Here is a 56,713-nt window from a genome sequence, read left to right on the forward strand (position 1 = left end):
GCTGCACGATGGGCACGGTGAACTTCGGCGAGGACGTCTTCCTCAACCGCTGGGAGTTCATCGTCGAGCTGCACACCCGGATGCAGGACCGCGGCATCGTCCCCGAGTACGAGATCTTCGACCTCGGCCAACTGTGGGCGCTTCAGCGGCTGCTGGACAAGTACGGCCTGCCCGCGGGCGGGCACGTGCACGTCGACTTCGTGATGGGCGTACCGGGCGGGATGCCGGGCACGACCGCCGCGCTGGTCGCCTGCACCACCGCGCTGGCCGACCTGCCAGCCGGGACGACGTTCTCCGCCACCGGCATCGGCCGGGCGACCCTGCCGGTCCTGCTCGCCTCGTTGTCGGCCGGCGGGCATCTCCGGGTGGGGATGGAAGACACCATCACGTACGCCAAGGGCCAGCCGGTGGAGTCGAACGCCCAGCTCGTAGCCCGGGCGGCGGGGTTCGCCCGGCTCGCCCAGCGGCCGCCGACGACCTCGGCGCAAGCCCGCCAGATGCTGGGCGTACGCCGATAGGCGGGGATAGTGCTCGCCAAGTGCGGTTAGGGTGGGTAGCGTCCCGGACGACGACGGTCGCCTGGGACGTATTCGGCGGCGTGTCCTAGGGAGGGGGCGGCACAGTGATCTTCAAAGGCGTCCGGGACGGGCGCCCTTATCCGGAACACGGTTACTCCCTGAAGCAGTGGTCCGAGATCCCGCCCCGGCCGGTCCGGCTCGACCAGCTCGTCACCACCAAGCGCGAACTCGCGCTGGACAAGCTGCTCGCCGAGGACTCCACCTTCTACGGCGACCTCTTCCCGCACGTCGTTCAGTGGGAAGGCGCCATGTATTTGGAGGACGGCCTGCACCGGGCCCTGCGGGCGGCGCTGCAGCAGCGGCACCAGATCCACGCTAGGGTGCTGGTCCTGTGACGACTGCCGCCTGGGACATCCTGGAAATCGACGCGCTGCTGACCCCAGAGGAACGCGACATCCGGGATGCGGTCCGCGCGCTGCTGGACAAGAAGGTCCGGCCCCACGTCGCCGGGTGGTTCGAGCAGGCGGCGTTGCCCGCCCGGGAGCTGGCCCGCGACTTCGGTGAGCTGGGGCTGCTCGGGATGCGGCTGCACGGCCACGGCTGTGCCGGGATGTCCGCGGTGGCGTACGGGCTGGCCTGTCTCGAACTGGAGGCGGCGGACTCCGGCATCCGATCGCTGGTCAGCGTCCAAGGCTCGCTGGCGATGGAGGCCATCCACGCGTACGGCTCCGACGAGCAGAAGGATCGCTGGCTGCCCGGCATGGCCCGCGGCGAACTCATCGGCTGCTTCGGCCTGACCGAGCCGGACCACGGCTCCGACCCGGCTTCGATGGCGACCCGGGCGGTCGCCGACGGCGACGGCTGGCTCCTCCGCGGGGTCAAGATGTGGATCACCAACGCGCCGGTCGCCGACATCGCGGTCATCTGGGCTCGCGTACCGGACGCGGGGGTGCGCGGATTCCTCGTGCCGCTGGACACCCCGGGCGTCACCGTCCGGGAGATCACTCAGAAGCTCTCCCTCCGAGCCAGCCTCACGGGCGAGATCGTCCTCGACGACGTACACCTCCCGGCGGACGCGATCCTGCCCGGTGCGACCGGTCTGCGGGCGCCGCTGTCCTGCCTGACCGAAGCCCGCTACGGCATCGCCTGGGGGGCGCTCGGGGCGGCCCGCGACTGCCTGGAGACGGCTTTGGCGTACGCGACGACGCGGGAGCAGTTCGGCAAGCCGCTCGCCGGGTTCCAGCTGACCCAGGCGAAGCTGGCCGACATGGCCCTGGAGCTGCAGAAGGGGCTGCTGCTCGCGCTGCACCTGGGCCGGACGGCCGACGCGGGCCGGCTGACCCCGCCGATGGTGAGCCTGGCGAAGCTCAACAGCACCCGCGAGGCGATCCAGATCGCCCGGACGTGCCGGACGATCCTCGGTGCGAACGGCGTCTCCGGCGAGTACCCGATCATGCGGCACGCCAACAACCTGGAAAGCGTGCTGACCTACGAGGGCACCTCGGAGATCCACCAGCTGGTGATCGGCCAGACCCTCACCGGCATCCCCGCCTTCTCCTAACCCGCGTCAGCGGGCGGGAAGGATCGACAGGTCGGCCAGGGCCAGCCGAACGTTCCGGTTGATCACCGTGATCAGCTCGAGCTTGCCGCTCTCGATCCCCCAGGCCACGATCACCGTCGCGCTGTCACCGTTCGCCGACAGCAGCACGGTGGCCGCATCCAGCCAGCCCACCGGCTCGACCCGGTCCGCCTCGGTCTTCATCGTCTCCACGAGTACGCGCAACACCGCGCCCGTCGCCGCCCGGAGCGCCGCCGTCGCGCTGACCACCTCGCCGTACCGGGCGGGCACGTGGCCCGGGGTCTGGCAGCGGCGGACGAGGCGGCCCCGATCGGCCGGGTTCGGCCCGGTGGACAGCGCGAAGCCGAGCCCTCGCCACAGTCCGACCCAGGCCGTCAGCTCACCGTCGAGGCTCGTGTCGACCGGCTCGGACTTGTTCGCGGTGTATCGGCGTACGCGGGCGGGGGCGGTCAACGGCCGGCCGAGGGCGAGCAGCTCGGTCGTCCGCAGAATCGGGTCGCCCATCATCGGGTCCTTGTGACCTTCGGGCGCCACGACGTCGTTGAGGTCGACGGCGTCGAGCAGATCGGTGAGCTGCCCGTCGGCCCGCACGACCTGGCTTCCGCCGACCGCGGCGTACAGGAGGTGCTGGGGGTCGAGCCAGATCGGCGCGCTGACCGTGGTCACCTTGTCGAGCGTGTGGACCGATCCGGTCGCGACGTCGAACAGCATCTGGTTGGCGTCGCGAAAGGCGATGTAGCGCCCGTCCGGCGACATCACACCGGGGTTGTCCGGCCGGACGCGCAGGTCGGGTACGGCGTACAGGCGGCCGTCGTCGAGCAGCAGGACGGCGGACTCCTCGGTCGCGCTGAACACGCCTCGGGCTCGGCGTCCACGCGGCAGGCTCACCGACGCCTTCTCGAACTCGATCTCGGCCGGCAACGGGGAACGGCGTACGGGCAGCCGGCTCAGCTCGGCCAACGGCGGCACGACGTCGACGCCGGTGGGCAGGGTGGTCGACTCTGGACTCGGCGAGCCGGACGTCTCGCCCTCCGGCGTACTCTCCGGGCGCGGGCGACTGACCGTCATGACCAGCCCGATCAGGGCGAGACCGCCGACGATCACGCTTCGCCGCCGCACCGTCTGCGCCGACCGCTCCCAGATGAACTGCGCCTCGTCGGCCGGGCTCAGCGAACCGTGGAGACGAGATCGCCGGGGCGCCTCGTCAGGCAGCGGAACCGGGCGGACGTCCTCGTCAGGATCGGTCTCGGCGAGCGACAGCCGGATCTCGCGCTGCGGATCGGCGTATTCCTTGACGACGTCGGCGAAGCCCCGCCGGAGCACCTTGTCGGCGGCCTTCTCGGGATCCTGCCGGGCGGCTCCGGGGAGGCGCGCGTACCAGGGCCAGCGGAGCGCCACCGAGGCCAGCAGGTCCCGGGCAGCCTGGTCGGCGAAGCGCTCGTCGGGGACATATCGCCGGACTTCCCGGATGAGCAGCGGCAGCCGGCTCTCGACGTAGGCGACGAAGGCGGCGGGCGGGGCGAGCGCGTCGCGGACCATGCCGACCATCCTCGCCCGCCGATATCACGGTTGGGAATAGCCCGATCTAGAGCCGTTCGAAGCAGATGTCGGTGGCCCAGCGGACGAATCCGAGGCGTTGGTAGAGCTTGACCGCCGCGGTGTTCGCCTCGTCGACGTAGAGCATGACCTGATCCAGTCCCCGATGGCGCAGATGCGTCAAGCCCACCGCGGTCAGCGCCGCACCCAGCCCCAGCCCGTGCGCCGCCGGGTCGACGCCGAGCACGTAGACCTCGCCGATCGGCTCGTGCTGGTGATCGCCTTCAGGCCCGTCGGCGGCATGGCTGCCGTGGACCTTCGTCCAGTGGAAGCCCAGCAACTCCCCGTCCGGCTCGGCCTCCCGGTACGCCACGAAGAACCCCTCGGCGTCGAACCACCGCTCCGCCATGCGTACGCGTAGATCTTCGAGAGTCCAGCGGCCCTGTTCCGGATGGTCCGCGAAGGCGCGGGCATTGACCCGCAGCCAAGCCTGGTCGTCGCGGCCTGGGACGAAGGCGCGGACGGCGACCCCGGGCGGCAGCGGCGCGGCCGGGACGGGGCTGAACAGCGAGCGGCGCATCTGCAGCAGCACGCGAGCGCGGGTGAAGCCGAGCGAGACGGCGAGCGCGCCCGCCGACGGATGATCGCCGTGCGCCCACAGCCGCAGCCGTCCGGACGGATCGTTCTCCGCCGCCACAGCCAGCGCCGCAGTGACGAGCGCGCGGCCGAGACCGCGCCGCCGTCGCAGCGGATGCACCACCAGCTCGGCGCTCGGCCCGGCGATCTTGTCGGTCGGGTCGACGTGCGCGTAGCCGACGAGCCGGCCGACCTCGTCCGTGACGAGGAGGTGGACGGCCGGCACCTCGCCGCCTTGCCGCAGATGCAGCATGACGTGCTCGGACAGCGGGTACGCCCCGTCGACGTCACCGGCGAGATCGGCCAGCTCGACCGCCTGAGTCACCTGATCGGGCGTCAGCCGACCGGCGCGTTCCACTCTGACGTTCGGCTTGGCGATCATGCCGACAGACTAGGGCCTGCGCTCGTTTCGTGCGTCCCGGCCTTCGGGATTGTCCTCACCTGCCGCAGCCCCTCGGAGCGTCAGAGCGCGATGCGCTCCTTCGCGGTGGCCGGGAGGCCCTCCTCGGTGTGCCGCGCCGACGGCAGGACGAACTTGTAGCCGACCTGGCGCACGGTGCCGATCATCGACTCGTATTCCGAGCCGAGCTTCGCGCGCAGCCGCCGGACGTGGACGTCGACGGTCCGGGTGCCGCCGAAGTAGTCGTAGCCCCAGACCTCGCGCAGCAGCTGGTCGCGGGTGAACACCCGGCCTGGGTGCTGGGCGAGGAACTTCAGCAGCTCGAACTCCTTGTAGGTGAGGTCGAGCGGGCGGCCCTTCAGCTTCGCCGCGTAGGTGTCGGGGTCGATCGTCAGCTCGCCGCCGCGGATCTGCCCGCTGGCGCTGGCGGTCGCGGAGGTCAGCCGGCCCACGGCCAGCCGCAGCCGCGCCTCGACCTCGGCCGGACCGGCGGTGGCGAGGATGACGTCGTCCACGCCCCAGTCGGAGTTGAGGGCGATCAGACCGGCCTCGCTCACAACAGCGATCAGCGGTACGCCGATCCCGGTCGCGTGCAGCATGCGACAGGTGGCACGGGCGTCGGACAGCTCGGACCGCGCGTCGACCAGCACCGCGTCGGGGCTGGGAGCAGAGACGAGCGTCCGCACGTCACGAGGGGCGGTCCGGACGGCGTGAGGCAGCAGATCGAGCGCGGGGAGCACCATCGAGGGCTCGCCGGCGCGCGGCGTCACGAGAAGCAGTATCTCCACATCTACCTCCGTCACACACGGGGGGTGGAACTCCCCGGCGGCACTGACGGGCGGGTTAAGGCTTGACTCTAGCCGAACTAACCCCGAACACCAGGGTTGTTCCACCTGGTGCGCGGCGTCGTGGTCAAGTTGAGACTTGGTTCATCAAGCCGAAACACGAATTCACAGACGTGACATCTCTTATTGATTCAGCGGGACGTTTTCGGCGTACGCCGTGATGTCGAGCCCGTCCGGGGTGGCGTTGATCTTCTGGAGTTTGAGGTCATAGGGCAGCTTCGGCAGCGCCACGTCGAAGACCAGCTTGTCCTGGTACGCCGCGATCAGCGACTTGACCAGCGCGTTGAGGTTGGCGTCCGTCCCGTTCAGCTCGGTGACCTGCACCCGCAGTTTCGTCGGCCCGGCCAGGGTGACCTTGGCCTTGCCGGTCAGCGGGATGCTGAAGCCGCCCAGCGTCGCCTCGCCCGACACCCTCAACGTGCCGTCGGCGTCGGCCGCCAGTGTCAGGCCCTTGAACTTCGTCTGCTTCACCACGACGTCCCAAGGCACGACCGAGGTGCCGGTGACCTTGTCGGCCGTGATCGTGCCCTCGCCCGAGCGCAGGGCGTCCAGCGGGGCGTTCACCCCGGACGCGGTCAGGGTGAACTTCGGCAGCGTGATGCCCTGCCCCGCCAGGTTCGGCAGGACGATGACGATCTGGTCGTACTTGCCGCTCATCACTTCGGTGATGAACGGGAACCCGCCCACGTCGACGCTCGGCTCCCCGGAGCTCATCCCCCGGCGGGACACCTCGGCGACCGTCTGCTGCTTGATCTGATCCTCGGCGTACGCGGCGACCGCGCGATCCATCGCGAACACGCCCACCCCGACGATGAGGACGAGTACTACCGCGGTGATCAGGAACCGGCGCAAGGTTTCTCCTCGTCCCGTGGGGGTCTTCGTGAACTCGGTGCGTCGAGCAGTGCGTCAGGGCGTGCGTCGAGCGGTGCGTCAGGTGTATGCGTCGAGCGGTGCGTCAGGTCAGGAAGATCGCGGAGACGGCGTACGCGACCGGGGCGGCGAGCGCGAACCCGCCGAGCGGTCCCTGCATGTGCCGGGCGAGCCACATCGTGGGCGCGTCCCCGGCCAGTTCCCGGCCGGCCTCGGCGAACCCGACGGCCAGGTCGGCGAGGACACCGGCACCGGCGGCGGCCAGCCCGATGAAGGCAGCCTCCTTCGGCCCGAATCCGACGAGATAGCTGCCCCAGATGGTCGCGGCGATCGTGCCCGCGCACGCCCCGACGACCACGCCCAGCGATCCGCGCGGCACCTGGGCGGCGATCCGCGGCACCGGGGCGACGGTGTCCATCAGCCGGGCCACCAGCAGCGCGACGCCGGTCGCGGTGAGGCAGACGACGATCGCCTGGGTGCCCTTGGGAATGCGGGTCAGCACGATGAGCGTCGAGAAGCTGACCACGCCGATCACCACCAGCAGCGTCGCGCCGAGCGACTCGGTGACCCGCATCCGGACCGCGCCGGTGACCATCTGCCCCACGAACGCGGCGACGAACCCGACGACCGCGGCCAGCGCCAGCGGGCCGAGCCCGGCCACATCGGGATAGACGGCCGCGATGTCGGCCGCGATCGCGGTCAGCAGACCGGCCGCGGCCACGACCTTCATCCCCGGCGGGCGCATCGCCATCGTCCAGGACAGCAGGAACAACACCTGTACGCCGAAGATGACGACGGCGTACGACGTGCGCGCGTTGGGGCCGGAGGTCTGCGCGCCGAAGATCAGGCCGACCCCGAGCATCGCCGAGAACCCAGCGATGAACAGGGAGAGCAGCCGGCGTACGGGGACGAACGGCGGCTCCATGTCGTCGTCGAGTTCGTCCTGGTCCAGGTCTTCCGGCGGCAGCTCGCGCTCACGCGGCCGGTCGCTGCGTGACCTGCGATCTTGTCGCTGATCTTCGGGGGCGGGGAACACCTGACGATCGTGCCCTGCGCCACAGCGGACCGCAACTCAGTGCGGCCGCATTACCTGCGGATCACGGTTACACAGGTCAAAGCCGCTCAAGATCGCATGCGTAACCATGATCCGCAGGAAAATAGCCATGATCCGCGGGCAGTCCCGGATTGTGGGCTGGTTGTTCGGCGAACCACGACGGGGCTGGTAGGGTCGCTGGCTATGGGCATCCTGCTCACTAAGAGGCGCGCGGTCGACCTGTGCCGCGTGGCCGCCTGCCTGTGTCGCCCCGTCTGCTGACGGCGGCGCCGGCAGTCATGCCTGCCTTTCCCTCACGCCTGTAGAGGCTGTAGCGACGCCGCTGTCGTAGGTACCCGTTCCTTACAGGGTCGGGCGCGGCGCGTTCTCCATCGAAGATCATGCTTGAAGCGCGAGCGCCGACTCACCCTAGCCATCCATCAAGGGAGAGCTTTCCATGAGTCGCGACACCGCACTCGTCACGGCCGACTGGGCCGAGAAGAACCTCGAGGCCCCCGGTCTCGTCTTCGTCGAGGTCGACGAGGACACCACCGCCTACGACGGCGGGCACATCCCCGGCGCTGTGAAGATCGACTGGAAGACCGATCTGCAGGACCAGGTTCGCCGGGACTTCGTCAACAAGCAGCAGTTCGAGGCGCTGCTGTCGGCGCGCGGCATCGCCAACGACGACACCGTCATCCTCTACGGCGGCAACAACAACTGGTTCGCCGCGTACGCGTACTGGTACTTCAAGCTGTACGGGCACGGCGACGTCCGGCTGCTCGACGGTGGTCGCAAGAAGTGGGAGCTGGACGCCCGGCCCTACACCAAGGACGTCCCTAACCGTCCGGCGACCGCCTACCTGGCTCAGGACCAGGACCTGTCGATCCGCGCCTTCCGCGACGACGTCGTGCAGGCGATCGGCACGCAGAACCTCGTCGACGTCCGCAGCCCCGACGAGTACGCCGGCCGCCTGCTGGCTCCGGCGCACCTGCCGCAGGAGCAGGCGCAGCGCGCCGGCCACGTGCCGACCGCGATCAGCGTGCCGTGGAGCAAGGCGGCCAACGAGGACGGCACGTTCAAGACCGACGAGGAGCTGACGGACCTGTACACGGCGGCCGGCTTGGACAAGTCCAAGGAGACCATCGCGTACTGCCGCATCGGCGAGCGTTCCTCGCACACCTGGTTCGTCCTGCACGAGCTGCTGGGCGAGCCGAGCGTCAAGAACTACGACGGAAGCTGGACCGAGTACGGCTCGCTCGTCGGCGTGCCGGTGGCGCTGGGCGACGAGCCCGGTTCTCTGGAGGGCTGATCAAGATGACCGTTACGTCCTGCGCCGCCCCCGACCAGGCGGCCCCCATCCCCGCGAGCGTCGACCTCGAGAAGGAGACCGTGATCTCCGGCGTCGTCCTCGCCGCTTCCGGCGACCCGGTCGCCGGGGCGTACGTCCGACTGCTCGACCGCACCGGTGAGTTCACCGCCGAGGTCGTGACCTCGCCGGCCGGCCGCTTCCGGTTCTTCGCCGCGCCCGGCCAGTGGACGGTCCGCGCGCTGTCCCGCTTCGGCAACGGCGGCGGCGAGGTCTCCGTCGACCGCGGCGTCAACGAGTTCCAGGTATCCGTTTCCTAAAGCCCACGCTCTTACCCCGACAGGGCGCGTCACCGTCAGGTGACGCGCCCTGTCACTATGGGGCCATGCGCAAGCGACTGGTGATCGCGGGAGTCGCGGCCTGGGCTCTGCTCCTGGTCGGCCTGGCCGTCTACTCCTACCACCGCGATCCGGCCACCGTGCCCGGCCAGACCACCGTGGCCCAGGCCAGGGCCACGATGGACCGCGTCACCGGGGAACTCTCGGCCGTCTCCAGCAGCGTCAAGATCAGCGAGTACGCCGAAAGCACGTGCGAGATCACGAACGCTCGCGGCGGGCGCTCCGTGAAGCGGGAGTTGACCTTCACCACCACCCCGGGCGACGAGGCGACCCTGCTTCGCTCGATCGCCGCGGAGTTGCCGAAGGCGTATCACGCGACCACGACCCAGGGCGACGCCACCGTGACCCTCTACGCGGACGCCGGCGATTTCGTGGCCGTCCGCGGGCGCAAGGGCGCCGACCCGGGATCTGTCGTGGTTTCTCTCCTGTCCGGCTGCCGAGAGGCCCAATAACCCGGCTCGGCAGCCAGACTCAGTAGTCAGGCTCAGTAGACGAGCGCCTGGACTCCGTCGGCCAGGATCTCCTCGACGAACGTCGCCGCACCGGCGATGCGTACGCCCTCGATGACGTCGGCCTCGGTGATGTTGCGCCGCTGCGCGCACTGCGTGCACAAGGTGACCTGACCACCGGCGACGATGGCGGCGAGCAGATCGTCCAACGGAGCGGAGTGCGGCAGTTCGAACTCCTCGGCCCGGCCCGGCAACGCGTACCAGCTGGACTCGCCGGTCAGCCAGAGGGAGACCTCGGCTCCGGCGGCGAGGGCGGTCGCGGCGACGGTGAACGCCTGCGCGCACCGTTCCGGGGCGTCGCGACCCGCGGTGACCTTGACGACAAGCTTTCGGCTCATACCTCGCAGCCTAAGATGACAGACGTGGTCACGGAGATCGGGTTCGTGAGTCTGCTGGTGGCGGGCTTCGGCGCGCTCGCCGGCGGCCTCGTCTATGTCGCAGTCAGAATCGCAAGGGGACGCTGGTGAGTGAGAATCCGATGCAGCCGCCGTGGCTCAACGCGCCCCCGGTGGAGCCATATCCCTACGAGGACACGCACGACCTGCGCGTCGGCCCCGATCTGCATTCCGACCTGCTGGGCCTGCTGCCGTTCGTCGGCGAGTGGCGCGGTCGCGGCAAGGGCGGCTATTCGACGATCGAGGACTTCGACTACGCGCAGGAGATCCGGATCAGCCACGACGGCCGGCCGTTCCTGCACTACGAGTCACGGGCCTGGCTGATCGAGGAGGACGGCACGCCGATCCGGCCCGCTTTCCGGGAGGTCGGCTGGTGGCGGCCGGCGTCCAACGGCGACGAGGTCGAGATGCTCCTGTCCAACCCGACCGGGATCATGGAGCTGTACTTCGGCCAGGCCGAGGCCAACCCGCCCCGGCTGGACGTGCAGACCGACGCCGTCGTGCGTACGCCGACGGCCAAGGAGGTGCGGGCGGGGCACCGCCTGTTCGGCGTCGTCAACGGCGAGCTGCTGTACGCGTACGAGATGGCGGCGGTGGGCCAGCCGATGCAGGACCACCTCAGCGCGAGGCTGGTCCGCGTCGGCGGCTGACACCGCCGCCCATCGGTCAGAAGAACGGCCGGATCACCAGGTACGCGAGCACCGAGATGAGGGCGGCGCCGGGGAAGGTCAGGACCCAGGCGGTCACGATGTTCCCGGCGACGCCCCAGCGGACCGCGGAGAGCTTCTTCGTCGCGCCGACGCCCATGATCGCCGAGGTGATCGTGTGCGTGGTGGAGATCGGCGCGCCCAGCACCAGAGCGTTGTAGTAGAGCACGCTGCTGGCCACGCTCTCGGCCGCGAACCCTTCGGCCGGGCCCAGGTCGATGATCTTGCGGCCCAGGGTGCGGATGATCCGCCAGCCGCCGGCGTACGTGCCGAGCGCCAGCACAGTGGCCGACGTGTAGTAGACCCACCAGGGGATGTGGCCCGGGTCCTGCTGGTACCCGCCGGCGTACAGGGCCAGCACGATGATGCCCATCGTCTTGGCGGCGTCCTGCATACCGTGGCCGACGGACATCGCGGCGGCCGAGGCGGTCTGCGCCCAGCGGAAACCCCGATTGAGCTTGCCCGGGTGCCCCTTCCGGAAGATCCACATGACCGCGACCATCACGATCGCGCCGAGGATGAAGCCGACCACCGGGGACAGCACCATCGGGATGACGACCTTCTCGAGGAGGCCGCTCCAGAGCACCGTGGCGTCGATACCGAACCAGATGCCGATCAGGGTCGCGCCGACGAGGCCGCCGAAAAGCGCGTGCGTCGAGGAGGACGGGATCCCGAAGTACCAGGTGAGCAGGTTCCAGCCGATGGCGCCGATGACCCCCGCGAGCACGATGCCCAGGCTGGCCTTGCCGGCGGGCAGGGTCACCAGTCCGCTGCCGACGGTCGACGCCACCTTCGCGCCGAAGTGCGTACCGATGAAGTTGCCGAGCGCGGCCACCAGCAGTGCGACGCGCGGGGTGAGCGCGCGGGTCGACACGCTGGTCGCGATGGCGTTCGCGGCGTCGTGGAAGCCGTTCGTATAGTCGAAGATCATCGCGGCGGCGATCACCGCGGCCACGGCCCAGAACATGGCGTCCAAGGCTTAGGACTCCTTGACCGCGATGGTCTCGATGGTGTTCGCGACGTGCTCGAAGGCGTCGCACGCCTTCTCCAGCTCGTCGGCGACCTCCTTCATCTTGAGCACGGTCAGGGCGTCGTACTCGCCGGAGAACAGCCGGACCAGCAGCATCCGGTACGCCCGGTCGCCCTCGTTCTCGAGCCGGTTGATCTCGACCCAGTACTCCTGGAGGTTCTTCATGCCCTTGAGCTGCGGCATGGCGTTGGCCGTGATCTTGGCCTGCTGGTCGAGCACGTCGACCAGCTCGTGCATCTCCCGCGGCAGCGCCGGGAGCTTGGTCAGACCGTAGAGGTAGACCAGGTTGCCGGCCGCCTCGAGATGGTCCATCACGTCGTCCAGGCCCGAGCCCAGGTTGTAGATGTCCGAGCGGTCGAACGGGGTGATGAAGGTCGAGTTGATCTTGTTGTACAGCTCGTGGGTGATCTGGTCGCTGTCGTGCTCCAGGTCGCCGAGGCGCTCACTGACCGACTGCACGTCGGCGCCCGGCAGGGCCAGCTCCATGAGCATCTCGGTCCCGTGCATCAGGTTCTGCGCGGCTCGGCTGAAGAAGTCGTAGAAGGCCGCGTCCTGCGGGCGAAGGGAGAACTTCACGGCACAACCTCATCTGTCGTAGATGGACTATCCGGCGGCGGAACGGCAACCGCGATGATCGGGTTTCGGGCCGAATACTAGGGTGCTTCACGTCTTCGTCAACGGCAGGTCACCCGATGCCACCTTTGATTCATTTGGTGTTCACCCACTGTTCACCTCGGGCTGCGTTACCAATCGGCCACGTTCGACATCTGGGTCGAAATCGGCTGGCGGGTACGCGGGACTCAGCTCACGCAGTTTCTCCAGCAGGAGATTCGCCACAGCCCAGTCGCGGTACCACTTGCGGTCGGCGGGGACGACGTACCAGGGTGCGTCGTCGCTGTCGCATTTGCCCAGCGCATCGGCATAGGCGTCCTGGTACGCCGGCCACAGCGCGCGCTCGTCGATGTCGCCGGAGTCGTACTTCCAGTACTTCGTGGGGTCGTCGAGCCGGTCCAGCAACCGCTGCTTCTGCTCCGCCGGGGAGATGTGCAGCATGACCTTCACCACAGCGCAGCCGTCCGCGACGAGCTTCCGCTCGAAGCGGTTGATCTTGGCGTACCGGGCTCGCCAGGTGCGCGGCGGCACCAGGTTGTGCACCCGTACCACCAGGACGTCTTCGTAGTGCGACCGGTTGAACACGCCGATCATGCCCGCACCGGGCAGCCCACGCTCGATCCGCCAGAGGAAGTCGTGGGCCAGCTCCTCCTCGGTCGGCTTGCCGAACGCGACGATGTGTACGCCCTGCGGGTTGAACTCGCCGACGACCTTCTTGATCGTCCCGTCCTTGCCGCCGCAGTCCATCGCCTGCAGCAGGAGCAGCAGCCGCTGCCGGGATGCGCCGGTCTTCGCCTGCGCGAACAGCTTCTCCTGCCAGGCGAACAGCTCCGCGCCGAGGATGGGCAGCTGCGCCCGCGCCCAGGTCTTGGGGTCCTTGCCCGCCGACCTGGGCAGGCCGGGCGTACCGCGCGGGTCGATCGCGCGGAGGTCCACAGCACCCGGCGGGACCCTCAGCAGTTCGCTCAACCGGCGTGTCATGTCCAGATCATCACGCATTCGTCACCAGCGTGCCGGGTTTTGCGAAGTTATGCCTGGTCGTGTGGGTCGGCCGCTAAGTCCACCGGTGCCCAGGCGACGACCTTGTCCAGCCATTGCCGGTACACCGAGGCGAACGGCTCGCTGCCGTCGGCGAGCGCCCGCTGCAGATACCGTGCGGCCGCCCAGGCCTGCTCGACCAGCCCGGCCGGGTACGCGAACCGCTGCCGATGCTCGTCGAACTCGTCGGTGTCGACGAGGAGCACCACGCCGGACTCCCGGCGTCGCTTGACGTCGAGGTCGAGGTCGGCGAGCAGGACGCGGTCGGCGATCCACTCCGCGGGGGTGGTGATGTCGCAGTAGATCTCGCTGCCCTGCGGCGGCGGATTGAACATCGCCGTCCACCAGGCGTCCTCCGGGACCAGCAGGACCCAGGGCCGCTCGTGCCGGATGCCGCTGTCGGACACCGTCCCCGGCAGTACGCCGAGCCACCGGCCGTAGTCGTCGGAGCCGAGCAGGACGGCGGGATAGCCGCGGTGAGGTGTGCCGTCGAACTTGGTGATCTCCACCCGGACGCGGTCGCCCATATGCGCGACCGCCACGGGAAGGTGGCGATCGTCCGGCAGCGGCGCCTGGTGCTGCTCGTCCATCGCCTCCCCATCCTGTCACACGGCGTCACCCCGAGCGCGCCACGCCGATCGGCGATCGAGCGGCCGGTACGCCCACCGCCCGCGTGCGGGGGCGGAGTTGTCGGCCCGGACCGCTAGGGTCGTGACGTGACCCGACGGAAGGCAGCCACCGCAGAAGAGATCCTGGCCGCCGCGGTCGGCGCGGTCCCCGGCGGATCAGCCCGTCCCGGCCAGGAGGCGATGACCTCGGCGATCGCCGAGTCCCTGCGGTCCGGGGAGCACCTGCTCGTCCAGGCCGGCACCGGCACCGGAAAGTCACTGGGCTACCTGTCCCCCGCGTTGACTGTGGACGGTCCGGTCGTCATCTCCACGGCCACCCTCGCCTTGCAGTCTCAGCTGGTCGACCATGATCTGCCCCGGCTGGCCGAGGCGGTCCGGCCGCTGCTGGGCCGGGAGCCCACCTTCGCCGTCCTCAAGGGCCGCCATCACTACCTGTGTGTCGCGAAGCTGGAGCACGCCGGCGACGCCGAGGAGGAGCCGCAGGCCGGGCTGTTCGACGCCACCGTCGCCGAGACGGGCCCGGCGAAGACGAAGACGGTGTGGATCGGCGAGGCCGGGCGGCTCGGCAAGCAGTTCGACCGGCTGCGCGACTGGGCGGCGAAGACCGACACCGGCGACCGGGACGAACTGGATCCGGGCGTCGACGACGTCATCTGGCGGCAGGTCAGCATGCCGGCCCGGGAGTGCGTCGGGGCCAGCCGCTGTCCTTACGGGCAGGAGTGCTTCGCCGAGGCGTCTCGCGCCCGCGCCCGCGAGGCCGACCTGGTCGTGACCAACCACTCGCTGCTCGCCGTCGACATGATGGCCGGGCGGCAGATCGTTCCGCCGCACAAGCTGCTGATCATCGACGAGGCACACGAACTGGCCGACCGGGTCTCCAGCGCGACTCAGGCGGAGATGACCGCCGAGGCGGTCGACCGCACCGCTCGGGCGTCGCGCTCCTACATCGAGCCCGAGGATCACGCCTCGCTGCAGGAAGCAGCCGACGCGCTGACCCTGGGCCTGGTCGAAACCCCTGCCGGCCGGCTGCAGAGCGGCCTGCCGAACGTGCTGCACGAGGCCTGCACGCTGATCGACGGCGCGACCAGCCGGGCGTTGCGGCAGATCGGCGAGGTCAAGGCCGACGACCCCGACCCCGTCCGCAAACAGCAGGCGAAGGCGACCCTGACCGAGTTGAACGCCACGGCGCAACGACTGCTCGCGGCGGCCGACTACGACGTGGCCTGGGTCGAGCACGAGCCCCGCCGGGCGCTGGTCGTCGCGCCGCTGTCGGTGGCGGGCCTGCTGGCCGAGAAGCTCTACGAGGAGCGCACGGTCGTGGCCACCTCCGCCACGCTGACCCTGGGCGGCACGTTCGAACCGGTCGCCCGGTCGCTGGGGCTGATCGCGAAGACGCCGCCGGCGCCGGACGCCGCGGCCAAGGCACCGGTCGGCACGCTGCCGCCGAAGACGGAGAAGCCCCCGGCCGAGCACAATGAGCTGCCCTGGACCTCGCTCGACGTGGGCTCCCCGTTCGACTACGCCAAGCAGGGCATCCTCTACGTCGCGGCGCATCTGCCCCGACCGGCCGCGTCCGGTCTGCCCGACGCGGCCGCCGAGGAGTTGCTGGCCCTGATCGAGGCGCTCGGCGGGCGTACGCTCGGGCTGTTCAGCTCTCGGCGAGCCGCCCAGCAGGCCGCCGAACTGGTCCGCATGAAGACGGACTACACCGTGTTCCTGCAGGGCGACGAGGCGCTGCCGCTGCTGGTCCGCAAGTTCCGGGCCGACAAGGCCAGCTGCCTGTTCGGCGTGATGTCGCTCTGGCAGGGCGTGGACGTGCCCGGCGACGCCTGCCAGCTCGTCGTGATCGACCGACTGCCGTTCCCGCGCCCGGACGAGCCGCTCGCGGCGGCCCGGAGCGCGGCGGTGGACGACGTGGGCGGCTCCGGCTTCGCCTCGGTCAGCGTCCCGATCGCCGCCGTACGCCTGGCGCAGGGTGTCGGTCGGCTCATCCGGTCCACCTCGGACAAGGGCGTGGTGGCGGTGCTGGACTCCCGGCTGGAGACGGCCCGGGGCTACGGCGCCTTCCTGCGTAAGAGCCTGCCGCCGTTCTGGTACACGACCAAGCGGGATGTCGCCCTCGCCGCCCTCAAGCGCCTGGGCGCCAACTAGCCGGCTACCTCTGGAGGTAGGGGTCGCGGCCGGGAGCCCGCACCGCGGCGGTCGCGGCCTCCACCGCCTCCGCCGCCGGACCGTCCACAAGGTAGACCCGAGTCGTCGCGTTCCCGCGTGAGCGCAGCAGGCCGATCCGGCTCAACGCCTGAATGTCGCGGATGGCCTGGTCACGGCTGAGATCCTCGTCCTGCTGATAGGTCGTACGCCGAAGCTCGCCGACGGCCGCGGCGTACAGCGCGGAGACCACGCGCTCGGGCAGTCCGTGCTGGCCGGCGAGCTGCGCCATGTCCTCCCAGATCTTCACCGTCCACTGGTACCGCCGCTGGACGCGTTGCGCCTGCCGGTGGTGCGCGCTCAGGACGAAGCGCAGCCAGGTGTGGGCGTCGCGCTCCGGTTGGAAGGTGCCGTCCTGCGTCGTACGCAGCGCTTCGTAGTACTGGACGGTGTGGACCTGTTCGCCGAGCCACTCCTCGATCGACGAGAACTCTGCGGAGAGTTCGCCCGCCCGAGTGAGCACCAAGGTGTGCAGCGCTCGCGCCATGCGGCCGTTGCCGTCTCGCCATGGGTGGACGCAGACCAGGTTCAAGTGGGCCATGGCGGCGCGCGCATAGGCCGGCGCGTCCAGGTCGCCCTCGCGCAGCCAGCCGACCAGCTCGTCCATGAGCCCGGGCACCCGATCGGCGTCCGGCCCGGTGTACGCGGGCTCCAGCGGGTCCGCGCTGGTGACGTAGATGCCGCCGGCCCGATACCGCCCCGGCCACTTCGCGGGCTGGTACTTCGTGATCATGAAGTGCAGCGTGGACAGCAGCGTCTCGGAGTACGCGAAGAACGGCAGCGTCGGAGCCTGCCGCACGTAGCTCATCGCGTCCCGGTAGCCGATGACCGCTTGTTGGGTCTGCTCGTTCGCGTCGGCCGACATCGGCGCGTGCTCGACCAGCGCCCGGGCGTCGGAGTCACTGATCGTGATTCGCTCGATCGTGTTGGATCCCTGGATGGCGGCGGCGAACAGGCTTCGGCGCAGCTGGCCTTCCCACCGGGGCTTCTCCCGGAGGTGCAGTTGGAGGTCGGCGCGCATCGCGTCGAGTTCGCCGAGGACTCGGCGGTCGTCGCCGTCCAGCGCGGGCATGGCGTACAGCATGCCTCAATGCTACAGCAGTAGTAGCATAACCGTGGAAGGGTGAGTGTCAGAGGTAGAGGCCGGTGCCGTTCTCCTCGATCCGGGTCGCCGCCACGGCGTGGATGTCACGCTCCCGGAGCAGGATGTAGTCCCGGCCGTGCAACTCGACCTCCGAGCGGTCGTCCGGGTCGAACAGGACGCGGTCGCCGGTCACGATCGAGCGGACGTTAGGGCCGACCGCGACGGCGGTCGCCCAGGCGAGCCGGTGCGCGACCGACGCGGTAGCGGGGATGACGATGCCGGCGGCCGAGAGGCGCTCGCCGTCACCGGTTTCGAGACGGACCAGAACCCGGTCCAGCAGGAGGCGAATGGGAAGGCCGGAGTCGGGCTGACTTGCTGCGGTCACGGTCAGGCACGCTACCCGACGCCGGATCCGGCCCGGTGCCCGACGGCACGGCCTCGGAGGTCCCTGACGGCGAGATGGGTGTATCCCCGGATGCCCGGGATGCCGCCGCCGGATACGGTAAGACCGGCCGACGTGCTCAGACAGGTGGCAGGAGGTGTGCGTTGGGGCGGTTCGAGCAGGCCCGGGCCAACATCAAGAGGGCCTACCAGGCTGGGCGCGCCGGCGTGCGCGCCCGCCGCGCCCAGCACAACGAGCAGGCCGAGGAGGATCCCGTGGCCGACCCCTCACCGAAGACCCCAGAAGTGGTGCACAGCAGCACCTCCAGCCGTGACGACGTGGAGGTGCCCGTCGGCCTGCGCGTCGCCGCCGCCTGGGGCTGGCGCGTGCTGATCCTCGGCATCATCGTCTACTTCGCGCTGAAGCTGGTGAACACCCTCTCGCACGTGATCATCCCGCTGGTGATCGCGTTGCTGCTCAGCGCGCTCCTGGGCTCGTTCGTCGGGGTGCTCTCCCGGTTCCTGCCCCGTTCCCTCGCCACGGCGATCGTGGTGCTGCTCGGCATCGGGGCGGTCGCAGGTGTGCTCACCATCGTCATCACGCAGTTCGTCGACAACGTCCCGCAGGTCGCCGACAACGCCGCCAAGGGCGTCGAGGGCATCCGGGGGTGGCTCAAGTCCGGCCCGCTCGGGTTGACCAACGAGCAGCTCACGGCGTTCGGCGACCAGATTCAGAAGTGGGTCACGGAGAACCGCGACAAGCTCACCAGCAGCGCGCTCGCGACCGCGTCGACCACCGCCGACGTGCTGACCGGCCTGTTCCTGGTGCTCTTCTCGCTCTTCTTCTTCCTGCGGGACGGCAACATCATCTGGCGCTTCTTCGTCGGCGTACTGCCGCCGGCGACCCGCGAGGCGATCGACTACTCCGGCCGCGCCGCGTGGCACACGCTGGTCTCCTATGTGCGTGCCACCGTCCTGGTCGCCTTCATCGACGCCATCGGCATCGGGGTCGGCCTCTGGATCCTGAAGGTGCCGCTCGCCCTCCCGCTGGCCGCTCTGGTCTTCCTGTTCGCCTTCATCCCGATCATCGGCGCCACCGTGTCGGGCGCGGTCGCGGTCCTGGTAGCGGGGGTTACCAACGGCTGGGTCACCGCGCTCATCGTGCTGGCCGTCGTGATCGGCGTACAGCAGTTGGAGGGGCACGTCCTCCAGCCGTTGATCATGGGCAAGGCGGTCGCCATCCACCCGCTCGCCGTCATCGCGGCGATCGCCGGCGGCCTGGCCATCGCCGGGATCATCGGCGCGCTCATCGCGGTGCCGCTGGTCGCCATGTTCAACACCGGCATCCGGGCGATGATCGGCCGGCGCAAGCAGATCGAGGCCAAGCTCCGCGAGGAGTCGGCTCAGCGGGAGGCCGCGACCACGGCCACCGCCTGACTCACCTCCGCCAGCCGGGATAGCCCCAGGTGGGCGCCGGCGGCGGGGGCATGAGCACGGGGATCGGCACCACCGGCTCCGGGGGCGGCGACACGGTTCGCGTCTCGCCGTCCGGGAAGCTCAACTCGTACGCCGTACCCGTCCACCGGGCGGGTGGCGTCTGCGGGTCGCGCCCGACGTACACCTCGCGGGCAGCCGTGATCTGTTCGAGCAGCGAGCGCTCCTCGTCGCGCGCCTTGGCCTGCTGTTCGGGCGTACGGTTCAAGCCGCGCTCGATGCCGTCACGGACCAGGGCCAGCCGGGTGGCGGCGAACTGGAACGCGGTCATCGCCTTGCGACCGGGGTCGCCCGCGACCCGCTTGGCCCACGTCCGGGCGGCGTGCCGGCGGCTGAGGGAGGCCAGCGCGGCGACCTCGGGCGGGCTGAACCAGCCGGCCCGCACGTACGCCGGCAGCGCGCGTACGGTGATTCGGCCCTCGTGCGAGCGCAGCCAGAGGGCGAACGCCACCATGGCCAGGAAGATCGGCATCTCCAGGGCGAAGTAGCCGTAGAGGACGAGGATGGTCTGCCCGGTGGCGGCGGCGATCGTGGGGATCAGGTTCCACGTGCCGTGCAGCATCATGGCGACGAGGAGACCGGCGACCGGCGCCAGCCAGCGCACTACCGGGCTCGCCGTACGCGCGGCGATGCCGATCCCGACGCCGGTCATCGAGGTGAACAGCGGATGGGCGAACGCCGAGAAGAGCACCCGGACCAGGAAGGTCGCGAAGAGCATCTGCAGCCCGGTGTTGACGCCGTACTCCTCGCTGCCCGCGGCGTACGCGTGACCACCGAGGTAGAGGATGTTCTCCGTCATCGCGAAGCCGGTCGCCGACAGTCCGCAGTAGACGATGCCGTCGGTGATCCCGGAGATCTCCTTGCGGCGCAGCAAGAGCAGCAGCAACGGGGCGGCCGCCTTGCTCAGCTCCTCGATGAACGGCGCGACGACCACCGCCACGATGCCGTCGGAGATCCCGTTCTGCTCGAAGATCTTGGAACTCCAGGTGTTCACGATCAACGCGATGCCGGTCGCGATCACCGCGCCCCAGGCGAAGCAGACCACCAGCGCCCAGGTCGGCTCCGGCTCGTAGCGGTCGAGCCAGAGGAAGCAGAAGACCAGGATCGGCACCGGCACGATGGCCGCCGCCAACCCGACCAGCAGGGCCTGGACTCCCATGTTGAAGCCGAGGAAGACGAGCATCGCGATCGAGGCGGCCGCGAAGAAGACGATGACGCCGCCGAGGGTCACCGGTCGCTTCCAGCGTTGCCACCCGCTCGGGCGCAGCGGCGCGGGCGGCAGACCACCCGGCGCCGGCCATCCCACGGGCTGGGCCGGGGCGGGTGTCGGTTCGCTGTGGGGTATCCCACTCGGCGGGAACTCGGACATGCAACGCAGCTTACCCACGCTAGGGTGTGGATCAGGTCACGAGTGACGGTGTACAGCCCCGGCTAGCCGTCCGGCAACCCTCCTATCTGCGGTGGGGTGCCCCGGGTGATGACCGGGCCTCGCTCGATGAGCGCGCGAGGCAAGCGCGGACCCCGTTCCCTGGTCGAGCACCCGGGGTCCCTGGACCCCGGGAGGGCACTGCCATGACCGCTGTACTCGAGGCTCCCTGTCAGGTCACCGACCTCGTCCCCGTCGCCGAGCCCGCCGTTCTCGGCGTACCAGGTCAGATCAATCTGGACTATGCCGCGACCGCGCCGTGCGCGCGGGCGGCGAGCGACGCGGTGAACGAGATTCTGCCCTGGTACGCGAGTGTGCACCGGGGCGCGGGAGCCTTGTCTCAGCGCTGCACCCTGGCCTATGAGCGCGCTCGCCAGACGGTGGGTGACTTCGTCGGGGCGCGCGCGGACGACTACGTCATCTTCACTCGAAACACGACGGACGCACTGAACCTGCTCGCGCATGTCATTCCGGCCGAGACCCTGGTCGTGACCTTCGCCGGCGAGCACCACGCGAACCTGCTGCCCTGGAAGGAGTGCGTACGCCTGCCGGTGCCGGCGTCGCCCGGTGAGGCGGTCCGGTCGCTGGACTCGGCCCTTCGCGAGCTGCGGCGGGGCACGGTGCTGGGCGAGCCGGCGACGCCGCTGCTCGTCAGCGTCACCGCCGCGACGAACGTGACCGGGGAGCTGTGGCCGATCCGGGAGCTGTCCCTGGTGGCGCGGCGGCACGGCGCTCGGGTGGCGGTCGACGCCGCCCAGCTCGCCCCGCATCACCCCGTCGACCTCGCCACCCTCGGCGCGGACTATCTGGCGCTGTCCGGCCACAAGCTGTACGCGCCGTTCGGGGCGGGCGTCCTGGTCGGCCGGTCGGACTGGCTGGACGCGGCGACGCCCTACCTCGCGGGCGGGGGTGCGAGCGCGAAGGTCGGCGACGCCACCCACGACGTCCACTGGGCGACCGGCCCGGCCCGGCACGAGGCGGGTACGCCGAACCTGCTGGGCGCGGTCGCGCTCGCAGCCGTGTGCGAGGCGCTCGAAGCCGCCGACCGGGTGGCGCTGGCCGACCGCGAGCAGGTCCTGCTGCGGCGACTGCGTACCGGGCTGGCCGCCCTCGACGGGGTCGCCGAGCTGCGTGTCTTCGCCGAGGACGCGCCCCGTGTCGGGATCGTCTCGTTCGCCGTCGCCGGCCGGGAGTCCGCCGAGGTCGCCGCCGGGCTGGCCCGCCGGGACATCGGCGTACGCGATGGGCTGTTCTGCGCGCATCCGCTGGCCCGTCGCCTACTCGGCGAGGCTGCCCAGCGCGCCGGTTGGGCGTACGCCCCGGCGACCGCGCTGCGTGCGTCGATCGGCCTCGGCACCACCGAGGCGGACGTGGACGCGTTCCTGACCTCGCTCGCGGCCGTCGTCGCCAGCGCCCCGACCGCCACCCCCACCCCACCCTCCGCCTGCGCTGCCTAACCTTTCCGTTGATCATGGGGTTAACCGTGGTCTCGACAGCGTGTCGGGACCGCGAACCCCATGATCAGTGCGATTCCGGCCTGCCGAAGGGCTGGTCACAGGTAGCGTTCGGACGTGGAGGTCGCGTTCAAGGCCACCCTGCAGCGCCGTATCCAGCGCACACGGGGCAGCCTCGGCATCGCCGTGCAAGCCGCCGTCGCGGCCGGCATCGCCTGGTTCATCGCACACAACCTGATGCACCATCCGCAGCCGTACTTCGCGCCGATCTCCGCCGTGGCGACGCTCGCGGTCTCGGTCGGGCAGCGGATGCGCCGGGCCGTCGAGATCGTCCTCGGCAACGCCTTCGGCATCCTCCTCGGTGAGGCGCTGATCCTCGTGATCGGCCGGGGCGCCTGGCAGATATCGCTGGTCGTCGTGCTCGCGATCCTGGTCGCGATCTTCGCCGGAGGTGGGCCGTCGCTCGTGATGCAGTCCGCCGCGGGCGCGGTCCTGGTCGTCGCGGTCATCCCGGCCAACGACGAGTACCTGTTCAGCCGGTTCATCGACGCGATCGTGGGCGGCGGCGTGGGCCTGGCGGTGATGGCCCTGGTCCTGCCGCAGAACCCGCTGACCGTCGTCTCCCGGGCCGCCGGGCCGCTGCTCGACGACCTGGCCGACGGCGTACGCCTGACCGCGGAGGCGCTGGAACACCGGGACCGGAGCAAGGCCGAGGAGGCGCTGACGGATCTCGGCGAGGCGGAGAAGCACCTCGCCGCGTTCGAGGAGGCGCTCACGGCGGCCAGCGAGATCGCCACCCTCTCCCCGATCCGCTGGGGCAAACGCGGCGCGCTGGCCCAGTACGTCGACGGGCAGGACCACATCGCGCGCTGCCTGCGGAACTCCCGGGTCCTGATCCGCCGAAGCGTCTCGGTCATCCGCGACGAAGAACCCGTCCCGACCGCCCTCGTCTCCTCGCTCCGCTCACTCGCCGACACCATCCGCTGGGTGCACCGTGAGTACGCCGAAGAGCTGCCGCCCGACGCCAGCCGGGAAGCCGCCATCCGATCGGTACGCAACGCGTCGGACGCGTACCTGAGCGGGTTGGGGTTCTCCGGGAGCGTCATCGTGGCCCAGGTCCGGTCGATGGCGACCGACCTCCTCCGCGCGGGCGGGATGGATTCGCGGGAAGCCGAACGAGACGTACGCCGAGCGGTCGGCAAGGCGAGTTCGAAGCCGCCCCCACCCGCCCCGAAACACTTCACCCAACTGACCTGACTCATTCGCCGCCGCTCATCCGCAGGGTGGCTCGGCGTTTGACGCTTCTATAGCTGTGGGGATCGGGCCCGGGGTTCGTGATCCGCTAGGTTCGGTGCCGGTGATCGACACGTGACTCAGCAATGATCTGGCCGCCCGTGGGCGTGCCCGTCGCTTGACCTGTCCGTGTTGATCGCCGGCGCCGGTCCCGGCCTCACCTTGCTGGCCTGATCAGAAGCCTGTCCGCGTGCTAGCGCGTGACTTCTCACAGATATGCCGCCAGGTGCCTGTTCCCGGGTCCGACGCCGACAACGAATGTCGCCGTCACAGAATTCGGGAGCATCCGTCATGCCCATCCTGGCAGAAAGGGTAGACGCCGTCATCGGGGTCGACACCCACACCGACACCCACAGCGCCGCCCTGGTCTCACCCGTAGGAACAGTCCTAGCCGAGCACACCGTGCCCGCCACACCGGCCGGCTACACGCAGCTGATCGGGTGGGCCGCCGAGCACGCCCCCGGCCCGCGGCTGGTCTGGGCACTGGAAGGCACCCGCGCCCACGGCGTCGGCCTGACCCGCGCACTCCTCGCCGTCACCGCCGAAGTCGTCCAGGCACCCACCCCACCCACAACCCGCCGCCGACGCGGCGGCAAATCCGACACCCTCGACGCCATCGCCGCCGCCCGAAACGTCCTAGCCGACGACAAACCCCCCGCCCAGCCCCGCGCCGACGGCATCCGCGAAAACCTCCGCACCCTGCTGGCAGCCCGCCGCCACTACACCGACACCCGCACCGCCACCGTCAACCTACTCAAATCACTGATCCTGACCGCCGACGAAACCCTGCGCACCATCCTGCGCGGCCGCACCACCACCACCCAAATCAACCACCTACTCACCCACAACCTGCCCGACACCGACCCGATCCGCACCAGTTTGCTCATCGACCTGGCCCACCAGATCCGCGCCCTGGACCAAGCGATCACCGCCAACCTGCGCCAACTACGCCAACTGATCCACGCCTGGATGCCCACCCTGCTCGACCAGCCCGGCATCGGACCCGTCAGCGCCGCCACCATCCTGCTCGCCTGGTCCCACCCCGGCCGCATCCGCTCCGAAGCCGCCTTCGCCGCCCTCGCCGGCACCAGCCCCATCCCCACCAGCAGCGGCCGCAACCAACGCATGCGCCTCAATCACGGCGGCGACCGCACCCTCAACGCCGCCCTGCACACCATCGCCTGCAACCGACGCCGCTACCACCAACCCACCATCGACTACACCCAACGCCGCACCACCGAAGGCAAAACCCCCGCCGCTACCACCCGCTGCATCAAGCGCTACCTCGCCCGACAGCTCTACCGCCACCTGCAACAACACACAAACGCTTGACAAAGAGCCTCACAGATCATTGAGCCGCGGAGTTGATCAGGGTCGCGCGGACACGACACACCGGTCGATCACGACCGATAGTTCATGATCATCGGGACGGGGTGAGGGGGAAGTGGGCGATGCCGGCGCCGACGGTGTAGGCGGAGGGGGTGCAGCCGGAGGAGTCGGTGGACGAGGTGGGGGTGGTGGCGGGGCGGGCTGCGGCGGTGAGGCGCTGGCGGGTGGCGGTGAGGTCGCCGATCAGCGCAGGCTCCTTCGACCACAGCAGGGCGATCACGCCCGCGACGTGCGGGGTGGCCATCGAGGTGCCGTCCGCCTTCTCGTAGGTGCCGCCTGGCATCGCCGAGAGCACCTGTTCGCCGGGTGCGGCGATGTCGGGCTTACCCGGCGTCTCGGACGAACCCCGGCTGGAGAAGTCGGTGACGGCGCCGTCGCTGTTCACGGCCGCGACGGTGATCGCTGAGGCGTACGTGGCGGGCGGGTCCGTGATGCTGCCGCAGCGCGGTCCGCTGTTGCCGGCCGCGACGACGACCGCTATTCCAGCGGCGGCCAGCGCGTCGATCGCGGGCCGCAGCGAGGCCGGGTCGCAGCCTTCGGCTTCGGGGCAGCCCCACGAGTTGGTGAGGATGTTCGGGGCCCGATCCGGGTGCCCGTCGGTGAACGGGTTCCCGCCGGTGGGGAACGGTGCCAGCATGAACTGGAGGCAGTCCAGGTAGTAGGACGGGCTGCCCATGTTCCGGGCGAGGTTGACGCAGCCGATCCACTGCGCGCCGGGTGCGACACCGACGCCGTCGTGGCCGACCGCGGTCGCGAGGGTGTGCGTACCGTGGCCGTTGTGGTCGGTCGGCTGGGTCGTCCCGTTCCATGGGTCGTACCAGGAGTCGGGGCCGCCTCGGAAGTTCGCGGCCAGCGCGGGATGCGTACCGTCCGCTCCGGAGTCCGAGGAGCCGACGACGACGCCGGAGCCGGTGACCCCCTCCGCCCACGCGGTCGGCGCACCGACCATGTCGATGTTCCAATGGTCCGTGCCGGGCGAGGTCAACGGCCCGTGGTGGGTCTCGATCTCCGACGGCAACGGGCGCAGCACCGGATCGAGCAGAACGCGATCCACGTCGTCGCGGGCGGACAGCCACTGGCGTACGAGCGGGCCGCCGTCCACCTGGATGCCGTTGACCAGGTAGTACGGCCGGTAGGACAGGTGCCAGCGGTCGAGCTGCTTGCGCAGGTCGGCCTGCGTACGGTCGGCCTGCTGCACGAGCCGCTGGTAGACGGCGGCCACCCGGGCGTCCCGCCCGCTGCCAGGCCCGGTCGTCGTCGGGAGCCCGGCCAGCGACGCCTGCTCCTTCATCACCACGAACAGCCGTTCACCGTGCAGACCTGGTTGACCGCTCACGGCGTACAAGCTGATCGACGCGAGGACGACCAGCGCGGCGAGTGACCAGGCGACGGCCTTGTGCGGGGTTTTCCGGACCGCGAGGCCGTAGACCAGCGCGAGCACCAGCCCCACCGCGAGTGACCCGCCGGTCGCGACGAGAGTCCAGAAGGGAATGTCGCGGCCAAGCAGGAAGAGGCTGACCTCGTCGGGGTCGACGAAGGCGAGCGGGCCGAGCGCAGCGATCCCGACGAGCCAGCCCGTCGTACGCGAAGAGGCGAGCGCGGCGGCGGCGAAGCCGAGCGGCGGCAGCACGAACATGGCCGCGAGCTGCGCGCCGGACGCTCCCAGACCGGCCGCGAACAGCGCGAACGCGACGCCTGCCACCAGCCCGCCCACCACGACCCGCCGAGCCCGGCCGCCGCTTTCCAGCTGGATCACGGTTTCCGGTCGAATCTTGGGGAAAGATTCGACCGGAAACCCTGATCCAGCGCTGACGGGAGGTTCAACGCTAACGGCAGGTCCAGCGCCGACGCCGAACGCCGCCCAGAACGGTCCGTCCAGCATGGACGAGGCGAGCCAGCCCGCGGACGCCGCCGCGAGCACGGCGAGCAGAGTCTCCAGGGCGCCGCCTAGGGAGCCCAGGACCAGCCACGGCATCAGCGCGACGAGCCCGGCGACGATGGCGAGCCCGACGCTGCCGGCGGTGCGGGGCCGGCGGCGCAGGAAGAACGCCGCGACCCCCAGCGCGAGCGCGAGCACGAACAGGTACGCCTCGTTCTGCGGATCGGGCACCACTCGGAGGACTCCGCCGAGCACTGCGACTCCGGTCGCGATCAGCCAGGCGCGGCCGGTCTCGCGGACGGCGGGCGACCGGGGAATCAGGGCGAGCAGTAGCGACGGCACCCCGGCGAGGAGGCCGAGCACGAGGGCCACGACGACCCAGATCCACCACGGCTGCGGCACGTCGAGCTGCAGGAAGACCTGATCGGCCAACCAGCCCGCGACCTGCCAGAACAGGGCGAGCGCGACGAGACCGACGCCGACGAATGCGGCCGCGACGATCGCACCGGTGCTCGACGTCGTCGCCGGAGCGGGCGGGGCCGGCGGGCCAGGTGGCGTATGCCACTGCGCGGAAGGCGGCTGATCGGCCATGATCGCACAGTATCGTGCAGGTGTGCGCGACCGTCAGGTCTCCCGGAACACCGCCGGCACCCTGTCGCCCGCACGCCGCGTCACCGATCTGCGCCGGCTCGCCGAGGAAGAGTTCGACGTGCTGGTCATCGGGGGCGGCGTGACCGGCGCCGGGGCCGCGCTCGATGCCGCCTCCCGCGGCTTGTCCGTCGCCTTGATCGAGGCGAACGACTTGGCCAGCGGCACGTCGTCGCGGTCGAGCAAGCTCGTCCACGGCGGGCTGCGTTATCTGGAGCAACTGGAGTTCCACCTCGTCCACGAGGCGTTGCGGGAACGCGGGCTGCTCGCCACCCGGCTCGCGCCGCACCTCGTCCGGCCCGTGCCGTTCCTGGTCCCCCTCCCGGGTGACGCGGCATGGAAGCGCGCCTGGAATCGGGTCTACTACGGTGCCGGGGTCGCGCTCTACGACGCGTTCGCCGCCGGGCTTCAGGGCGCGTCCGGCCGCGGCATGCCGCTGCACCGCCACCTCACCCAGCGCGGCGCGCACCAGCTCTTCCCGTCCTTGCGGCCGGAGGCCGCGGTCGGCGCCATCCGCTATTTCGACGGCCAGGTGGACGACGCGCGGCTCGTGATCTCGCTGGCGCGTACGGCCGCGAGTCTCGGCGCGGCGGTGGTCACCCGGGTGCGGGCGACCGGTCTCACGCGCCAGGCTCGGGAGATCACCGGGGTACGCGCAACGGACGAGACCGGCCGGGAGTTCACCATCCGGGCCCGGACCGTCGTCGCCGCGACCGGCGTCTGGAGCGACGACATCACCGCGCTGCTCCCCGACGCCCGGCCTGGGCTGCGCGTACGCGCTTCGAAGGGCATCCACCTGGTGGTCCCCCGGTCAGCCATCACCGGCGACGTCGGGCTGATCCTGCGTACGGCGTCGAGCGTGCTGTTCGTGATCCCGTGGGGCGGGCACTGGCTCATCGGCACCACCGACACGGACTGGATGCTCGACCGGGAACATCCGGCGGCCAGCGCGCGCGACATCGACTACCTGCTCAGCGAGGTGAACAAGGTCCTCGACCGCCCGATCGGCCGGGACGACATCGAAGGCGTGTACGCCGGACTCCGTCCCCTGCTGTCCGGCGAGGAGGACTCCACCTCGGCGCTCAGCCGGGAGCACGCCGTCGTCGAACCGATGCTCGGGCTGTTCCTGGTGGCCGGGGGCAAGCTCACGACCTACCGGGTCATGGCGTCCGACGTCGTGGACCGCGTCGTCCGCCGGCTCCGGTCGCTCGATCCGGCGAGCTGGGCGGAGGGCCGAAAGCGGCCCGGACAAGGCGGTCTGGAGTCGGCGACCGACGACCTGCCGCTCCTCGGGGCGGACGGCTATCAGGCGATGTGGCGTCGGCGGGCCGAACTCGCCCGGCGGGCGAAGTCACGACTCACCGTCGGCGCGGTCGAACACCTGCTGGAACGCTACGGGACGCTGACCGTCGACCTGCTGCACTTGATCGACTCCGCCGTCGATCTGGGCGATCCGTTGGAGGGCGCGCCCGAATACCTCGCCGTCGAAGTGGCGTACGCGGCCGGTGCCGAAGGGGCGCTGCACCTCGACGATGTGCTGACTCGGCGTACGCGGATCAGCATCGAGACCGAACATCGCGGGGTCGAGACGGCGCCGCACGCGGCCCGGATCATGGCCGGCGTCCTGGGCTGGGACGAGGCCACCACGCGCGCCGAGGTCGAGGCGTACGAGCGCCGGGTGGACGCCGAACGGCGGTCGCAGACGATGCCCGACGACGCCTCCGCGGACGCCGCCCGCACCCGCTCCTCGCGTTAGGTGAAGATCACGGTTACGCATGCCTCCGCGGGCGGTTTTGGCATGCGTAACCGTGATCCGCAGGGATTAGAAGATCTTGCCCGGGTTGAGGATGCCGCGCGGGTCCAGGGCGTCCTTGATCGCCTTTTGAACGCGCATGCTGACCGGTCCGGCCTCGGTCGCCAGCCAGCCGCGTTTGAGCAGGCCGACCCCGTGTTCGCCGGTGCACGTGCCGCCCAACGCCAGGCCCAGCTCCATGATCTCGTCGAAGACGACGTGGCCACGCTGGACGCTGGCCGGATCAGCCCGGTCCACCACGATGTTCGGATGCAGGTTGCCGTCGCCGGCGTGGCCGACCACCCCGACGGTGATCTCGTGGCGGGCGGCGATCTCGGCGATGCCGTCGAGCAGCTCGGCTAGCCGGGACCGGGGCACCGCGATGTCGTCCAAGATCAGGCCGCCGCGGTCGTGCATCCCGGCCGCGAGGTGCTCCATCGCCGGGTGCGCCGCCCGCCGCGCCTGCAACAGGGCGGCGGCTTCCTCGTCGTCGGTGGCCCGGTAGACCTCGGTCGCGCCCGCCGCCAGCGCCAGTTCGGCGATCCGGTCGAGGTCGGCGGCGGCCCGGCCACCGGTGTCGGCCGCCGCCAGCAGGATCGCCGCGGCCTCCTGATCCAGCCCCATCGGCCGGTACGCCTCGATGGCGCGCAGATGGACGTTGTCCAGCAGCTCCAGCAGGCTCGGGGCGGCACCGCTCGCCATGATCTCGTTGACCGCCTTGCCGGCGGTGGCGGTGGTGGGGAAGACGGCGACCAGGCTCAGCGACTGCTCCGGCGCGGGGCGCAAGGCCACCGTCACCTCGGTGACGATCCCTAGCGTGCCCTCGGAGCCGACGAACAGGCTGGTCAGGTCATAGCCCGCGACACCCTTCGGCGTACGCCGGCCGGTGCGCAGCACCTCCCCGTCGGCGAGGACGACCTCCAGCCCGATGACATATCCCGTGGTGACGCCGTATTTCACGCAGCACATGCCGCCCGCGTTGGTGGCCACGTTGCCACCGATCGTCGACGACTCGAACGAACCCGGGTCCGGCGGGTAGTGCAGGCCCTTCTCGCGTACGGCCCGGCCGAGGACGGCGTTGACCACGCCAGGCTGCACGACGGCGATCCGGTTGACCGGGTCGATCTCCAGGATCTGGTCCATCAGCGTCAGGCTCAGCACGACGCAGCCGTCCACGGCGTTCGCGCCGCCGGCCAACCCGGTCCGGGCGCCCTGCGGCACCACCGGCACCCCGTGCTCGGCCGCGGCCTTGACGACGGCCACGACTTCGTCGGTGCTCCGCGGCCGCACCACCACGGCAGGCAGGCCGTCCGCCACGAGGTCGGCCTCGTCCCGCCGGTACATCTCCACCAGGTCCCGATCGGTGATCACCCGATCGGCGGGCAAGAGCGCCCGCAACTGATCCACAACACCCACACTCCGGAATGTAGACCGCCGAGCGTCATTCACACACCTGGGGAAAACCCGGGGGAACAGGGCTCCCGCCGGGGAGCGCTGGCGTGAGCCGCCAGGAGTGCAGTCAGGTTGACCGAGTACGCTCAGCGATCATGGAGCGCTTCCACATCGACCACCTTCCCGGCACCGTCGACCTGCTCACGCGCAGCTTCCTCCCGGAGGACGCGGCCGAAGCGCGCGAGATCGTGGAACTGCTCCGGCCGACCGACGAACGGCGTACCACCGGCTTCGTGGCGACCGACGGGGCGCGCGTGATCGGCGTGGCCTTCGCCGCGGTGAGCCACGCGGACCCCACGGTCGGGCACCTGGACCTGCTGGCGGTCGATCCCGGGCACCGGCGGCGCGGCCTGGGCAGCGAGCTGATCGCGCAGGCCGAGCAGGGGCTGCGCGAGCTGGGTTGTGAGGTCGTCCGGGTGGCCGGCAACCCGCCGGACTACGCGTTCCCGGGCGTGGACGTGCGCTACACCCCGGCGATCTGCACGCTCACCAAGGCCGGATACGCCCATGAGCGCACCGCCTGGAACATGACCGCCGAGTTGCGACCGGGGTCGAAGGCGCTGGCCGACACCTCGGCCGCCGAGGCCCGGCTCGCCGAGCAGGGCGTCGAGGTACGCGTGGCCGAGGCGAACGACGTCGCCCGGCTGCGGCCGATCATCGCCGCCGAATGGGGCGGGCACTGGGCCGCCGAGATCACCTCCGCGCAGGCGGTGCACATCGCCGTGCAAGACGGCGAGCCGATCGCATTCGCGGCCTGGGGTTGTACGCGACCGGGCTGGTTCGGGCCGATGGGTACCCGGCCGGCCGCCAAGGGGCTGGGGATCGGTTCGGTGTTGCTGCGGCGTTGCCTGGCCGATCAGGCGAAGGCGGGCGTGACCCGGGCGCAGATCGGCTGGGTCGGGCCGGTGCCGTTCTACGCCCAGGCGGCGGACGCGTACATCGAGCGGGTCTTCTTCCTGTACAGCAAAGACCTGTAACGCCAATTTTCCCGAAACGGACATCCGTCGCTTTTGGGTCGGGCAGGATGGCCTCATGCAGCCCTCTGCCACCAGTACGCACGCCCACCACACCGGTGCGGTCCTGCTCGTCGCCTCGGCGGCGGCGCTCGGCGGATTCCTGTTCGGTTACGACACCGCCGTCATCAACGGCGCGGTCGACGCCATCAAGGAAGACTTCCACCTGAACTCGGCGGTACTGGGCTTCGTGGTCTCCTCGGCCCTGCTCGGCTCGGCGGTCGGCGCCTGGTACGCCGGTCCCCTCGCCGACCGCTACGGCCGGCTCAAGGTGATGGTGATCGCCGCGATCGTCTTCTTCATCGGCTCGATCGGCTCGGCCCTGGCGGTCGGCCCGATCGACCTCACGGCGTGGCGCATCCTAGGTGGACTCGCGGTGGGCGCGGCGAGCGTCATCGCCCCGGCATACATCGCCGAGATCAGCCCGCCCGACATCCGGGGGCGGCTGGGCTCGCTGCAGCAGCTGGCCATCGTCACGGGCATCTTCGCCTCCCAGCTCGTGAACTACGCCATCGCCAAGAGCGCGGGCGGCGCCGGCAACCCGATCGGCTGGGGCGGTGACGCCTGGCGCTGGATGTTCGCCGCCGAGTGCATCCCGGCGATCGTGTACCTGATCTTCGCGCTCCAGATTCCCGAGTCCCCCCGATATCTCGTCCGCCGGGGCCGGCTCGATGAGGCCAAGACCGTCCTCGACCGCATCGTCGGCGGCAACACCGCCCAGCAGGTCCGCGACATCCAGGCCAGCCTGCGCGGCATCCAGGACAAGGTTCAGCTGCGCGACCTGAAGGGACCACGGTTCGGGCTGCTCCCGATCGTCTGGGTCGGCATCCTGCTGTCGGTGTTCCAGCAGTTCGTCGGCATCAACGTGATCTTCTACTACTCGACCACGCTGTGGCAGGCCGTCGGGTTCAACGAGAGCGACTCGTTCGTCATCTCCGTGATCACCAGCGTCACGAACGTCGTCACCACACTGGTCGCGATCGCGCTGGTGGACAAGATCGGGCGGAAGCCGCTGCTGCTCATCGGCGCGGCCGGCATGATGATCACCCTCGGCACGCTGGCCTGGGCCTTCAGCACGGCGACCGGCAGCGGTGACAGCCTCACCCTGAGCCCGACGGTGGGCAAGATCGCCCTGGTCGCGGCCAACCTCTACGTGGTGTCCTTCGGCATGAGCTGGGGACCCGTGGTCTGGGTCCTGCTCGGCGAGATGTTCAGCAACAAGATCCGCGTCACCGCGCTCGCGGTCGCCGCCGCCGCCCAGTGGATCGCCAACTGGCTGGTCTCCTCGACCTTCCCGGCGCTGTCCGACATCGGCCTCGGCTTCGCGTACCTGGTCTACACGATCTTCGCGACGCTCGCCTTCATCTTCGTCCTCCGAACCGTCCGGGAGACGAAGGGCCGGGCTTTGGAATCCATGTAGCTGTTTGCGGCAGATCACGGATGTGCAGGCTTCCCGAGCCGGTTTCTGCCTGCGTAACCGTGATCTGCATCCAGACGGCTAGGAGAGGAGGGCGCGCCAGCGCCCGACGGCCGACGGGCACACCGGCGAGGTCCACAAGCCGTCCTCCCGAGCGGTACTGCCCACGTGAAACGCCCGGATCCCCGCGTCCAGCAACGCCGGAACCACATCCTCGGTGAGCCCGCCACCGGCGAGCACCCGGCTGGGGTCACGCTTGACGAGGTTCACCCAGCCTTCGCGTACGCCCACCGGCGACCCAGCGGTCAGCACGGCGTCGACGCCCGGCAGGTCGAGCACGTCGACCCAGGCGCGATCGGTGTCCCGGGCATGGTCGATGGCGCGGTGGAACGTCCACGGCCGCCCGTGCAGCCGCTCCGCGATCCGTTCGCAGGTCGCGACGTCGACCTCGCCGGAGTCGTCGAGGAACCCGAAGACCAGCCCGGCCACCCCCGTCGCGAGCAGTTCGTCCGCGAGCCCCACCAGGTCCGGCCCAGCCGCGAAGTCGGCTGTCGTGCGCAGCATCGCGCGTACCGGGAGATCGGTGGCGGCGACGACCGCAGCCGCGACTGAGGGCGTGGGACTGAGGCCGTCGGCCGACATCTGCGCGACGAGCTCGAGCCGGTCGGCTCCGCCCGCCTGCGCGGCCTCGGCGTCGGCCGGGCTGAGCGCGATGACCTCGAGCAGGGGTGTCACGTCTGGGATCATGGCAAACCGCGCGCACGGGATGGTGAACGGGGTTGGAACTATGCTCGCGATGTGGACCTGACCGGACACTTCCGCTCAAGCGTGATCGCCGCCGGCGGCCGCCCGGACGACGCCGTCGCCGCCGACTTGCTGGCCCGGTGGTCGGAGCCGCACCGGCACTATCACACCGTCGACCACCTGCGGTTCATGCTCGCGGTCATCGACGAGCACGCGGCTTTCGCGGACGATCCCGACCTCGTCCGGCTGGCGGCGTGGGGGCACGACGCGATCTACGACCCGCGATCCGCGGGCAACGAGGAAGCCAGCGCGATCTTGTCCGCGGAGCTCTTGGACCGCTGCGAACTGCCCGATCCGGCCGTCGCGGAGGTCGCACGACTGGTACGCCTGACGGCCGGTCACACGGTGGAACCCGGCGACCGCAACGGCGCCTTGCTGGCAGACGCGGACCTGGCCGTCCTGGCCCGAGACTGGCCGTCCTATCTGGAGTACGCCGCCGCCGTGCGAGCCGAGTACGCCCACGTTCCCGACGACGCGTTCCGCAGTGGACGAGCCGCCGTGTTGCGGAGTCTGCTGGACCTGCCGGCGCTCTTCCGCATCCCGGCGTTGGCCGAATCGTGGGAGGAGAAGGCGCGGGCCAACCTCACCCGCGAACTGGCCTCCCTGACGACTTGAGCGCTGGATCAGCGGTGACTGAGGTGCTTCGGCCGGCGGAGTCCGGCGGCGCGCAGCCGGGCCGCGATCTCGCGGGACTCGACCAGATCTGCGCCGAGCCAGATCGCCCAGGGCACCCGGGCCGCCGGGATGTCGTAGTGGTCCCGGTCGAAGCCGCGCGGCGGAGCACCGATCATCTCGGCGAAGACGTGCAGTTCGGCGTACGAGACGTCGCTGACCAGATGCGCCCACAACCGCCCATGGGCGGGCCACCGGGCCCGGTCGACGTAGATCACGCCCCCATTGTCCCCCGGGACGCCCCGTCCTCGGCCCGCCGATAGGCGCGGATCACGGTTGCGCATGCCTCACCGAGCCGGTTTGGCATGCGTAACCGTGATCCGCAGGGAAAAGGGGCGGCCGGGAAACCCCGGCCGCCCCGAAGAGCTTCTAAGCGCAAGCGCTTAGCTGTGCCTCTGCTTCTGATCGCGAGCGATCAGAAGTCCATGTCACCGCCGCCCGGAGCGGCCGGCGCGGCGGCCTTCTCCGGCTTGTCGGCCACGACGGCCTCGGTGGTGAGGAAGAGGGCCGCGATCGACGCCGCGTTCTGCAGCGCGGACCGGGTGACCTTCGCCGGGTCGATGATGCCGGCCTTCAGCATGTCGACGTACTCACCGGTGGCGGCGTTCAGGCCGTGACCCGTCTCCAGGTTGCGGACCTTCTCCGACACGACGCCGCCCTCAAGGCCGGCGTTGACGGCGATCTGCCGCAGCGGCGCGTCGAGCGCCACCTTGACGATGTTGGCGCCGGTCGCCTCGTCGCCCGCCAGGTCGAGCTTGTCGAACGCGCTCTTGCCGGCCTGCACGAGGGCGACGCCACCGCCGGCGACGATGCCCTCCTCGACGGCCGCCTTCGCGTTGCGAACGGCGTCCTCGATGCGGTGCTTGCGCTCCTTCAGCTCGACCTCGGTGGCCGCGCCGACCTTGATGACGGCCACGCCGCCGGCCAGCTTCGCCAGACGCTCCTGGAGCTTCTCGCGGTCGTAGTCGGAGTCCGACTTCTCGATCTCGGCGCGGATCTGGTTCACCCGGCCGTTGATCTGCTCGGTGTCACCAGCGCCCTCGACGATCGTGGTCTCGTCCTTGGTGACGACGACCTTGCGAGCGCGGCCCAGCATGTCGAGGCCGACGGAGTCCAGCTTGAGGCCGACCTCCTCGGAGATGACCTGGCCGCCGGTCAGGATCGCGATGTCCTGCAGCATGGCCTTGCGGCGGTCGCCGAAGCCCGGGGCCTTGACGGCGACGGACTTGAAGGTGCCGCGGATCTTGTTGACGATGAGCGTGGCCAGGGCCTCGCCCTCGACGTCCTCGGCGATGATCGTCAGCGGCTTGCCGGACTGCATGACCTTCTCGAGGATGGGCAGCATGTCCTTGACGTTACTGATCTTGCTGTTCGCGATCAGGATGTAGGCGTCCTCGAGGACGGCCTCCATGCGCTCCGCGTCGGTCGCGAAGTACGCCGAGTTGAAGCCCTTGTCGAAGCGCATACCCTCGGTGAGCTCAAGCTCCAGGCCGAAGGTGTTGCTCTCCTCGACGGTGATGACGCCTTCCTTGCCGACCTTGTCCATCGCCTCGGCGATGATCTCGCCGACGGTCGTGTCCGCGGCGGAGATCGACGCGGTCGAGGCGATCTGCTCCTTGGTCTCGACGTCCTTGGCGAGCTTGGCCAGCTCCTCGGCGACGGACGCGACGGCGGTCTCGATGCCCCGCTTGAGGGCCATCGGGTTCGCGCCGGCCGCGACGTTGCGCAGGCCCTCCCGGACCAGCGCCTGGGCCAGGACGGTCGCCGTCGTCGTGCCGTCACCGGCGACGTCGTCGGTCTTCTTGGCGACCTCCTTGACCAGCTCGGCGCCGATCTTCTCGTACGGGTCGTCGAGCTCGATCTCCTTGGCGATGCTCACACCATCGTTGGTGATGGTCGGAGCACCCCACTTCTTCTCCAGCACGACGTTGCGGCCCTTCGGGCCGAGCGTCACCTTCACGGCGTCGGCGAGGGTGTTCATGCCCCGCTCAAGGCCGCGGCGCGCCTCCTCGTCGAATGCGATCATCTTGGCCATAACGGCGATGTCCTCCTGGACAATCCCGGCATTCCGCACCTTGGTGGGCACGAAACGCCGCCTGTCTGATACACCTTCGCCGGGCGGATAGCCCGCGACGACCGGTCACCGAACGCCCTCGCCAGGAGGACGGTCAGGCGACCCCACCGCTCCGACTCTTGGTTTCCATTGTGTTGGCACTCGTTCGAGCTGAGTGCCAACACCTTGTTTAGCACTCTGCCCTGCCGAGTGCAAGCGAGTCCGCCCTGGAGCAGCAGATCAGGGTTATGCCTGTGATCTTGGCACAAGATCGCAGGCATAACCCTGATCTGGGAAAACGAGCCCCGAAGTCAGTCGAGTTCGGCGGCGAGCGAGCCCGCCGAGACCGGCCCCTCGTGCCCCCGCTGTTCGGCGTACGTGAGAAGGATCCCGACGAACTGGATCATCGTGAACGGCAGCCCGATGACGGCTCCGACGCCCGCCACGACCGCCGAGCCGGCCATCGACAGCCCGGTCTGCCCGGCGAGCTGCACCGAGCTGCCCGGGTCGGCGCTGAACGAGCCGAGCCCGCCGAAGGCCAGGTTGAGGACGTTCTCCACCGTGCTGGTCACGATCGAGCCGCCGATGAGGATCACGAGGATCATGGCCAGCCGCCCGAGCACCCGGCCGAGGTTGTTGTTGAAGATCGTGAAGGACCGGCCGATGGGCGTACGCCGCTCGAACAGGTAGATCGGCCCGACCAGGGCGGTGGCGGCGAGCACGTAGAACGCCGGCAGCACGCAGGCGACGGCCCCGGCGATGATGAGCAGAGCGGTGAGGAGATTCCAGCCGAACAGGCCGAGGCACCGCCGGAAGCCGTACCGCAGCGCGTCGCCGACCGAGGTCGGGGCGCCGGCCGCGTCCCGAGTCACCACATAGGTGCCCGCGGCGTAACCGGCCGCCTCCACCACCGTGAAGAGCACCGCGGCGACGACGAGGGCGCCCATCAACCCGAGGAACGGACCGAGGAGCGTGTCGAACCGGGGGTTCTCACCGGACTCGGCGGCGTCGAGCACCTCCTGCTGCCACGGCACCAGCACCGCTGCCGTGCCGACCGCCGACACGACGGCGAGCACAATGGAGGGCAGCAGGTGGGTGATGGCGAAGACGGCGGCGATGGACTTCCATGACCGCTGGAACACCGACGACATGCGGCCGAACCAGCCCCCGATCCCCGCGTACGGCGGGTTCACGAGGGGGTCGTACGGATTCGGGTACTGCTGCCCCGGCGCCTGGTAGGCGGCCGGCGGGGGCAGATAGTCGGACGGTGGCGGCAGTTCGGTCATCGGGCACTCCGTGAGGGGGAACGGCGGGCATGAGAAGGCGCCGGACTCGCGAGGGGGGATGAGCCTCGCCAGCCGGCGCCGCCGGGGTGCTGAAGCTTCTGGTCAGGCGATGATCCGGACCTTCTCGGCCTGCGGACCCTTCTGGCCCTGCGCAATCTCGAACTCGACGCGCTGGCCGTCGTCGAGCGCCTTGTAGCCGTCCATCTCGATCGCCGAGAAGTGGACGAAGACGTCCTGACCCCCGTCGACGGCGATGAAGCCGTAGCCCTTCTCGCTGTTGAACCACTTGACGGTGCCCTGTGCCACTGTGACACTTCCTCACTTCGATGGTGCTGGGTCTGTCGTAGACCCCCGAAGGGCGTTCGCCCGCCGGAGCCATGACATCGAAGATCCATCCGGCTCCAGCGATGTCATCAGCCAGAACCGCACGATACTTGAGAGTGTGCGCTTGCGCACTACCCGAATTCGGACAGGTGACTGCCCTGGTCAGCGGCCCTGCGTCACCATCTCCGGGCGTCGCGGGTTGACCCCGTCGTGACGACCCGCTGGCGCCCGAATCACGTTCAGGTATCGGTTCTTTTGTGCGCGATCGGCCTTCTCGTGGCGGTCGCGGTGGTCTCATTACATGAGACTCCACAACCCGCGCATTCCACTGTCAACGCCGCCTCCGCGCCGCCGTCGCCGTCCGCGTCGGCTCCGGTCGCTCCACTTGTACGCGTCAAGTCGCCGGGCTTCTTCAGTTGGGCGCTCCTGAATCGGCGTACGCGGGAAGTAGTCGGCTCGGCGAACCTGGCCGAACACAGCGACACGATGTCGATGGTGAAAGTGTGGCTGGCCGCGGACTACCTGACGCAGACGAATCCCGACCCGGACGCGAAGGCGCAGGCGATGCTGCGCCGGATGATCGTCGACAGCGACAACGCGGCGGCGACGAAGGTCTTCGGGCTCAACGGCGGCATCGTGACGATCGAGCGGATGGTGTCCGTGTGCGGGCTGGCCGACAGCGCGCCCGATTATCAGGAGAACCGGTGGAGCCCGACCATCGTGTCGGCCCGCGACACCGTACGCCTCGGTGAGTGCTTGGCGGAGGGGACGGCGGCCGGTCCACGATGGACGGAGTGGCTGCTCACCCAGATGAGACAGGTACGCGGAGAAGGCGACTTCGGCGTACGACTGGCGTTGCCGAAGTCGGATCGAGCCGCCGTGGCCATCAAGAACGGCTGGTTCATGCGCCCCGAGGACGACCAGTGGCACGTCGCCTGCCTGGCGATCGGACCGGCCTGGGTGGTCAGCGTCCTGTTGCGGTATCCGAAACGGCTGGGGCTGGGCCACGGAAAGCAGGTCTGCCAGGAGGTCGGGTCGGACCTCCTGGCAGAGCGGGCGCTCGACTAGGCCGCCGGCGCGGGGCGGCGCGACTGCACGATGCGGAACCGGCCGGCCACGTACGCCCCGTCGGTGAGCGAGGCGTTGGCCGCCGCGTTCGCGCCGCTGGCGTGGAAGTCGGAGAACGCGGCGGACTGGTTGACGAACACTCCGCCGGTCAGGTTCTCCGACAGGTGTACGCCGACCTCCTGCGCGGCCAGCTCGACTTCGTCGAGCACCGCTTCGGAGGTGGAGTAGACGGCGGCCGTGATGGCGCCCTTCGCGCCCACGGTCTTCCGGAAGATCGTCAGCGAGTCCTCGGTCGACGCGGTCGCGATGGCGAAGGCGACCGGCCCGAAGCACTCGGTGTCATAGCCGTCCTTCACCGACACGATCATCGGCGTACGCACAGTCGCTTCGGCGTACGCGGGATGGTCGAGCGGGCGGCTGTCGAGGACGACGTCGCCCAGCGCGCGGGCCGCGTCGATCCGGTCGAGGACGGCCTCGTTGACGACGGCCCCGGTGAGCTCGACGGCCTTGGCCGGGTCGGCGGTGATCGCCTCGACGGCACCCTTGATCCCGGCGACCACCTCGTCGAACGACTTCGGCCCAGTCTCGGTCGGGACGCCCCCGGCCGGGATCAGCAGGTTCTGCGGGGTCGTGCACATCTGGCCGCTGTAGAGCGTGAGCGAGAAGGCCAGGTTCCGGCACATCCCGGCGAAGTCGTCGGTGGAGTCCACGATGACCGTGTTGACCCCGGCCTTCTCCGTGTAGACCTGGGCCTGCCGCGCGTTGGCCTCCAGCCATTCCCCGTACGCCGTCGAGCCGGTGAAGTCGATGATCTTCACGGCCGGGTCGAGCGCCAGCTCCGAGGCGATCGGAGCCTCCCGGGTGTCCACCGCGAGCTGCACGACGTCCTCGGGCAGCCCGGCCTCGGCGAGCACCTCGCGCGCGATCTGCACGGTGATCGCCAGCGGCAGCACCGCGCGCGGGTGGGGCTTGACGACGACCGGGTTGCCGGTCACCAGCGAGGCGAAGAAGCCCGGCCACGAGTTCCAGGTCGGGAAGGTGTTGCAGCCGATGACCAGGGCGACCCCGCGCGGGACGACGTGGAAGGTCTTCGTGAAGACTTCGCCCCTCTTCTCCCAGGTCGCGGTCGGCGCCTGCCGCGTCATCTCCACGTACGCGTACGCGATCGCCTCCAGCGCACGGTCGAGCGCGTGCGGCCCACCGGCCTGGAACGCCATCACGAAGGGCTGCCCGGTCGTCGCGTGCACCGCGTTGGCCAGCTCGAACACCCGGCCCTTGAGCCGGTCGAGGATCTCCAGCCCGACCCCCGTACGCGTCTGCGCACCCGCGTCGCGCCAGGCCGGCAGCGCGGCGGACGCGTTCGCGATCAACTCCGCGGCGGGCGTGGTCGCGTACCGGACGTCCAGGTCGATACCGAACGGGGACTTCTCCGGGGCGATCCGTGCTCCTGAGCCGGGCAACGGGAAGTCCTGGCCGAGCAGGGCTTCGAACGCCGCCTTCCCGTCGGGCGCGGCGGCCTCCCCCCAGACCTTGGGGCTCGGCGACTCGGGGTACGCCGACCAGTACACACGCTCGGCGATCGCCCGCTGTGCCCGGTCGAGCAGCTCTTCATGGGTGGCGAAGAAAGACATGCCCTCATCATGCCCGACGCGTGGTCACGGTCACACTTGAACGCGTTCAAGTCGTGGTGCTAGCGTCTGAGTCGTCAAGTTGAACGCGTTCAAAAGACGCGCTCGACCACGTCGTCACCGACTGGAGTTGGGGCAATGGATCCCAAGCTCGGCCTCTACCTGGCCTATCTGGTAGTCACCGTCGCGCTGACCGTCTGGGTCGCCCGGACGCTGTTTCGCAACGGGCAGGTGTTCCTGAAGGACGCGCTCGCTGACGAGGAGCTCGCCGCCAGCGTCAACAAGCTGCTGGTCGTCGGCTTCTACCTGCTCAACCTGGGGTACGTAGCGCTCGCCATGAAGACGACCGAGACCGTCACCGACGCCACCGCCGCCGTCGAGAACCTGGTCACCAAGCTCGGCATCGTGATGCTCGCGCTCGGCGCGATCCACTTCTTCAACGTCTTCGTGCTGACCCGGTTCCGCAAGCGGATCCAGCGCCAGAACCTGGCCCAGCTCGTGCCGCCGCACCTCCCGCCGGGACGGCCGCAGCACCCCGCCGCCACCGCGGCGTACCAGCCGCCGCAAGGACCGCGACCGGCGATGCAGCCGCAAACTCAGCTGCAACCGCCACTGTGAGTCGCGCGTGACTCACTCGATCGGGGGCAGGCGGAGCGTGGCGCGAGCCACGCTCCGCCTGGTTATACGGTGAACGACGTGACCGAACCCAGCCCCGGCGCCACATCCGGCAAGGGCGAGCAGACCCGCCGCCTGATCGTCGAGACCGCGATCCGGCTCTTCGGCGAGAACGGCTACGAGAAGACGACCATGCGGGCCATCGCCTCGGCCGCCGGGCTCTCGGTCGGCAACGCGTACTACTACTTCAGCAGCAAGGAAGCCCTCGTCCAGGAGTTCTACCTCGAACTCCAGCGCGAGCACTCCGCCGCCGTCGAGCCGATCCTGACCGCCGGGGGCGCATTCGGCGACCAGCTGCTCGGCGTACTGGAGTCGGGGATGCGCGTCTGGGGGCCGCACCACGAGTTCGCCGGCAAGTTCATCGGGCTCGCCGCCGTGCCGGGTTCACCGGTCAGCCCGTTCAGCCCGGAGTCCGAGGAGTCCCGGAAGATCTCGCTCGACATCTTCCAGCGACTCGTCGACGGCACGACCACCAAGATGGACCCGGCCCTCCGGGCCGAGCTGCCCGAACTGCTCTGGCTGCTCCAGCTCGGCGTCGTCGTCTACTGGGTGCACGACGAGTCGCCGGACCAGACGAAGACCCACAAGATCATCCAGCGCGGCGTCCTGTACCTGGAACACCTCGTCGGCCTGTCCCGCCTCAAAGTCTTCCGCCCGGTGACCGTGCAAGGCCTCGCCTTGCTCCGCATGCTCCGCTAGGGCGCGGGGGTGCAGGGAGGGGCGGTGAAGCCTGCCGGGGTCGCCACGAAGGCGTGCGACACGTACTTCCCAGGCGCCACGCGATCCCACAGATCCGTCGCGCCCGCCTCACCGGTGATCTGCTCACCGCGTATCTGGCAGGAGATGGGAAGCTGCGCGGCGCCGGCGGCGAACCCCACGACCGCGCCGGTGCGCGACGGCTTGTCGCGGACCAGCAGTGGGGAGCCGTCGGTGGCGACCGAGCCGCGCGGGCCTGGGGTCGTCCACAGGAAGGCCACGCGGACCCAGGCGTTGTCACGCAGCCCGAGGCCGTCGCGGAAGGCGCGGTCCGCGAGGTCGATGCCCGCCGGATTGCTGACGGTACGCCCGAACTCGTCGCGCCCCCGGTTGTAGCCGTCCGCGTACGCCGCCTGCGCGGCCGGCTTGCCCCGAGGCAGGTCCTTCCACATCTGACGGTTCGCGTTCCAGTAGTCGTCCTTGGTGTTCCACGGGCCGACGTCCCAGACCGGAATGAAGACACACCGGGTCGCGGTGCAGACGCGTACGGTGCGATTGCCCTGGTTGCGGCCCGCTAGGCCGAGCCGGGACGGCAGTGCGGCGAAGAGGTCCTCGCTCGCGATGCGGTGTCCGTTCGCGGTCACCTCGCCGATCAGGCCCTCGCGGGTGGCGTACACCCGGGCCTCGAACGGATCGTCCGCCCAGGCCGCCCCGGGCAGACCCATGACCAACGCCACGACCAGCATGACCCCCCGCTTGATCATGGCACCATGATGCCGGGTACGCCCAGCTCAGGGCGTACCCGACACGCTTGATCCGCTCAGAAGTCCTTGCGCCAGTTCTGGAAGGCGTACTGGGGGCGGAAGCCCATCTGCTCGTTGATCGAGATCATGTAGCCGTTCTCCGCCGCGTTGAACGTGTCGATCGCGGTGACCTTCGGGTTCTGCTCCCGGTACCACCGCAGGTTCTCGACCTTGACGAGGGCGCCGAGGCGGTGACCCCGGTGATCGGGATCGACGATGGTGATCTGCTGCCAGCCGTGCCAGTCGCTATCGTCCTCGGCGGAGATCGTCGTCCAGGCGACGACCCGGCCGGTCTCCTCGTGCACCATGCCGGTGTGGAAGCTGGTCCGGCCGCGGGCCATGATCGCCGCCTCCGTCTTGCGTACGCGGTCGGCGTCGACGTTCATCGGCTCCCAGCCGGTGTCGCCCATCGGCGCGTCGGCGAGCAGCCGCCCGTCCAGGTACGCGATGTCGTGGACGATGTCGTCGGGAGTCGGGTCGTTCCACCGGATCAGGCGATAACCGTCGGCCTTGGCGCGCGCGTGGGCGAGCATCTCGTCGAGGACGGACTCGTCGCCGTCCGACAGCTGGAGGACCCGGTTGACCTCGGGCAACGCGTCGCGATATCCCATCGCGCGGGCGAATGCCGGGCCGTCTTCGTCCGGAGCGACCAGGTTCAGCTCGGGCAGGGTCCAGGCGGAGTGGCTGTTGACCGTCTTCTTGCCCAGTTCGCGCGCCCGATCCTCGGCGAAGGCGAGCAGCTCACGGCCGAAGCCGCGGCGCCGGTGCTCGGGGGAGACGCCGATCTCGAGGCCGGCCTTGTCGAGGTTGTCCTCGGTGTAGTGCTCCACGTCGACGAATCCGACGACCTCGCCGGCCGCCAGCGCGACGTAGTTCTCGTGGACGTTGCCTGGCCAGGGATGCTCGAACATGCGCTCCAGGCGCTTTCGCGTCGGTGGCGGGAACGCGGGCGTTTCATGTTTATGCAAAGCCGTCGCGGCGATGACGTAGTTGTCGAGTGACTCGGGATCGCCGGGGGTCACGGGGGTGATCTGCAGACTCATGCCCCCAGCGTCGCCCACGACGGGCGCGGCCGCACCCGGTTTTCACCGTTCACGCCGGACGCTGGGACGGACGCTGGATCAGGGTTCCCGCTCGAATCTTGCCCCAAGATTCGACCCAGAATCCTGATCCAGCGCTCAAAGACAGAGCTGGAGGACAGCGCTCGAAGAGAGTGCTCAAGGAGCCGTCAGAGGAGGCCGGCTTCCTTGGCCGCCTTGAGCGACGGCTTGACCCGGTAGGTCGGGCCGACCTGCTCGGCGACGGCGTCGATGGTCTTCAGACCCTCGCCGGTGTTGAACACGACGGTCTCCTTGGCCGGGTCGAGGCGACCGGTCTTGACGAGCTTGACGAGGCAGGCCGTGGTCACGCCGCCGGCCGTCTCGGCGAACACGCCGGTGGTTCGGGCCAGCAGCTGGATGCCAGCGCGGATCTCCTCGTCGTCGGCGTACTCCATCCAGCCGCCCGTGCGGCGCACCGACTCCAGGGCGTACGGGCCGGCGGCGGGGTCGCCGATGTTCAGGGACTTCGCGATGCCGGTCGGCTTCTGCGGCTGGATCTCGTCGGTGTCGTTGTGCAGCGCCAGCGCGATCGGGTTGCACCCGGCCGACTGCGCGCCGAAGACCGTCCAGCCCTCGGCGGGCGCCTCGACCAGCCCGATCTCGACCAGCTCCTCGAACGCCTTGTCGATCTTGGTCAGCAGCTCGCCGGAGGCCATCGGGATGACCACCTGCGCCGGGATCCGCCAGCCGAGCTGCTCGGCGACCTCATAGCCCAGCGTCTTCGAGCCCTCGGCGTAGAACGGCCGGACGTTGACGTTGACGAACGCGGTGTCCTCGAACTCGTCGGTCTCGACCAGCTCCGAGCAGAGCCGGTTGACGTCGTCGTAGGAGCCCTCGATCGCGACCAGGTCACCGCCGTAGACCGCCGTCGTCACGATCTTGCCGGGCTCCAGGTCGTGCGGCACGAACACCACCGACGGGACACCGGCGCGGGCGGCGTGCGCGGCGACCGAGTTCGCGAGGTTGCCAGTCGACGCGCAGGCGTACCGCTGGAAGCCCAAAGCCTTCGCCGCGCTGAGCGCGACCGACACGACGCGGTCCTTGAACGAGTGGGTCGGGTTGGCGGAGTCGTCCTTGATCCACAGACCGCCGGTGATGCCCAGCTCCGCGGCCAGCAGGTCCGCGCGCACGAGCGGCGTGAGACCCGGGTTCAGGGTCACCCGCGCGGCCTCGTCCTGGCCAGCGGGCAGCAGGCCGGCATAGCGCCAGATGTTGTTCGGGCCCGCCTCGATCTGCTCGCGGGTCACCTGCTTCAAAGCTTCGATGTCGTACGCGACTTCGAGCGGTCCGAAGCACTCGAAACAGGCGTGCTGAGCCGCGAGGGGGTAGGTGGCGCCGCAGGCGCGACAGACGAGGTTGCGGGCGGGCGATGCCGTGCCAAGCACAGTCATGAGAACTTTCCTCTCATCTTCCCGGGTTGAATCCGGACGGAGTTGGCACCTACCGCCGCAGCACTATGGCCGGGCCAGGGGTTGCCGGAGCTTCATCGGGCCGTGTCCCTCTGCTCCTCTGGATGAGGTATTCGGTTGTGCAGCCAGTTAAGCAGAACCATGATCCCGGCTGCGACCAGGTTCCGAGAGGTGAGATGTGACTCTCACCTCTCGGTCATGAGGCGGTTACGAGGTGACGTCCTTCCGGAGGAAGCGGATCCAGGCGGCGATCCAGAAGATCGCGGCGTACGCCGCCGCCGAGATCGCGCCCTTGACGACGTCGTCCACCTGCACCGGCGTCGTCAGCAGCCCCAGGTACGCCTGGCTGTAGTGGGTCGGCAGCAGGTTCCGGATGACGCCGAGCGCCGTGATCTGGTTGAGGATGCTGGACACGATGTAGAGCAGCACCGCACCGCCGACCGCGCCGAGCGGGGCGTCGGTCAGCGTGGAGAGCAGGAACGCCAGCCCGGCCACGACCAGCAGGGAGAGCCCCAGGTAACCGGTGACGGCGAGCAGCCGGACGAGGCCCTCGCCGGTGGGGATGTCGGCGGCGAGGCCGGAGCGCAGCGGGTGCCAGCCGTAGCGCAGGGTGCCGACGGCGAGCGCGGTGCCGAGCAGGGTCAGCATGGCCACCGCGCAGTAGCCGAGGGCGACGGTCAGCTTCACGCCCAGCAGGCGGGCCCGCGGAACCGGGATCGCCAGCAGATAGCGCAGGCTCCCCCAACTCGCCTCGCTGGCGACGGTGTCGCCGCAGAACAGGGCGACCACGACGACCAGCAGGAAGCCGGAGCTGACGAACAGCGTGAACAACGCGAAGTTGAGCCCGCCCGCGGTCGCGACGTCGACGAGTGCGGAGAACTGGCCGCGGCCGCCGGACTCGTCGTCGTCGGACGAGCCGAGCTGGAAGGCGACCAGCAGGATCAGCGGGAGCAGGACCATGAAGCCCAGCGCCAACTGCGTACGCCGACGGCGCCATTGCCGACGCCACTCCGAGCCGACGGTCAACGTGCGGTGCGCGCGGTAGCCCTCGGCCGCGCCCTGAACGGTGAGGGTGCTCATCGGTCTCCACTTCCTGCCGTCGAGTCGCCGACCAGGGCGAGGAACGCGTCTTCGAGCCGCCGTCGCGGGGTCACCCGGTCGACGCCGACCCCGGCGCGGACCAGGGCGGCGACCGCTTCGCTGCGGGACACCTCGCCCAGGTCGGCGACGAGCGTGCGGTCGCCGTCGACGGCGTACCCGGCGACGCCGTCCACCCGGTCGAGCACCTTCTGAGCCAGATCGAGATCGTTCACCTCGAACTGGGTCGTCGGGGTGTCGCCGACGATCTCGTCCACCCGGCCCGAGGCCACTACCCGGCCCTTGTGGACGACGACGGCGTGCGTGCAGGTCTGCTCGACCTCGGCCAGCAGGTGGCTGGAGACCAGCACCGCCCGGCCGTCGACCGCGTACCGCTGGAGGACACGGCGCATCTCGGCGATCTGGGGCGGGTCGAGGCCGTCGGTCGGCTCGTCCAGCACGAGCAGTTCGGGCAGGCCGAGCATGGCCTGGGCGACGGCCAGCCGCTGTTTCATGCCGTGCGAGTACGTCTTGACCCGTCGATGGATCGCGTCGCCGAGTCCGGCGATCGCCAGCGCCTCGGTGAACTGCGCGTCCTCCCAGGGCCGTCCGGTCGCCCGCCAGTACGCGCGCAGGTTCTGCTCACCGGTGAGGTGGGGCAGGAAGCCCGGCCCTTCGACGAGCGCCCCGATCCGGGAGAGCACCGGCGCGCCCGGGGCCAGTTTGTGCCCGAAGATCAGCACGTCGCCGGCGGTCGCCTGGGTGAGCCCCATGAGCACGCGGAGGCTGGTCGTCTTCCCGGCGCCGTTCGGGCCGAGGAGACCGACGACCTGACCCCGTTCGACGGTGAAGCTGATCTCGTCGACCGCCACGAACTTCCCGTACGTCTTCCGCAGTCCCTTGACCGACAGCGGCGTCTCGGCGTACTCCTCGGTGATCTTCTGTTCTTTGCGCCGGCCGCGGATCCGCGCGATGACCACGGCCGCGATCACCCCGATGATCAGCGCCGCGACCAGGCCGGCGAGCACCCAGACCCAGAGCGCCTCGGAGGTCTGGATCGGCGTGCCGTTCACCGTCGGCAGCGTGAGCTGGGCGGCGGCCAGGTCCACCGAGTAGGTGACGGGGTCGACCGGCCCGAGGTACGCCTGGTCGGCGGTGGCGACGACGAGCCGCAGCCGGTTGCCGTCCTCGACCCGGTGCACGATGCCCGGCAGGGTGACCTCGACCGGCTGGGCCGTGCTCAGCGACGCCGGCAGTCCGGTGAGCCTGAGCGGCGTGAGCAGCCCGTTGTCCAACGTGGCGGTGCCGTCCGGCGCGACGTCGTAAAGCTTGACGAAGATCGTCGCCTCGCCGGTCGGCGAGGCCACCTTGATCCGGACCTTGGGCGAGCCGACGACGGTCAGCCCGCCGCTGATCGGCTCGGTGTCGAACCGGGCGTGCTGGCCGGGCAGGTCGGCGGCGAGGCTGCTGAGCAACGAAGCGGCCGCGCCCGCGCCGGGCAGCGAGGACACCGCCGCGGGTGAGCCGTTCGGCGGGCTGGCGATCTCCTGGGCCCGGCCGCTCAGCTCGACCGTGGTCGTCGCGTCGCCCCCCATCCCCGGGTACGCGTCCACGGAGTAGCCGGTGGCGAGCCGCCCCCGCTCGACGGCGTCGAGCCCGGTGACCCGGGAGTAGGTGAAACTCGTCGACGGAGCGTCGCCGTCGCCGCGTACGTAGTGGTCGAGCCATTGCAGCATCAGGAACTTGACCCGGTCCTGATCGGACTGCGCGCCGTCGCCGCCGTCGTGGCCGCCGGTGAACCAGGCCACGCGTACGGGAGCGTTGGTGATGCCGTGCGCGTTCGCGTCCGCTTCGGACAACGGGAAGAGGGTGTCCGCCTCGCCTTGGACCAGCAGGGTCGGCGCCTTGATCCGGTTGAGCACGCCGGCCGGGCTGCGCTCGCCCAGCAGTGCCTTCGTCTGATCGTCGAGCACACCGGTCGTCGCGAGCTTGAGGTACGCCGCGCACACGTCGGCCGCCCACCGGCCACAAGCGGGATCGCCCGCCCCGGCGCCCTTGGCCGGCGCGCCCATGGCGGAAGCGCCGCCGGCGAAGAAGACGCCCGCCCATGCCTGCTTGAACACGCCGTTCGGCACGAGCGCGGTGCCCAGGTCGTTCCAGGTGATCATCGGCACGATCGCGTCCACACGCTGGTCGTACGCCGCGAGCAGGAGGGCGAGGCCACCGCCGTAGGAACCGCCGACCACGCCGACCTTGGGATCTCCCGCGCCGTCGAGTTCGATGTCCGTACGCGCGGCCAGCCAGTCCAGCAGCAGCTGGGCGTCCTTGATCTCGTACTGCGGGGCGTCCAGGTGGATGTGCCCGGTGCTGCGCCCGAACCCGCGCGCGGAGTAGGTGAGGACCGCGTACCCGCGATCGGCGAGATCCTTGGCGTCCTGCGCGACCGACAGCTTCGTTCCGCCGAAGCCGTGCGCCAGCAGCACCGCGGGATGCTTGCTCTTGCCGTCGCTCGGGAGATACAGCGTGGTGTCGAGGACGGCGGGATCGTCGCCTTGCGCGCCCGGCACCATCGTCTCCACCGTCTGGTACGCCGCCTGAGCGGGCTGGGCCGCGATCGCGACCGCCGCGACGGCTAGGCCGATCGCGGCTACGACGCCGACAAGGCGCCGGGAGATGCTGCGCATGAGGCCAACCGTAAGGGTGGGTCGGCACACCGGCATCGGGGTTCCCCCCGATGCGGCCGTTTCCCACCGATGGCGGTTCCGAGCAGATCAGGGATATGCATGCTTCCGAACCCCAAGATCGCATGCATATCCCTGATCTGCCGCCAGAACTCAGGCGGCGACGAGGTCGGGAGCGTCAGCGGGAACGGGAGCGGCGGGGGCGTGTGCGCGGGCGCGGCGCGGCAGGAAGAAGCCGAGGACGAAGGCCAGCCCGATCAGCCCGAGGGTGATCAGGGTGACCGTCTTCGACGCGGCCACGGAGGTCGCCGGGTCGAAGCGCGTACCGATCGTGCCGAAGAAGACGGTGCCGAGCACGGCCACGCCCAGCGACGCGCCCAACTGCTGGAGCGACTCCAGCATCCCGGAGGCCGAGCCGACCTCGTGATCGGCGACGCCGGCCATGATGATGTCGAACAGCGGCACGAAGATCATGCCCATGCCGACGCCGTAGACGAGCAGCGGCAGGGCCAGGTCGCCGCCGTCGACACCCACGCCGGCCTGCGCGAAGACGGCGTACACCCAGGTCAGTCCGGCTGCGATGAGCGCCAGCCCGAGGTGCAGGACGTGCCGGCCGAGCTTGGCCATCGTCCCGGCGGCGAACCCGGTGCCGACGAACGCGCCGACCGCCCAGGTCGCCATGGTCAGGCTGGCCTTGACCGGGCTGTAACCCAGTCCGAGCTGCAGGAACAGGCCGATCGCGAGGGACAGACCGACGACCGCACCGAAGAAGACGATCACGAAGAGGACACCGGTCGAGTAGGACCGCTTGCTGAAGACGCTCAGTTCGACGAGCGGCGTGCGACCGGACCGCTTGCGGCGTACCTGGCTCATGACGAACACCCCGAGCACGGCCACCGACGCGGCGAGCAGGGCGAAGAGCCACGCGGGCCAGCCCAGCTCGCGGCCCTGCACCAGCGGGTAGACCAGCATCAGCATTCCGGCCCCGGCCAGCACCGCGCCGCCCACGTCCAAGCGAAGGGTACGCGCAGCGGGGCTGACGCCGAGGGGAAGTGCTTTCGCCCCGGCCAGCAGCGCGAAGAGCCCGATCGGGAGGTTGACGGCGAAGACCGCGCGCCATCCGGTGCCGAACAGGTCGGCGTCGACGAGCAGGCCGGCCACGATCGGGCCGAGGATCGTGGACAGGCCGATGATCGGGCCGAACGCGCCGAACGCCTTGCCGATCTCGTGCGGCGGGAAGAGGTCCCGGATGAGCCCGAAGCCTTGCGGGATCATGACCGCGCCGAACAGCCCTTGCAGTACGCGCGCGCCGATCAACGCCTCCGGCGACCAGGCGGCGGCGCAGGCCAGCGAGGCGACGACGAAGCCGACCACGCCGATCATGAGCATCCGGCGGCGGCCGAACATGTCGCCGAGCCGCCCGCCGGTGAGCAGCCCGACCGCCAGCGCCAAGGTGTAGGACGCGGCGATCCACTGCAGGCTGGCGTACGAGCCGCCGAGGTCGGCGCGGATGGCCGGGGCGGCCACCGTGACCACCGTCGAGTCGAGCAGGTTCATGATCGTCGCGGCGAGGATGGCGAAGAGGCCGAGCCACTTGTGATTTCTCATGCCGCTGACTCTGCCAATCCAATAGGAACACCCCGTTCCTAATGCTCCGGCAGAATGACGGCATGTTGGAAACCTCCGCCCGCCTGCTTCGTCTGCTCTCCCTCCTCCAGACCCCACGCGAATGGAGCGGCAGCGAGCTGGCCGGCCGCCTCGAAGTGAGCACCCGGACCGTCCGCAACGACGTCGACCGGCTGCGCTCGCTCGGCTATCCCGTGCACGCCACCCGGGGCGCGATCGGCGGCTACCGGCTCGGGGCGGGCGCCAACCTGCCGCCGCTGCTCCTCGACGACGAGGAGGCCGTCGCCGTCGCGGTCGGGCTGCGTACGGCGGCCACCGGTTCGGTCGCCGGGATCGAGGAGACCGCGCTCCGGGCGCTGGCCAAGCTGGAACAGGTGCTGCCGAGCCGGTTGCGCCGTCGCGTCAACACGTTGCAGAGCTACACCGTGGCAGTCGGGCCGGACCAGCCCGGTCCCCGCGTCGACGCGGCCGTGCTGACCGCGATCGCGAACGCCGCCCGCGACCACGAACGCCTGCGCTTCGACTATCGGTCGCACGACACCTCGGTCAGCCGCCGCGACGTCGAGCCCTATCGCCTCGTGACCTGGGGTCGCCGCTGGTACCTGGTCGCCTGGGACGTCGAGCGGCAGGATTGGCGTACCTTCCGGGTGGATCGGATGGAGCCGAAGATCCCGACCGGCCCACGCTTCGCTCCCCGGCCGCTGCCGGCCGAGGATCTGGCGGCGTACGTGTCACGCGGCGTCGGCTCGGCGACGTGGCGGTTCACCGCCCGGATCATCGTCCACGCCTCGGCCGAAGTGGTCGCCGAGCGGCTGCCCGCCATGCTGGGCCCGGTCGAGGCGGTCGACGACGAGCGCAGCGCGATCACGCTCGGCGCGGACAACGTGGAGATGATGGCGGTCTGGCTGGGCGCGATCGGCCACGACTTCACCGTGGTGGACTCTCCCGAACTCGTCGAGGAGCTGCGCAAGGTGGCCGATCGCTACCAGCGCGCCGCCGGGTGAGGCGAGCCGGTTCAGGCCCGGCTGCGCGCGCGGCTCATGCGCAGCCGCCGCAGCCGGTTGACCAGCACCGCGTCGTACGCCAACGCCTGCGGATCGTCCAGGAGCTTGTTGAGCTGCTGGTAGTAGCGGGTCGCGCTGACCTCGAAGGTCTCCCGGATGGCCTGTTCCTTGGCCCCGGCGTGCTTCCACCACTGCCGTTCGAAGGCCAGCATCGCCTGATCCCGTTCGGACAGCGTGACGCGCTGCGTCGGGATCGGACGCGCGGGCAGGTCCGAGTCGAGGAAGTCGTCGGACTCCTCGGCCGTCGGCACGGTCGCTTCACGTTGGGAGGGGATTATGGCTTGTCGGTGGACATCCACTTCCGCCATAAATTGACCCTCCCCGTTATCCCGAGCACGTTCGCCCAGTCTAACGGGGAAATCAAGCGACGTCTCGAACGGGAGATCAGGCGACGTCGCGGGTGCGGATCTGCCACATGGCCAGGCCCACCAAGGCAACCAGCCCGGCCCCGAAGATGGAGCCCGCCTTCTGCCAGGTGAGCACCAGGGTCGCCGGCTGGCAGATTCCGGTGTCGTAGACGCAGCTGTTCTGGTCGTAGAGCGTGACCGAGCCGTTCATCCAGGCCTGAAGGTAGTTGCCCACGAAGAACAGTTCCGGGTAGCGGACCTTCGCCATGAACAGCAGAATCGTGAGCCCGAACTGGGTGACGACGATCAGGGCGATCAGGACGCCCATCGCGACCGCCGTACGCCGCCCCAGCGACGCCAGCACGAAGCCGAAGATGGCCCCGGCCGCCACGACCCCGAGCCCGCGCAGTCCGGTGAGTCCGAAGGACTGCCAGGTACCCGACGTCATCCCGGCCGTGGTGCCGCGATAGACCGCGGTGACCCACATCGCCGCCGTCCACAGTGCTCCGACGACGATCGCCCACCCGATCAGCGAGGCGACCAGCACACCCAGCTTCGTGGCGAGGACGCGTACGCGGCGGGGCTGCCAGGTCAGCAGGTTCATCATGCTGCCGCTGCTCCACTCGGCGCCGATCGAGGAGGCTCCGATGACGAGCGCGACGAAGGCGAGGATCATCGCCCAGACCATGATCATCTCGCGGAACGACGACTTGAAGTCGAACGTGCTCGGCATGTAGTACTCGGCCCGGAAGTCCTCGGGACGCGGACCCTGGCACGCGCCTTCAGGCGCCCGACCGGCCTTGACGTCCTCCTCGCACATCTGCTTGAAGCGGTCGTTCCAGTCCTTTTCGTTCTGCTCGAATTGCTGCTGCGCCTGGGCCGCCGCGCTCGCCCGGGTCGCGTCGCTCACCTTCTGGTTGGAGAACCAGGCGCCCGCCGCGATCAGGCCGAGGATGAGCAGGCCGACCACGAGCATGACCTGGGTGACGCGCCGCTTGTGCAGGCGGCGGCGCTCGGCGCGGACGAGACTCATGCGGTCACCTCAGAGACGGGAGCGACGACGGACTGGTCCACCTGCCGGTGCTGACCGGTGACCGGGGCGGTGCCGGTGAGCTGGAGGAAGACGCTCTCCAGGTCGGCCACCACCGGGGACAGCTCGCTGACGAACAGGTCCCGGGCGGCAAGCGTACGGGTGATCTCGGCGGGCTTGGCGATCCCGGCGACCAGCAGATGATCGGGGTGGGCCGTGACCCGTCCACCGGCCTCGGTCAACGCCGCGCCAGCCGTCGCGAGATCAGCCGGCGACTCCAGGCGTACCAACACCTGACCGGTGGAATGCGCGGCCAGGACCTGCGCCACGGAGCCGGCGGTGACGCGGCGGCCGCGCGAGATGATGGTGACGCTGTCGCAGATCTGTTCGACCTCGTTGAGGATGTGGCTGGAGAGCACCACGGTCATGCCGCCCGCGGCGAGCCCGCGCATGAGGTCGCGCATCTCGCGGATGCCGCCGGGGTCGAGGCCGTTGGCCGGCTCGTCGAGGATGAGCAGACGCGGCTGCTTGAGCAGCGCGGACGCCACCGCGAGCCGCTGCTTCATGCCCAGCGAGTACGCCTTGACCTTGTCCTTGGCGCGGTCACGCAGCCCGACGAGTTCCAGGACTTCGTCCACTCTGGTCTGCGGCACGTTCCCGGCGTCGGCGAGCAGGCTGAGCGTGTCGCGCGCGGAGAAGTGCCCGAAGAACTGCGGGCTCTCGACGATGGCTCCGACCTCGCCGATCACGGCGGGCAGGTGGTCGGGTACCGGGCGGCCGAGGACGCGCATCTCGCCGCCGTTGGCCTTGATCAGGCCGAGCAGGGTACGCAGCGTCGTCGTCTTCCCGGAACCGTTGGGGCCGAGGAAGCCGTGCACCTCACCGGCCTCGACCACCATGTCGAAGCCGTCCAGGGCGGTACGCGATCCGCCGAACAGCCCACGGTAGGTCTTGTGAAGCCCGTGAATCTCGAGTACGGGAGCCATGCGGGGACAGTACAGCGCATTCCGAGCTACCGCTGACCCTCGTCAACCGCCCGGCGTTTCGTGCACCACGTTGGCAGCAGATCAGGGATATGCCTGGAATCTTGGGCCAAGATTCGACCCATATCCCTGATCCAGCGCCCGAAGGCGTGCCGAACGCGCCCGACGGGGGTCAGGCGACGATGACGGTGAGGCCGGCGTGCCGGAAGCCCTCGATCAGGTCGGGGTTGGCGCTGGAGTCGGTGACCAGTGTTTCGATCCGGTCGACCGAGCAGATCCGGGCGAACGCGTGACCGCCGAGCTTCGAGGCGTCGGCGATGATGACGACCCGTTTGGCTCGCGCCACCATCAGCGAGTTCATCGCGGCCTCGCCCTCGTGGTGGGCGGCCGCGCCCAGGGTGACGTCGAGCGCGTCCACCCCGAGCAGGGCGACGTCGAGGGTGACCTCGCGCAGGATGCCGCCGCCGAGCGGGCCGACCAGCTCGAACGACTGCGGGCGGACGACACCGCCGGTGACCACGATCTTCATCCGGGACCGGACGAGCAGTTCGTTGGCGATGTTGAGCGCGTTGGTGACCACGGTCAGCTGCGCGTCGTCCGCGCCCGACGCCAGATCGGGGCGTACGGCGAGGGCCCGGGCCACTTCGGTGGTGGTGGTGCCGCCGTTGAGGCCGACGACCATCCCCGGGCTGACCAGCGCGGCGGCGGCCGCCCCGATGCGCTGCTTCTCCTCGGAGTGCTTGGCCGTCTTGTAGCGCAGCGGCAGGTCGTAGGAGACGCCGTTGGCGACCGCGCCGCCCCGCGTACGCGTGATCATCTGCTGCTGGGCCAGCTGGTCGAAGTCGCGCCGGATGGTCGCCTGGGAGACGTCGAGGCGCTCGGCCGCCTCCTCGACTGTGACCCGGCCGGTGTCGGTCAGCAGCTCCAGCAGGGAGTTCCACCGCGCATAGCGGTCCACCGGTCGCCTCCTGCGCGTTTGGTGAGTAGTTTCGTGCACACTAATGCTCGATAACCCCGGATGCAAAGCGTGGACCTGCGCGAAGTCCGGCGCGGCTTGCGGGCGGTTCGCCGCCTCGCGCACAATGTCGCTCGAAACATCGCTGTAACGAGCTGATTTGAGCAAAGGTGGGTTCATGGCGTACGTCGATGAGGAGATCGCCAGCCAGCCGGCGTCCTGGCGACGGGCGGTCGATCTGGCCGGCGAGGCGGCCGGCGCGCTGCCCCGTCCGGGCGAACGGGTGGCCGTCGTCGGCTGCGGCACCTCCTGGTTCATGGCGATGGCGTACGCCGGGCTCCGGGAGGCAGCCGGGCTCGGCGAGACCGACGCCTTCGCCGGCTCGGAGTTCCCGCTGAACCGCGCGTACGACCGGATCGTGGCGATCACCCGCTCCGGGACGACCACCGAGGTCCTCGACCTCATCGCCGCCACCTCGATCCCGACCACGGCGATCATCGGCGACCCGGACTCGCCCGCGGTGACGGCCGCCGACGAGACCGTCCTGCTCCCCTGGGCGGACGAGAAGTCGGTGGTGCAGACCCGGTTCGCGACCAGCGCTCTCGCGCTGTTCCGGGCTCATCTCGGCGAAGACCTCAGCGGTGCGATCGCCGACGCCGAGCAGACCGTGACCGCCGAGCTGCCGCTCGACCCGACCGCCACCGAGCAGGTGACCTTCGTCGGCCGCGGCTGGACCGTCGGCCTGGCGCAGGAGGCCGCCCTGAAGTGCCGGGAGGCCGCCGCGTTCTGGACCGAGGCGTACCCGGCGATGGACTTCCGCCACGGCCCGATCTCGATCTCCGCTCCCGGCCGCGCTGTCTGGGCGTTCGGCGAGGTGCCGGCCGGTCTGGACGCCGACGTCGCCCGGACCGGCGCGACCTTCGTGAACGCCTCCGGCCGCGACCCGATGGCCGACCTGATTCTGGCCCAGCGCTTCGCCGTCGCGCTCGCCCGGCACAAGGGACTGGACCCCGACACTCCCCGGAACCTCACCCGATCGGTGATCCTGGAACCGTGAGCGAGAACTACAACGGGATGCCGGAGCCGATCGGCCGGACCGACGTCGAAGCGCAGGTGGTCATCGCCGTCGACGTCGGCGGCACCGGCATCAAATGCGCCCTGGTCACCCCCGACCACCAGGTCGTCCACTCGGAACGGCACACGACCGGCGCCGAGCGAGGCGCGGACGCGGTCGTCGAGACGATCTTGAGTGTCGTCGAAGGGCTGGCCGCCAAGGCGGTCGCCGACGACCTCGTCCCGGTGGCGGTCGGCATCTGCATTCCCGGCGTCGTGGACGAGGCCGAGGGCGTCATCCGGTACGCCGCGAACACCGGCGGCATGCGGAACGTGCCGCTGCGCGACCTCGCGACCGCCCGCGTCGGACTGCCCGTACGCGTCGGGCACGACGTGCGTACGGGT

At 69.9% G+C, this 56,713-nt stretch carries 54 protein-coding genes, 1 pseudogene and 2 riboswitches (2 of these 57 cut by a window edge); of the genes and pseudogenes, 24 read left to right on the plus strand and 31 right to left on the minus strand.

Translation table 11 applies throughout. The annotated features are described in order from the left end of the window. The 3 genes from HDA40_RS21035 to HDA40_RS21045 form a co-directional block, all read left to right on the plus strand. On the plus strand, positions 1-518 hold the 3' portion of the coding sequence (locus HDA40_RS21035) for a beta-keto acid cleavage family enzyme (protein WP_253758483.1). It extends 316 nt beyond the left edge of the window; 518 of the gene's 834 nt are visible here — the last part of the coding sequence; its start codon lies beyond the left edge, outside the window; its stop codon occupies positions 516-518. 104 nt (positions 519-622) lie between these two features. Beyond that, complete coding sequence (locus tag HDA40_RS21040) at positions 623-913, plus strand: type II toxin-antitoxin system VapB family antitoxin (RefSeq protein WP_253758485.1); 291 nt, start codon at positions 623-625, stop codon at positions 911-913. Beyond that, the gene (locus HDA40_RS21045) at positions 910-2,079 is read left to right on the plus strand and encodes an acyl-CoA dehydrogenase family protein (RefSeq protein ID WP_253758487.1); all 1,170 of its coding nucleotides are present in this window, start codon (positions 910-912) and stop codon (positions 2,077-2,079) included. The genes HDA40_RS21040 and HDA40_RS21045 overlap by 4 nt, the downstream gene beginning before the upstream one ends. Positions 2,080-2,085: 6 nt before the next feature. Here HDA40_RS21045 and HDA40_RS21050 read toward each other — a convergent pair whose 3' ends face one another. The 5 genes from HDA40_RS21050 to HDA40_RS21070 form a co-directional block, all read right to left on the minus strand. Next, positions 2,086-3,636 carry a hypothetical protein gene (locus tag HDA40_RS21050; protein WP_253758489.1) on the minus strand — a complete coding sequence of 517 codons (1,551 nt, stop codon included), beginning with the start codon at positions 3,634-3,636 and terminating at the stop codon, positions 2,086-2,088. 46 nt (positions 3,637-3,682) lie between these two features. After that, a complete protein-coding gene (mshD, locus tag HDA40_RS21055; RefSeq protein ID WP_253758491.1) occupies positions 3,683-4,651 on the minus strand; it encodes a mycothiol synthase in 969 nt (322 codons plus the stop codon). Positions 4,652-4,731: 80 nt separating this feature from the next. Next, positions 4,732-5,457, minus strand: coding sequence for a winged helix-turn-helix transcriptional regulator (locus HDA40_RS21060; RefSeq protein WP_308197733.1), 726 nt, complete (start codon positions 5,455-5,457; stop codon positions 4,732-4,734). 180 nt (positions 5,458-5,637) lie between these two features. After that, positions 5,638-6,366: an LmeA family phospholipid-binding protein gene (locus tag HDA40_RS21065; RefSeq protein WP_253758493.1), complete on the minus strand. Its 729-nt coding sequence runs from the start codon at positions 6,364-6,366 to the stop codon at positions 5,638-5,640. A gap of 103 nt (positions 6,367-6,469) precedes the next feature. After that, positions 6,470-7,420, minus strand: coding sequence for a hypothetical protein (locus HDA40_RS21070; RefSeq protein ID WP_253758495.1), 951 nt, complete (start codon positions 7,418-7,420; stop codon positions 6,470-6,472). A 201-nt stretch (positions 7,421-7,621) separates the two neighbouring features. On the opposite strand from HDA40_RS21070, the gene HDA40_RS42560 reads away from it, so the two are divergent. The 4 genes from HDA40_RS42560 (at position 7,622) to HDA40_RS21085 (ending at position 9,576) form a co-directional block, all read left to right on the plus strand. Next, positions 7,622-7,699 (plus strand): Ms5788A family Cys-rich leader peptide, encoded by a 78-nt coding sequence (locus tag HDA40_RS42560; RefSeq protein ID WP_372503171.1) that lies wholly within the window; start codon positions 7,622-7,624, stop codon positions 7,697-7,699. 175 nt (positions 7,700-7,874) lie between these two features. Next, positions 7,875-8,729 carry a sulfurtransferase gene (locus tag HDA40_RS21075; RefSeq protein WP_253758497.1) on the plus strand — a complete coding sequence of 285 codons (855 nt, stop codon included), beginning with the start codon at positions 7,875-7,877 and terminating at the stop codon, positions 8,727-8,729. Positions 8,730-8,734: 5 nt separating this feature from the next. Continuing rightward, the gene (locus HDA40_RS21080) at positions 8,735-9,046 is read left to right on the plus strand and encodes a DUF1416 domain-containing protein (protein ID WP_253758499.1); all 312 of its coding nucleotides are present in this window, start codon (positions 8,735-8,737) and stop codon (positions 9,044-9,046) included. A gap of 65 nt (positions 9,047-9,111) precedes the next feature. Beyond that, positions 9,112-9,576, plus strand: a complete 465-nt coding sequence (locus HDA40_RS21085) for a hypothetical protein (protein WP_253758501.1) — start codon at positions 9,112-9,114, stop codon at positions 9,574-9,576. A gap of 32 nt (positions 9,577-9,608) precedes the next feature. Here HDA40_RS21085 and HDA40_RS21090 read toward each other — a convergent pair whose 3' ends face one another. Then, on the minus strand, positions 9,609-9,971 hold the full coding sequence (locus HDA40_RS21090; protein ID WP_253758503.1) for a DsrE family protein: 363 nt from the start codon (positions 9,969-9,971) through the stop codon (positions 9,609-9,611). 24 nt (positions 9,972-9,995) lie between these two features. Between HDA40_RS21090 and mtfM the strand changes: the two genes are divergently transcribed. Next, positions 9,996-10,100 (plus strand): small membrane protein MtfM, encoded by a 105-nt coding sequence (mtfM, locus tag HDA40_RS41605; RefSeq protein WP_290862309.1) that lies wholly within the window; start codon positions 9,996-9,998, stop codon positions 10,098-10,100. After that, positions 10,094-10,678 carry a heme-binding beta-barrel domain-containing protein gene (locus HDA40_RS21095; RefSeq protein ID WP_253763711.1) on the plus strand — a complete coding sequence of 195 codons (585 nt, stop codon included), beginning with the start codon at positions 10,094-10,096 and terminating at the stop codon, positions 10,676-10,678. Before mtfM ends, HDA40_RS21095 begins: the two co-directional genes overlap by 7 nt. A gap of 16 nt (positions 10,679-10,694) precedes the next feature. Here the strand turns inward: HDA40_RS21095 and HDA40_RS21100 are convergent, their stop codons facing one another. The 4 genes from HDA40_RS21100 to HDA40_RS21115 all read right to left on the minus strand — a co-directional run bounded on the left by HDA40_RS21100 (position 10,695) and on the right by HDA40_RS21115 (position 13,942). Beyond that, the gene (locus HDA40_RS21100; protein ID WP_253763712.1) at positions 10,695-11,702 is read right to left on the minus strand and encodes an inorganic phosphate transporter; all 1,008 of its coding nucleotides are present in this window, start codon (positions 11,700-11,702) and stop codon (positions 10,695-10,697) included. A gap of 12 nt (positions 11,703-11,714) precedes the next feature. After that, positions 11,715-12,341 carry a DUF47 domain-containing protein gene (locus HDA40_RS21105; RefSeq protein WP_253758505.1) on the minus strand — a complete coding sequence of 209 codons (627 nt, stop codon included), beginning with the start codon at positions 12,339-12,341 and terminating at the stop codon, positions 11,715-11,717. 141 nt (positions 12,342-12,482) lie between these two features. Further along, positions 12,483-13,358, minus strand: a complete 876-nt coding sequence (locus HDA40_RS21110; protein WP_253758506.1) for a PPK2 family polyphosphate kinase — start codon at positions 13,356-13,358, stop codon at positions 12,483-12,485. Positions 13,359-13,405: 47 nt separating this feature from the next. Then, positions 13,406-13,942, minus strand: coding sequence for a ribonuclease FAU-1 family protein (locus HDA40_RS21115; protein ID WP_253763713.1), 537 nt, complete (start codon positions 13,940-13,942; stop codon positions 13,406-13,408). A gap of 189 nt (positions 13,943-14,131) precedes the next feature. On the opposite strand from HDA40_RS21115, the gene HDA40_RS21120 reads away from it, so the two are divergent. Continuing rightward, a complete protein-coding gene (locus tag HDA40_RS21120) occupies positions 14,132-16,195 on the plus strand; it encodes an ATP-dependent DNA helicase (protein ID WP_372502902.1) in 2,064 nt (687 codons plus the stop codon). 4 nt (positions 16,196-16,199) lie between these two features. Here the strand turns inward: HDA40_RS21120 and HDA40_RS21125 are convergent, their stop codons facing one another. After that, positions 16,200-17,336, minus strand: coding sequence for a Fic family protein (locus HDA40_RS21125; RefSeq protein WP_253758508.1), 1,137 nt, complete (start codon positions 17,334-17,336; stop codon positions 16,200-16,202). A 46-nt stretch (positions 17,337-17,382) separates the two neighbouring features. After that, positions 17,383-17,721 (minus strand): GroES family chaperonin, encoded by a 339-nt coding sequence (locus tag HDA40_RS21130; RefSeq protein WP_253758510.1) that lies wholly within the window; start codon positions 17,719-17,721, stop codon positions 17,383-17,385. A gap of 161 nt (positions 17,722-17,882) precedes the next feature. Between HDA40_RS21130 and HDA40_RS21135 the strand changes: the two genes are divergently transcribed. Beyond that, positions 17,883-19,154, plus strand: coding sequence for an AI-2E family transporter (locus tag HDA40_RS21135; protein ID WP_253758512.1), 1,272 nt, complete (start codon positions 17,883-17,885; stop codon positions 19,152-19,154). Between the two features lies 1 nt (position 19,155). Here the strand turns inward: HDA40_RS21135 and HDA40_RS21140 are convergent, their stop codons facing one another. Next, positions 19,156-20,580, minus strand: a complete 1,425-nt coding sequence (locus HDA40_RS21140) for a PrsW family intramembrane metalloprotease (RefSeq protein WP_253758513.1) — start codon at positions 20,578-20,580, stop codon at positions 19,156-19,158. A 34-nt stretch (positions 20,581-20,614) separates the two neighbouring features. Beyond that, a riboswitch (SAM riboswitch) is annotated at positions 20,615-20,732 on the plus strand. 51 nt (positions 20,733-20,783) lie between these two features. Here HDA40_RS21140 and HDA40_RS21145 point away from each other — a divergent pair. From HDA40_RS21145 to HDA40_RS21155, 3 genes are all read left to right on the plus strand, one after another. Further along, a complete protein-coding gene (locus HDA40_RS21145; RefSeq protein WP_253758515.1) occupies positions 20,784-22,094 on the plus strand; it encodes an aminotransferase class V-fold PLP-dependent enzyme in 1,311 nt (436 codons plus the stop codon). Positions 22,095-22,208: 114 nt separating this feature from the next. Beyond that, positions 22,209-23,348, plus strand: coding sequence for an FUSC family protein (locus HDA40_RS21150; protein ID WP_253758517.1), 1,140 nt, complete (start codon positions 22,209-22,211; stop codon positions 23,346-23,348). A gap of 327 nt (positions 23,349-23,675) precedes the next feature. After that, positions 23,676-24,716 carry an IS110 family RNA-guided transposase gene (locus tag HDA40_RS21155; protein ID WP_253756595.1) on the plus strand — a complete coding sequence of 347 codons (1,041 nt, stop codon included), beginning with the start codon at positions 23,676-23,678 and terminating at the stop codon, positions 24,714-24,716. Between the two features lie 88 nt (positions 24,717-24,804). Here HDA40_RS21155 and HDA40_RS21160 read toward each other — a convergent pair whose 3' ends face one another. Beyond that, complete coding sequence (locus HDA40_RS21160; protein ID WP_253758519.1) at positions 24,805-27,243, minus strand: S8 family serine peptidase; 2,439 nt, start codon at positions 27,241-27,243, stop codon at positions 24,805-24,807. Here HDA40_RS21160 and HDA40_RS21165 point away from each other — a divergent pair. After that, positions 27,242-29,056 (plus strand): glycerol-3-phosphate dehydrogenase/oxidase, encoded by a 1,815-nt coding sequence (locus HDA40_RS21165; protein WP_253758522.1) that lies wholly within the window; start codon positions 27,242-27,244, stop codon positions 29,054-29,056. The genes HDA40_RS21160 and HDA40_RS21165 overlap by 2 nt on opposite strands. Positions 29,057-29,122: 66 nt before the next feature. On the opposite strand, the gene HDA40_RS21170 is transcribed toward HDA40_RS21165, so the two are convergent. Continuing rightward, the gene (locus tag HDA40_RS21170) at positions 29,123-30,508 is read right to left on the minus strand and encodes an FAD-binding oxidoreductase (protein ID WP_253758524.1); all 1,386 of its coding nucleotides are present in this window, start codon (positions 30,506-30,508) and stop codon (positions 29,123-29,125) included. 131 nt (positions 30,509-30,639) lie between these two features. Between HDA40_RS21170 and HDA40_RS21175 the strand changes: the two genes are divergently transcribed. Further along, the gene (locus HDA40_RS21175) at positions 30,640-31,521 is read left to right on the plus strand and encodes a GNAT family N-acetyltransferase (RefSeq protein ID WP_253758527.1); all 882 of its coding nucleotides are present in this window, start codon (positions 30,640-30,642) and stop codon (positions 31,519-31,521) included. A gap of 55 nt (positions 31,522-31,576) precedes the next feature. Next, positions 31,577-32,977: a sugar porter family MFS transporter gene (locus tag HDA40_RS21180; RefSeq protein ID WP_253758531.1), complete on the plus strand. Its 1,401-nt coding sequence runs from the start codon at positions 31,577-31,579 to the stop codon at positions 32,975-32,977. Positions 32,978-33,055: 78 nt separating this feature from the next. Here the strand turns inward: HDA40_RS21180 and HDA40_RS21185 are convergent, their stop codons facing one another. After that, the gene (locus tag HDA40_RS21185; RefSeq protein WP_253758534.1) at positions 33,056-33,709 is read right to left on the minus strand and encodes a copper homeostasis protein CutC; all 654 of its coding nucleotides are present in this window, start codon (positions 33,707-33,709) and stop codon (positions 33,056-33,058) included. Between the two features lie 63 nt (positions 33,710-33,772). Here HDA40_RS21185 and HDA40_RS21190 point away from each other — a divergent pair, with 63 nt between their 5' ends. Beyond that, entirely contained in the window at positions 33,773-34,393 is a 621-nt protein-coding gene (locus HDA40_RS21190) for an HD domain-containing protein (protein ID WP_253758536.1), read from the plus strand. Between the two features lie 8 nt (positions 34,394-34,401). Here HDA40_RS21190 and HDA40_RS21195 read toward each other — a convergent pair whose 3' ends face one another. The 4 genes from HDA40_RS21195 to HDA40_RS21210 form a co-directional block, all read right to left on the minus strand. Beyond that, the gene (locus HDA40_RS21195; protein WP_253758538.1) at positions 34,402-34,668 is read right to left on the minus strand and encodes a DUF4031 domain-containing protein; all 267 of its coding nucleotides are present in this window, start codon (positions 34,666-34,668) and stop codon (positions 34,402-34,404) included. A 197-nt stretch (positions 34,669-34,865) separates the two neighbouring features. After that, complete coding sequence (gene groL / locus HDA40_RS21200) at positions 34,866-36,485, minus strand: chaperonin GroEL (RefSeq protein WP_253763715.1); 1,620 nt, start codon at positions 36,483-36,485, stop codon at positions 34,866-34,868. A 329-nt stretch (positions 36,486-36,814) separates the two neighbouring features. Then, on the minus strand, positions 36,815-37,789 hold the full coding sequence (locus HDA40_RS21205; protein ID WP_253758540.1) for a hypothetical protein: 975 nt from the start codon (positions 37,787-37,789) through the stop codon (positions 36,815-36,817). 102 nt (positions 37,790-37,891) lie between these two features. Further along, the gene (locus HDA40_RS21210) at positions 37,892-38,095 is read right to left on the minus strand and encodes a cold-shock protein (RefSeq protein WP_027342428.1); all 204 of its coding nucleotides are present in this window, start codon (positions 38,093-38,095) and stop codon (positions 37,892-37,894) included. A 306-nt stretch (positions 38,096-38,401) separates the two neighbouring features. Between HDA40_RS21210 and HDA40_RS21215 the strand changes: the two genes are divergently transcribed. Then, the gene (locus HDA40_RS21215) at positions 38,402-39,181 is read left to right on the plus strand and encodes a serine hydrolase (RefSeq protein WP_253758543.1); all 780 of its coding nucleotides are present in this window, start codon (positions 38,402-38,404) and stop codon (positions 39,179-39,181) included. Here HDA40_RS21215 and paaN read toward each other — a convergent pair. After that, the gene (gene paaN / locus HDA40_RS21220; RefSeq protein WP_253758546.1) at positions 39,178-40,812 is read right to left on the minus strand and encodes a phenylacetic acid degradation protein PaaN; all 1,635 of its coding nucleotides are present in this window, start codon (positions 40,810-40,812) and stop codon (positions 39,178-39,180) included. The genes HDA40_RS21215 and paaN overlap by 4 nt on opposite strands. Before the next feature lie 135 nt (positions 40,813-40,947). Between paaN and HDA40_RS21225 the strand changes: the two genes are divergently transcribed. Together HDA40_RS21225 and HDA40_RS21230 are read left to right on the plus strand one after the other, a co-directional pair. After that, a complete protein-coding gene (locus HDA40_RS21225; RefSeq protein ID WP_253758548.1) occupies positions 40,948-41,427 on the plus strand; it encodes a hypothetical protein in 480 nt (159 codons plus the stop codon). A 78-nt stretch (positions 41,428-41,505) separates the two neighbouring features. Continuing rightward, positions 41,506-42,183 carry a TetR/AcrR family transcriptional regulator gene (locus HDA40_RS21230; RefSeq protein ID WP_253758550.1) on the plus strand — a complete coding sequence of 226 codons (678 nt, stop codon included), beginning with the start codon at positions 41,506-41,508 and terminating at the stop codon, positions 42,181-42,183. Here the strand turns inward: HDA40_RS21230 and HDA40_RS21235 are convergent. The 6 genes from HDA40_RS21235 to HDA40_RS21260 all read right to left on the minus strand — a co-directional run bounded on the left by HDA40_RS21235 (position 42,180) and on the right by HDA40_RS21260 (position 50,858). Beyond that, the gene (locus tag HDA40_RS21235; RefSeq protein ID WP_253758552.1) at positions 42,180-42,944 is read right to left on the minus strand and encodes a DUF8814 domain-containing protein; all 765 of its coding nucleotides are present in this window, start codon (positions 42,942-42,944) and stop codon (positions 42,180-42,182) included. The genes HDA40_RS21230 and HDA40_RS21235 overlap by 4 nt on opposite strands. Positions 42,945-43,000: 56 nt before the next feature. Continuing rightward, positions 43,001-44,026, minus strand: coding sequence for a GNAT family N-acetyltransferase (locus HDA40_RS21240; RefSeq protein ID WP_253758554.1), 1,026 nt, complete (start codon positions 44,024-44,026; stop codon positions 43,001-43,003). A gap of 185 nt (positions 44,027-44,211) precedes the next feature. Further along, entirely contained in the window at positions 44,212-45,474 is a 1,263-nt protein-coding gene (gene thrC / locus HDA40_RS21245; protein WP_253758556.1) for a threonine synthase, read from the minus strand. A gap of 10 nt (positions 45,475-45,484) precedes the next feature. Next, positions 45,485-45,603: riboswitch (SAM riboswitch) on the minus strand. Positions 45,604-45,699: 96 nt separating this feature from the next. Next, positions 45,700-46,572: an ABC transporter permease gene (locus HDA40_RS21250; RefSeq protein ID WP_253758558.1), complete on the minus strand. Its 873-nt coding sequence runs from the start codon at positions 46,570-46,572 to the stop codon at positions 45,700-45,702. Further along, positions 46,569-49,253, minus strand: coding sequence for an alpha/beta fold hydrolase (locus HDA40_RS21255; RefSeq protein ID WP_253758560.1), 2,685 nt, complete (start codon positions 49,251-49,253; stop codon positions 46,569-46,571). Before HDA40_RS21255 ends, HDA40_RS21250 begins: the two co-directional genes overlap by 4 nt. 150 nt (positions 49,254-49,403) lie before the next feature. Beyond that, a complete protein-coding gene (locus HDA40_RS21260) occupies positions 49,404-50,858 on the minus strand; it encodes an MFS transporter (RefSeq protein WP_253758562.1) in 1,455 nt (484 codons plus the stop codon). A 62-nt stretch (positions 50,859-50,920) separates the two neighbouring features. Here HDA40_RS21260 and HDA40_RS21265 point away from each other — a divergent pair, with 62 nt between their 5' ends. After that, on the plus strand, positions 50,921-51,880 hold the full coding sequence (locus HDA40_RS21265) for a helix-turn-helix transcriptional regulator (RefSeq protein WP_253758564.1): 960 nt from the start codon (positions 50,921-50,923) through the stop codon (positions 51,878-51,880). 11 nt (positions 51,881-51,891) lie between these two features. Here the strand turns inward: HDA40_RS21265 and HDA40_RS21270 are convergent. The 4 genes and pseudogenes from HDA40_RS21270 to HDA40_RS21285 form a co-directional block, all read right to left on the minus strand. Continuing rightward, positions 51,892-52,113: pseudogene (locus HDA40_RS21270) on the minus strand (DUF3263 domain-containing protein); the annotation flags it as partial. Positions 52,114-52,324: 211 nt separating this feature from the next. After that, entirely contained in the window at positions 52,325-53,320 is a 996-nt protein-coding gene (locus tag HDA40_RS21275; RefSeq protein WP_253758566.1) for an ABC transporter permease subunit, read from the minus strand. After that, complete coding sequence (locus tag HDA40_RS21280; protein WP_253758568.1) at positions 53,317-54,303, minus strand: ABC transporter ATP-binding protein; 987 nt, start codon at positions 54,301-54,303, stop codon at positions 53,317-53,319. Before HDA40_RS21280 ends, HDA40_RS21275 begins: the two co-directional genes overlap by 4 nt. Positions 54,304-54,472: 169 nt before the next feature. Then, the gene (locus HDA40_RS21285; protein WP_253758570.1) at positions 54,473-55,258 is read right to left on the minus strand and encodes a DeoR/GlpR family DNA-binding transcription regulator; all 786 of its coding nucleotides are present in this window, start codon (positions 55,256-55,258) and stop codon (positions 54,473-54,475) included. A 175-nt stretch (positions 55,259-55,433) separates the two neighbouring features. Here HDA40_RS21285 and HDA40_RS21290 point away from each other — a divergent pair, with 175 nt between their 5' ends. Further along, a complete protein-coding gene (locus HDA40_RS21290) occupies positions 55,434-56,312 on the plus strand; it encodes an SIS domain-containing protein (protein ID WP_253758572.1) in 879 nt (292 codons plus the stop codon). A gap of 17 nt (positions 56,313-56,329) precedes the next feature. Continuing rightward, positions 56,330-56,713, plus strand: the beginning of a protein-coding gene (locus HDA40_RS21295) for an ROK family protein (RefSeq protein ID WP_253763717.1). Its footprint extends 612 nt past the window's final position; the window shows 384 of its 996 coding nt (coding positions 1-384); it begins with the start codon at positions 56,330-56,332; its stop codon lies beyond the right edge, outside the window.

The organism is Hamadaea flava (assembly GCF_024172085.1).
Taxonomy (GTDB): domain Bacteria; phylum Actinomycetota; class Actinomycetes; order Mycobacteriales; family Micromonosporaceae; genus Hamadaea; species Hamadaea flava.

Excerpts from the sequence above, each read along its gene's own strand:
- HDA40_RS21280 (WP_253758568.1), bottom strand. The coding sequence starts at position 54,303 with ATGGCTCCCGTACTCGAGATTCACGGGCTTCACAAGACCTACCGTGGG.
- HDA40_RS21085 (WP_253758501.1), top strand. The coding sequence starts at position 9,112 with ATGCGCAAGCGACTGGTGATCGCGGGAGTCGCGGCCTGGGCTCTGCTC.
- HDA40_RS21275 (WP_253758566.1), bottom strand. The coding sequence starts at position 53,320 with ATGAGTCTCGTCCGCGCCGAGCGCCGCCGCCTGCACAAGCGGCGCGTC.
- HDA40_RS21160 (WP_253758519.1), bottom strand. The coding sequence starts at position 27,243 with ATGGCCGATCAGCCGCCTTCCGCGCAGTGGCATACGCCACCTGGCCCG.
- HDA40_RS21075 (WP_253758497.1), top strand. The coding sequence starts at position 7,875 with ATGAGTCGCGACACCGCACTCGTCACGGCCGACTGGGCCGAGAAGAAC.
- HDA40_RS21205 (WP_253758540.1), bottom strand. The coding sequence starts at position 37,789 with ATGACCGAACTGCCGCCACCGTCCGACTATCTGCCCCCGCCGGCCGCC.
- HDA40_RS21290 (WP_253758572.1), top strand. The coding sequence starts at position 55,434 with ATGGCGTACGTCGATGAGGAGATCGCCAGCCAGCCGGCGTCCTGGCGA.
- HDA40_RS21175 (WP_253758527.1), top strand. The coding sequence starts at position 30,640 with ATGGAGCGCTTCCACATCGACCACCTTCCCGGCACCGTCGACCTGCTC.
- HDA40_RS21265 (WP_253758564.1), top strand. The coding sequence starts at position 50,921 with ATGTTGGAAACCTCCGCCCGCCTGCTTCGTCTGCTCTCCCTCCTCCAG.
- HDA40_RS21260 (WP_253758562.1), bottom strand. The coding sequence starts at position 50,858 with ATGAGAAATCACAAGTGGCTCGGCCTCTTCGCCATCCTCGCCGCGACG.
- paaN (WP_253758546.1), bottom strand. The coding sequence starts at position 40,812 with ATGTCTTTCTTCGCCACCCATGAAGAGCTGCTCGACCGGGCACAGCGG.
- HDA40_RS21155 (WP_253756595.1), top strand. The coding sequence starts at position 23,676 with ATGCCCATCCTGGCAGAAAGGGTAGACGCCGTCATCGGGGTCGACACC.
- HDA40_RS21100 (WP_253763712.1), bottom strand. The coding sequence starts at position 11,702 with ATGTTCTGGGCCGTGGCCGCGGTGATCGCCGCCGCGATGATCTTCGAC.
- HDA40_RS42560 (WP_372503171.1), top strand. The coding sequence starts at position 7,622 with ATGGGCATCCTGCTCACTAAGAGGCGCGCGGTCGACCTGTGCCGCGTG.
- HDA40_RS21090 (WP_253758503.1), bottom strand. The coding sequence starts at position 9,971 with ATGAGCCGAAAGCTTGTCGTCAAGGTCACCGCGGGTCGCGACGCCCCG.
- HDA40_RS21240 (WP_253758554.1), bottom strand. The coding sequence starts at position 44,026 with ATGAGTCTGCAGATCACCCCCGTGACCCCCGGCGATCCCGAGTCACTC.
- groL (WP_253763715.1), bottom strand. The coding sequence starts at position 36,485 with ATGGCCAAGATGATCGCATTCGACGAGGAGGCGCGCCGCGGCCTTGAG.
- HDA40_RS21145 (WP_253758515.1), top strand. The coding sequence starts at position 20,784 with ATGACCGCTGTACTCGAGGCTCCCTGTCAGGTCACCGACCTCGTCCCC.
- thrC (WP_253758556.1), bottom strand. The coding sequence starts at position 45,474 with ATGACTGTGCTTGGCACGGCATCGCCCGCCCGCAACCTCGTCTGTCGC.
- HDA40_RS21250 (WP_253758558.1), bottom strand. The coding sequence starts at position 46,572 with ATGAGCACCCTCACCGTTCAGGGCGCGGCCGAGGGCTACCGCGCGCAC.
- HDA40_RS21165 (WP_253758522.1), top strand. The coding sequence starts at position 27,242 with ATGATCGCACAGTATCGTGCAGGTGTGCGCGACCGTCAGGTCTCCCGG.
- HDA40_RS21235 (WP_253758552.1), bottom strand. The coding sequence starts at position 42,944 with ATGATCAAGCGGGGGGTCATGCTGGTCGTGGCGTTGGTCATGGGTCTG.
- HDA40_RS21115 (WP_253763713.1), bottom strand. The coding sequence starts at position 13,942 with ATGGGCGACCGCGTCCGGGTGGAGATCACCAAGTTCGACGGCACACCT.
- HDA40_RS21225 (WP_253758548.1), top strand. The coding sequence starts at position 40,948 with ATGGATCCCAAGCTCGGCCTCTACCTGGCCTATCTGGTAGTCACCGTC.
- mshD (WP_253758491.1), bottom strand. The coding sequence starts at position 4,651 with ATGATCGCCAAGCCGAACGTCAGAGTGGAACGCGCCGGTCGGCTGACG.
- HDA40_RS21180 (WP_253758531.1), top strand. The coding sequence starts at position 31,577 with ATGCAGCCCTCTGCCACCAGTACGCACGCCCACCACACCGGTGCGGTC.
- HDA40_RS21140 (WP_253758513.1), bottom strand. The coding sequence starts at position 20,580 with ATGTCCGAGTTCCCGCCGAGTGGGATACCCCACAGCGAACCGACACCC.
- HDA40_RS21080 (WP_253758499.1), top strand. The coding sequence starts at position 8,735 with ATGACCGTTACGTCCTGCGCCGCCCCCGACCAGGCGGCCCCCATCCCC.
- HDA40_RS21255 (WP_253758560.1), bottom strand. The coding sequence starts at position 49,253 with ATGCGCAGCATCTCCCGGCGCCTTGTCGGCGTCGTAGCCGCGATCGGC.
- HDA40_RS21050 (WP_253758489.1), bottom strand. The coding sequence starts at position 3,636 with ATGGTCCGCGACGCGCTCGCCCCGCCCGCCGCCTTCGTCGCCTACGTC.
- HDA40_RS21125 (WP_253758508.1), bottom strand. The coding sequence starts at position 17,336 with ATGCTGTACGCCATGCCCGCGCTGGACGGCGACGACCGCCGAGTCCTC.
- HDA40_RS21110 (WP_253758506.1), bottom strand. The coding sequence starts at position 13,358 with ATGACACGCCGGTTGAGCGAACTGCTGAGGGTCCCGCCGGGTGCTGTG.